Below are 40,997 nucleotides of genomic sequence, written 5' to 3' on the forward strand. Positions count from 1 at the left end.
CCCCGTATCGCGGTGGCGGCCCCCTTACCACCCCGCAAACCCCGCGCCTTTCTCCCCCCGGGGGGCCGGCCCCGGTCGTCGGGGCCGGCCCCCGGCAGTCCCGGACCACTCCCCGCCCGCGCGGTTCCGCCCGTTCGCCCGGGTCGAGCGCGGCCGTATCCGCGATGCCGCGGCGTGCCCCGAGGGGCATGAGCAACAGATCTGATGGGCAGTCAAAAATACGCTGAGCAGCGGAGGTTCGACTCGCGCCGTCGACCGCTCCGGTGTGCGGGTCGACGCGCGGAGACCGCGCCGGGCCCGGGCGGCCGCCGCGGCCGCCGCGCTCACCGATCCCCCTCCCGTACGCGCTCCGGAGGCCCGTCGCGGCCCGATGTGCCACGGTGGAATCCGGGGTCAGCGCACCCCGTCGGGAGAGGAGTGGCCATGTCGTCGAAGCGACGTCGCAAGAAGAAGGCACGAGCCAAGCGCGGGGCCAATCACGGCCGTCGGCCCCAGTGCTGAGCACTTCCTGAGCGGCCACCGGTGGCCCGGCGAGGGGCCGCCGGTGGTCTCGCGCCGTCTCCGCCACCGAGCCGCGGGTGCGCGGCCACCGCGGGGAAGGCCGTGCGGGGCCGGTCGCGGGGGTGTCGACCGTGGGATCGGTCCCCGCCGCCCGCCGCCCGCCGGGCGCCGAGCCCGGAGGGCCCGAAGAGCTCACCGGAGGACCACCGGAGGACCGCCGGAGGACCCGGGGCCCCGGAGGAACGGAAGGACGCGACGGATGGGTACACCGCGGCCCGACCGCACCCCGAAGGAGTCCGCGCCGATCGCGGCGAGCCAGTCGCTGACGCTCGCGGCCATGCTCTTCGCGGTCTCGATGACCTTCATCGACCAGACGATCGTCTCGATCGCCGCGCCCGACATCATTCGCGAACTGGGCCTCTCGGCCGTCGGGATGCAGTGGGTGGTCAACGCCTATCTGCTCTCCCTCGCGGCCTTCTTCGCCCTCGGCGGCCGGCTGGCGGACGTCCTCGGCCACAAACGGATGATGCTGATCGGGACGCTCACCTTCGTGATCGCCTCGGCGCTCTGCGGCGCGGTGCCCTCCGGCGGTGCCGCCGAGACCTGGCTGATCTGCTTCCGGGCGGTGCAGGGCCTCGGCGCGGCGCTGATGTTCCCGGCGGCGCTGGCCGTGGTGGTGGAGGTGTTCCCGGTCGAGCGGCGCGGCCGGGCGCTGGCGCTGTTCTTCGGGGTCGCGGGCGGCCTGACCGCGATCGGCCCGATCCTCGGCGGCTGGCTGACCAGCTGGACCTGGCGGGCGATCTTCTGGGTCAACGTGCCGGTCGCGGTCGTCGCGGTGGTCCTGACCGTACTCGCCGGCATCCGCAACCACCCCCGCCGCGAGCCGGTCGACTGGCCGGGCGCCGCCCTGGTTGCCGTCGGGATGGGTCTGAGCGTGCTCGGCCTCCAGCAGGCGGCGGCCTGGGGCTGGGGCAGCTGGGCGACCTGGCTGTGCATCGTCGGCGGGCTGGTCGTCCTGGTGGTGTTCGTCGCGCTGGAGCTGCGCACCGAGCACCCGCTGATCAAGATGCGGGTCTTCGCCGACCGGGCCTTCGCGGCGGACAACGCCGTGCTCTTCTTCGCGATGATCGCCTTCGTCCCGGTGTTCTTCTTCGCCTCTGTCTACGCGCAGGTGGCGCTGGACCAGACGCCCAACGAGGCGGGTCTCTACCTGCTGGTCTTCTTCGCCGGGTTCGCCCCCGGCTCGCAGATCGGCGGGCGGATGCTGGACCGGCGCGGCGCGCGCCCGCCGATGCTGCTGGGCACGGCGGTGTCCGCGGTCGGCTTCGCGCTCTGGGCCTCGAAGATCACCGACCTGTCGCTCGGCGCGCAGTGGCCGTACATCGTCCTGGCGGGCGCGGGGATCGGGCTGCTGCTGACCCCCGCCTCGACGGACGCCGTCAACCGCTCGATCAACGCCTCGTACGGCGAGGTCACCGGGATCACCCAGACGGTGCGCAACTACTCCGCGAGCCTGGGCCTGGCGGTGCTGGGCACCGTCCTGCTGCACAGCACCACCAGGAACGTGCGGAGCACGCTGGTCGCCAACGGCGTCCCGGTGGACGCCGCGCCCGGCGTCGCCGACACCGTCACCAAGAGCATCACCGGCCACGGCTCGGGCTCGCAGGCGCCGAACGGCGTCGGCGCCACGCTGCTGGACGCGATCCGGCAGGACTTCGCCGAGGCGAACGGGCCCGTGCTCTACGGCATGGCGGCCGCGCTCGCGGTCGCCTTCGTCTGCGCGCTGCTGCACCCCGGCACCCGGGTCACCGCGGACCCCGCGCCGGTCGTGGACACCGCCGCCGTCTCCGAGGGCGGCACCGGCCCGGCTACGGGTTGAGCGGCGACCAGAGCCAGGCGCAGGACGGGTGACGACCGGTCAAGCCCCCTCGGCCGGCGCCCTCAGGGCCGGGGCGCCGCCAGCACGGCTTCGGCGACGGAGGTACGGGCGTAGAGCACCGAGCGGCCGGCCCGGTGGGCGCTGACCAGGCCGGCGTCGCGCAGCGCGGTGAGGTACTGCGACACCCCGGCCGGGGAGAGCCCGGTGCGGCGGGCCAGTTCGGTGGTGGACGCCGGGGAGTCCAGTTCGGTCAGCAGCCTGGTCCGGGAGCGGCCGAGGACGGCGGCCAGGGCGTTCGCCGCCGGGGCCGGCCGGGACTCCCACAGGGCGCCGATGCCGCGGGCCGGATAGGCGAGTTGGGGCGGCTCCGGCGGCATCAGCCGGGTGAGCAGGTGCGGCCCGGTGAACGCCGAGGGGATCAGCAGCAGCCCGTCGCCGGCGCCCTGCCGGGACAGCGTCCGCCGCCGGCGGGCGATCCGCAGCGCGTTGTCGTCCCAACTCGCCGAGGGGTGGAGCTCGTTGAGGAGCCGCCCGGTGCCGTGCTCGGCGACCTGGCGGGCCCGGTGGAAGACATCGGCGTCGAGCGCCGCCCGGATCCGCGCCCAGTAGGGGGCCAGGGCGAGCTCCCAGTACGTCTCGATCTCCTCCGCCAGCCGCTCCAGCTGGGCCGGCGGGGAGGCCTGGAGGGCCCGCAGCCGGGGGCCGGGGGAGCCCTGTTCGCCCCGCAGGCGTGCGAGGTCCTGGTGCACCCGGGACGGGGGCGTGGCGCGGATCCCGGCCAGCTCCTGCGCCAGGGTGGGCGCGGGCCCGGCGGGCGCCGGGTTGAGGAAGTCGGCGACGTAGCCGGCGCGCGGCACCAGCTCGGCGAGCAGCCCCCGGTCCAGGCCCGCGGCGGTGACCCGCGGCCGGACCTGCTGGATCCACGGCTGGTGCACGGGGTGCGCGGCGCCGGAGGCCAGCAGCCGGTAGCTGGTGCCCACTTCCCACATCGGCGAGACGGCGAACCGCACCAGGGCCAGGTCGGCGGCCGAGAACGCCAGTTCCGCGTGCACGCGGCCTCCTCAGGATTCGGACATCCCTTAATCGTTGGCGGCCCAGTGTACGGCCCGGAGATCATCCGGGCATGACCTCAGAGACGACCGCCCCGGCCGCGGCGGGCAGTTGGAAGATCGGTGGGCTGGCCCTCACCCGGCTCGGCTACGGCGCGATGCAGCTGGCGGGCCCGAAGGTGTGGGGGCCGCCCCGGGACCGGGACGCCGCCCTCGCCGTCCTGCGCGCCGCCGTCGAGGCCGGGATCACCCACCTCGACACCAGCGACTACTACGGCCCGCACGTGGTCAACGACCTGATCCGGGAGGCCCTCCACCCGTACCCGGAGCACCTGTGCGTCGCCACCAAGGTCGGCGCCCGCCGCACCCCGGACCGGGCCTGGCCCGCCGCCCTGTCCCGCGACGAGCTGGTCCGGGCCGTCCACGACAACCTCCGGCGGCTGGACGTACCGGCGCTGCACCTGGTCAATCTGCGGATGACCGACACCCGGGCCGCCGCCGACGTCACCGGGCCGTTCGCCGTCCTCGCCGAACTGCGCGAGCAGGGCCTGATCCGCCACCTCGGGGTCAGCAACGTCAGCGCCGAGCAGGTCCGGGCGGCTCGCGACGTCGCCCCGGTGGCCTGTGTGCAGAACCACTACAACGTCGCCCTGCGCGGGGACGACGACCTGGTCGACCGGTGCGCCGAGCAGGGCATCGCCTACGTGCCCTACTACCCGCTGGGCGGCTTCCGCCCGCTCCAGGTCGACGCCCTGGAGGACGTCGCCCGTGACCTGGGCGTCACGGCCCGGCAGGTGGCGCTGGCCTGGTTGCTGCGGCGCTCCCCGAACATCCTGCTCATCCCCGGGACCTCCTCGGTGGCGCACCTGCGCGAGAACATCGCGGCGGCCTCGGTCGAGCTGCCCGACCGGGCGCTGCGCGTCCTGGACGCCGTCGGCACCCGCTGAGCGGCCCCCGGTCGCCGGGCGGGCTCACCGGCCGGGCGCGATGTCCGCCAGGGCGGCGAGCAGGCGGCTGTGGACGGCGGCGGCGACCTCGCGGGTGACCGGATCCGGGTCGTCCAGGCGGTCGGCGATCAGTTCGGCGGCGGCCGCGACCACCGGCACCGGCAGCGAGGTCTCGCGCAGGTGCAGGAGCTGGGCGGCGGCCCGTTCACTGGCCGTGGTGGCCCGTGACTGCGGGATCAGTGAGGTGAGGCCACGGGGTTGCTGGTGTGCGCTGCTCATCCCGTCATTGTCCGGGTTCCGGCGCGCTCCCGGTGCCACCCCCGCGCGGGCCGAGCGCGCGGCCGGTTCCACCATCTGGCCCCGCGTACCCCGTACGGCTGTCCGTTTTCGCCCTCCAGGCGCCAGGATGGAGGCAGTGAACGAACTAGGAGGCGGTATGAACGACCGACCCGATTCGATTCAGTGGCCCGGCGAGGTCACGCCGGACGCCCTGCTGCACACCGGCGCCGGCGGTGAGGTCACCCCCGAGGACCTGGTGCTGGCCTCCGGGCGCGACATCACCCCGGAGACCCTCGCGTGGGCGGAGCGGAAGCTGGCGGCGGAGGGCCCCGCCGCCCTGGACAAGCTGCTTCCCTGAGCGCCTCCGCTCCGCGGACCCGCTGCCGGGGCCGTTCGGACCGGTGCCATCGCGGCGCCGGTCCGAACGGCGGCTTCGGTGCGACCGGGGGTGTGCGGAGCGCCGTCAGAGGCGGTGGACGGCGCACGGAGAGTACGCGAACGGCGTGCTGAAGCCCGGCACCTGCCGGAGCTCCGCCGTCCACCGGTTGTCGAGCACGCCGCGCCGCAGCAGGAAGAGCCGGTTGGCGCGGCGCTTCAGCAGGCCGCGGTAGCGGTCCACCGCGTCCGTGCCGTTGACGGCGAGCTCGCGGACGAACTCCTCCAGGTAGCAGGTGGCGCAGCCGGGGCCCGGCCGGTGCCGGTGGCGCGGCACTCCGGCCGCCTCCAGGCCCCGGACCACGACCGTGCCGTCCGGGCCCACGCCGACCAGGAACGCCTCCGGTCCGGTCTCCGTCCCGCAGATCTCCAGCAGCCTCTCCCGGAAGCGTGCCGGGTCGACCCGGACCAGCGGTTGCTCGAACAGCAGCCTCAGCAGCGAGATCACGTGCGACAGCAGGGTGGCGCCCGCGGTGGTCCAGCAGACGGCCGGCAGCCACCACGGACCGGCCGTCCGGCCGAGCGCGATGCCGACGGCCGACCAGCAGTACGCGGCGAGCGAGTCCGCGACCACGGCGTCGCCGCGGAACCACACGCGCAGGACGGACCACATCGCGAGGAGCGGAACGGCCACCGTGCAGGCGGTGTGCAAGAGGCCCATGGCGCTGTTCCCTCCGCCGGAAGTCCCTTGGGGGGTGTTCCACCCGCGGCGGCGGCCGAACCCGCGCGCACGAGCCGGGATCGCCGGGCACCAAGCTCCGCCCACGGACGAGTTGACGCCGCGTCAGCCCGGTCGGCTCACGCCACGAGCCGGGCGAGCAGGGCGGCTCCGGTGGCGTCGGCCGGGTGCTGGGTGAGCAGCAGCACCCCGGTGTCGGCCGCCGGCCGCAGCAGCGAGAAGGTCAGCCGCAGCACCCGGTCCGGGCGCCCGGTGTCCACCACCTCGACCGTGCTCGGCCGGAAGTCCGCGACGGCGCGGCACTGCCACCAGTGCGCGGCGTCCGGCCGCAGAGCGTGCAGCCGGCGGACGATCTCCGCGGACCGGGGGTCGTCGGGGACGTGGGCGGTGGCGGCCCGGAACTGCTCGTAGAGGCCGCGCAGCAGCGCCTGTCCGCCGGGGGCGCTCCCGTCGGCGGGGCCGGCCGTGATCCGGTGGCGTCCGGGTGGGCCCGCGGCGAGGTGCAGCAGCAGATTGCGCTCCTCGGCCGGGGCCTCCTCCAGGGCTCCCCACAGGCGCCGGTGGGCCGCGTTGGCGGCGAGGACGTCGAAGCGCTCGTCCAGTACCAGTGCCGGGGTGGCGTGCCAGCTGTCGACGAGCGCCAGCGTGTCCGGGCCGGGGACGGCCGCCGCCCACTGCCCGGCGCGCGGGGGAGGGGGGAGGAACCCGGCCAGCGCCAGGGCGTGCCGGTGGGCGACCGGATCCATCCGCAGCGCCCGGCAGACGGCGTCGACCACCTGTCGCGAGGTGGTCACCCGGCCCTGTTCCAGCCAGGTGTACCAGGCCACGCTGACCCCGGCGAGGGTGGCGACCTCCTCGCGGCGCAGCCCGGGGGAGCGGCGCCGGCCGCCGGCGCCGAGGCCGACGTCCTGCGGGGCGATCGACGCCCGGGCCGCGCGCAGATGGGCACCGAGCTCTCGGCGTAGCGACTCGTCCATGGGCTGATCCTATGAGTGCGACTCACCCCATGAACGGTGGGCTGCCACCACCGCCCGGGACGGGCGAGGCTGACGGTATGACAGCTGAGCAGCGGACGCCCCGGGTGTGGCGCCGGCAGAACGACTCCTCCCGCCTCGCCGAGCCCCGTGTCCTGATCCGGGTCTTCCTCGAACCGGACGGCCTGGACGGCGCCGTCGCCTTCTACGAGCGGCTGCAGGCGGTGACGGCCGACTCCGGCTTCGACTTCGGCGCCCTGCGGCTGGCGACCGTCGGCGCGTTCCTGCTGATCGCGGGCGAGGAGGGCGAGTTGGCGCCGTACCGGGACACCACCGGCACGCTGCTGGTGGACGACGTCCGCCCCTACTACGAGCGGCTGCTCGCCGAGGGGGCGGAGATCGTCGTCCCGCTCCGGGACGTCCCCACCGGTGCCGGGTTCAACGTCCGCCACCCCGACGGCACGGTGGTCGAGTACGTCCACCACCGCCCCACCACGGCCGGCGACTGACCGGCCCCGGGGGGTGACCGGCCGGACACGGGGCCGGTCGGTCACCCTGCCGGGAGCGCCGCCGGGGCGACCGGCCCGAACGGTCCTTGCTATGCTCGGAAATGCCCACTTCAGGGCGATTTGTTCTGTCCCGCCATACCACGGGAGCAGGAATGACCGGTGTCCCCGAGCCCATCAGCCCCGAGGCCCGTGAGGCCCTCGAACAGGAGCTCGCGCAGCTGCGGATCGAACGCGACGCCGTCGCGGCGACCCTGAAAGGCACCGGCACCGATACCGCCGGCGATCTGGCCGACCAGGCCGACGAGTTGCAGCGCGTCACCGAGACCGCCCGGCTGGACGCCCGGATCGCCGGGATCACCGCGCGACTGAGCGAGGCGGCGACGGCCCCCGCCGCCCCGCCCGGTGTCATCGGGGTGGGCAGCACCGTGACCCTCCGGTTTGCCGACGGCGGCGAGGAGACGTTCCAGATCGGCGAGCTCGCCAACGAGTTCGAGCAGACCCTGGTGACCTACGACAGCCCGCTCGGCCATGCGCTGCTCGGCCGCCGCACCGGGGAAGCCGTCTCCTACGACACGCCTGCGGGCCCGGCCACCGCCGAGGTGCTGGCGATCGACGCGCCGCCCGGCCCGGCCTGAGCCGGTCCCCCAGGGGCGCCGGGCGGCCAACTCCGGGCTCCGGAGCGCGGACCACCCGGTCCCCCAGGGGCGCCGGGCGGCCAACTCCGGGCCCCGGAGCGCGGACCGACGGCGAAAGGACACCGTGCGGTCGCGCTAGTGTGCGTGGGTGAGCCTTCATGTCGTCATGGGATTCGGGCCCGCCGGGGCGGCCACCGCCAGGCTGCTGGCCGAGCAGGGGCATACCGTACGGGTCGTCACCAGGTCGGGCCGCGGCCCGGAACCGGGGATCGAGCACGTCGCGGCGGACGCGGCCGACAGCGCCCGGCTGACCGAACTGTCGAAGGGCGCGGCCGCGATCCACAGTTGCGCCGCGCCGCCGTACCACCACTGGGTGCGGGACTGGCCGCCGCTGGCCTCCTCGGCCTGCGCGGCGGCCGAGGCGAGCGGCGCCGTGCTGGTCATGCTCGGGAACCTCTACGGCTACGGCCCGGTGGCGGGCCCGCTGACCGAGCGGCTGCCGCTCGCGGCCACCGGGCCCAAGGGCCGGGTGCGCGCCGCGCTGTGGGAGCAGGCGCGCCGACTGCACGAGCAGGGCCGGATCCGGGCGGTCGAGGTGCGGGCCTCGGACTTCTTCGGGCCCGGCGTGACCGACGGCGGGCACCTGGCCGGGCGGGTCGTGCCGCGCGTGCTGCGCGGCAAGCCGGTCTCCACGCTGGGGGATCCGGACGCCCCGCACAGCTGGAGCTACCTGCCCGACGTGGCCCGGGCGCTGGTCGAGGTCGCGGGCGAGGAACGCGCCTGGGGGCGGGCCTGGCACGTCCCGACGGCGCCCGCGCGGTCCGCCCGGGAGATGGTCGACCGCCTCGCCGCCGGGGCGGGAACGGGGCCGGTCGCGGTGCGCAGGCTGGCGCCGGCCGTGCTGGGGGTGGCGGCGCTCTTCTCCCCGCTGGTCCGGGAGCTGAAGGAGACCCGCTACCAGTTCGACCGGCCGTTCGTCGTCGACGCGAGCGCCTACGAGGCCGAGTTCGCGGTGCGGGCCACCTCCGTCGACGAGCAGGTCGCGGCGACGCTGCGGTGGTGGCGGGAGCGGGTCGCCACCTCGGGCTGAGCCACCTCGTACTGAGCCACCTCGGGCTGAGCCGCCACGGGCCGAGCCACTCGGGCTGGGCCACCTCGGCCCGGGCCGCCACGGGTCGGGTGCTGCCCGGGCGGCCCGGACCCCACCCACGGCCCAACGCCGCCGGCCGCGCGCGCGGCCCGCAGCCCCCCCGGTACCGCCCGGGGAACGGACACCCGGTCCCGGTGGGCCGGACCGCGCCGCCGGGCGTCCTCGGCGGGCGACCGGGCGCCGCCGGACGTAGGTTGCGGTCATGACCAGTGACGAGACGACGATCCCGGCCGTGGGGGTGCGGGGGCTGGACGAGGTGTTCGAGGCGATCGAGGAAGCCAACCAATCGCCGCAACCGTGGACCGGTTTCGAACACGGAGTACTCGGCGCCTACCGCTGGGCCGCCGGCGCCCAGCCCGGCGCCCCGGTGACCGCGGCGGCCCCGCTCGGCGCCGCCGGAGGGCCGTGCCGGGCACAGCTCCTGGCCGAGTGCCAGGCCGCGGCCGTCCGGGTGAGCGAGCCGCTGCGGGACGACGCCGACTACGCCCTCGGCGCCTACCAGGCGCTCGCCTGGCTCTGCGGCCACGAGGAACAGCGCCCCCGGCCGGCCTAGGCGGTCGGGGCGGCGCCGGTCAGGCCTCCTGCTTGAGCTGTCCGGCCGCGGCGCCCCGTTCGCGGTCGGTGGACGCGCGGGCCCGGTCCCGGAGCGCGGGCAGACCGATCCCGGCCTCGTCCTGGTGGGTGGCGTCGGCCCAGAGGCCCAGGAGACCGTTGGCCTGGTCGTCGAGGCGGGCGAACCGCTCCCGCGCGGTGGGCGCGGGCTCCGCGAGCCGACCCAGCCAGGTCCGGGCGAGGTACTCGGCAGGGGCGTCGCCGAACGCGGGTGGTGCCCCGGCGGGGGCCAGGCCCTGGAGCACCCCCTCCTGCCAGGCGGTCCGGGCGGCGCGGGAGCGCCCGCGCAGGACGTCGTCGGCGATCCCGTCGAAGACCCCGGCGGGTGCGGCGGCGCGGGCCAGCGGGTCCTCGATCGCGGCCGGCGACGGGTCGGCCGGGACGGCGGCCAGGCCCGCCGCGCCCTGCCGCAGGTCCGCCCCGCGCAGGCCGGCGTAGGCCGCCGGGCTCTCGGCGAGGCCGCGCAGGACCTCGATCAGCTGGTCCTCGCGGACGGCGAAGTGCACCCCCCGGTCGTCCTGCCAGGCGTCGTCGTCCGGGCCGTCGTGCGCCATCGCGGCGTTGCTGACGCCGGTGAGCACCGTGTGCGTGTCGGCGGCGTAGTCGGCGAGGGCTTCGGCGAGCGGGCCGCGCACGTCCGGGTGCACCCGGTGGCCGGCGGAGTCGGCGACCGCCAGCACGACCGTGCGCATCGCGTGGGCCTGCCCGAGGGTGTGGGCGCCGGGCCGCGTCCCGACGGTGGCGCGGCGGAGCCCGGCGGCGAGTTCGCCGCACGGCAGGTCGGACCGCCAGGTGTCACCGAGGACGGTCCGGACGCGGGCGTCCGTGCGCAGGCCCGCGCAGTCCCGGTCGGGGTCGTCGCGCCCGAGCGTCCACCAGAGCCCGGTGCCGACCGCGGCCGCCACCACCAGGGCGGTGGTGGCGGCCGCGGTGCGGCGGGCCCCGGGCGTGGCTGCCATCAGGCGTTGCCCCGGCCGAGGTAGCGGCCGGCGACGTCGTTGCTGCGGTTGCGGCTGTTGAGCATGTCGTCCTGGAGGGAGTTGACGGTCGGGCCGTCCGGGTCCATGCCGCGGTCCCTGGCCCAGATGCCGACCATGTCGGACATCTGGCGGTTGGCACCGAGGTAGGTGTCCGACACCTTCGCGTTGGCCTCGGAGTTGTTGCGGTCCTTCTCCTCCAGGCTGACCTCGTACGTCCAGGTGTCGACCAGGCGCTGGGCGGCGTCGCCGAGCGGTGCGATCGGGGTGATCGGGGCGCCGATGGTGTGGTAGAGGACCTTGGCCTTCCAGTCCGCCTGGGCGTTCTTGTCGTCGCGCATGTCCAGGTCCGCGTCGGCGCGGATCGCGTCGAAGACCCCGAGCGCCGCCGCGCCCTTGCCCATCGGGTCCTTCATCTGGGCCTCGGTGGGGTTGGGCCCGATGGCGGCGAGCTCCTGGTCGATCCGGCCCGTCTCGGCGCGGTGCAGGGTGCCGTAGGCGGCCGGATCGTCGGAGAGGCCGCGCATGAACCGGACCAGGCTGTCCTGTCCGACGGCCATCCGGGTGGTGTCGCCGTCCTTCCACACCGAGTCGTGGCCGGTGTGGCCGTTGTAGACGTCGTTGCGGCCGTTGAGCAGCTCGTGGGTGTCGCCGACGTAGTCGGCGAGGGCGTTGGCGAGCGGCCGGCGCAGGGTGTCCTTGATCTTGTCGCCGCCGTGGCCCTCGTCCATGGTGACGATGGTGTCGTGCATGACGCGGGCCTGGGCCTCGGTGTGCTTGCCGTCGTGCGCGGTACCGGCCCGCTCGCCGGTGGCGGCGGCCTCGACGGCGGCGGCCAGGCCGCTCTGGGAGAGCGGGTCGGGCATCTTCATCTCGCCGGTGTAGCCGGTGAGGTAGCCCTGCGGCCAGTCCCGGTCCTTCAGCAGGTAGTGCAGCCGCTGGTTGGAGCCGTCCGCGCCCGGGTCCAGGAAGGAGGTCGCGGCCTCGGGCTGACGGCCCATGACGCCGAGCAGCTCGTCCAGCGGGTCGGCGCCGAGCGAGGTGCCGTCGTGCGACGCCCGGTAGCTCCACAGGCCCGGCTGCTTCTTCTCGGCGGCGATGATGTCGTCGCCGAGGTCGGTGAGGAAGGGCGTGGAGTACTTCGCGTCGCCCTTGCCCATCAGGGTGCCGAGGATCTGGTACCCGTAGACCGGCTCGGTGTTGGAGCCGAAGTTCCTGGTGCCGTTCTCCCGCAGGCCGGCCCGCCACTTCCGGTAGAACTCGGTGTTCGGGTCCTGGGTGGCGGAGGCGATGGCCCGGGTGAGGTCGGTCTGCAGACCGGGGTAGCTGCCCTTCTTCCCGTCGTCCTTGCCCGGGTCGTTGAGCTTCTCCGCGAGCTTCAGGGTGCCGTCGGGGCCGAGCGTGTCCAGCAGTGTCCGGGAGAACTCGGGGCTGTCCGCGTTGGCCTTCATCAGGTTCGCCAGCTGGGCCCGCTCGTCGCCGTTCAGACTGTCGATCCGGGTGGCGAGGTCGGCGGCGCGCTGCGCGTCGGCCTGGTCGCCGCCGCCCAGCGCCGAGCCGTTGAAGGAGTTGTCGAAGCTGCCGGCCTTCGAGGCGCTGCGCAGGGCGCGGGCGGCGCGCTGGTCGGCGTCGGTGGCCCGCTGGAGGCCGGCCTCGATGGCCTGCGTCCACTTGCCCGCGGCCTCCTGGTAGGCCCGTTGGGTGTCGGCGTCGTGGTGGAGGTCGTTGAGCGTGCCCGGGTCGAGCGTGCTGGGATCGAGCACGGCGACGCCGGTGCCGGTGACCTTGAAGCCGGCCTTGACCGCGCCGTCCGCGGCGTCGCGGACCTGCTTCTGCGCGGCCTCGAAGTCCGCCCGCGCGTCGTCGAGCAGTGAGGCCATCGCCTTCGCCTCGACCTGGGCGGCCACGATCTGCCCCTTGGTCGCCATCAGTTGGAAGTCGGCCAGACCGGCCGTGCCGCCCGTCCACAGGCCGTCGCGGGTCACCGAGAGCACGTCGCGGTCGAAGCTGCCCTCCATGGTGTGGAACCGGTCGGCCATCGCCCGCCACTGCGTCGCGGCGGTGGACAGCGTGCCGGGGTTCGCGTGGAGGACGTCCTCGTATCCGAGCATGGTCACTTCACCTTGAGCAGGTCGGCGATGGACTGGTTGGTGGTGTGGTAGTTGAGGGTCGTCTGCTCCATCGCGGAGCTGTTCCGGTGCAGCCGCGCGGTCAACTGCTCGACCTGCTCGTGCCATTCGGCCAGGGCCGCGCGCAGCGCACCGGCGGTGTCCCAGCCCTGGTGCGCAGCGGCCGCCGCGTTGGTCGACTCGTCCGCCAGCGCGCCGATGGTGGGGCAGTCGAGGGCCATGCCGTTCAAGGCCGACTGCGAACCCTTCATCGCCTGACTGTTCACGCTGAACTGACCACTACCCGCCGGTGTGCTCATGCCGACCGCCCCCGTTCGACTCGTCGCCTCACGCGCCCGGTGGGGCGACGGCGAGCGGTTCCGCGGCTCCCGGCGGCCTGGCCGCCGGGTGCGCTGAGCGTCACCGGGCTTGCGGTCGACCCCACTTGGCGCTTCGTCGGCGCGATCGTACTCCCCTCGGCGAGTCCGCTCCCGGAGCGGAGGGGGCGGACCGGGGGCGCCGGGGCGGGACCGGGGCGCGGCCGGTGGCCCGCCCGGTGGGCGGACGGTCGTCGCGGCAGGTCAGGGGGGTGGTGTCCGGACCGGAGGTGCTCGCGTAAGGATTTCGTCAGGATTTCCGGCGGCGGTGTGCGGGCCGCCGGGCCGGGCCCGCCCGGTGGGGCCCGGGCTCCGGGCAGGCCCGGCCCGGCGAGCTGAGGGGACCGAGCACGGCGGTGGTCCGTACGGATGGACTCGCCGGGGGGTGGGCGTCGGGCGCGCGGGGCGGGGCCACGGGGGGTGGTGACCTTGGCCTCGCAGTGTCCGCCCACTTCCGGAGGAGACCCCCACCCATGCGCCGTGTGCCCGCACGCAGACTGGCCACCGCCCTGCTCGCCCTCTCCACCCTCGCGCCCGTCACCCTCTCGGTGTCCCCGGTCCAGGCCGCCCCGGTGGCGGCGGCCGCCACCGCCGCCGACCGGTCCGCCGACGGCCGCCCGCCGCACGGGCTGGACCCCGCGCTCGCGGCCCGCCTCGACGAGGCGATCGAGTGCACGCGCCTGGAGGCGGGCATCCCCGGGGTGATCGTCGGGCTCTGGCTGCCCGGCCGGGGCACCTACGTCCGCTCGTCCGGGGTCGCCGACACCGTGACCGGCGCGCCGATGCGGACCGACTTCAACATGCGGATCGGCAGCGAGACCAAGACCTTCACCGCCACCGCCGTCCTGGAACTGGTCGACGACGGCCTGGTCGGGCTGGACACCCCGATCGCTGCCTACCTGGACGGCGTCCCCGACGGCGAGCACATCACCGTCCGGCAGATGCTGGAGATGCGCAGCGGCCTGTTCTCCTACACGGCCGACCCGGCCTTCCAGCAGGCGCTGCTCAGCGACCCGACCCGGTCGTTCACCCCGCAGGAGGTGCTGGCCTACGCCTCCACCCACCAGAACGTCTTCGCCCCGGGCACGGCGTTCCAGTACTCCAACACCAACTACGTCCTGCTCGGCCTGCTGGTGGAGAAGCTCGCCGGGATGCCGCTCAAGGACTTCGTCCACCAGCGGGTCACCGGGCCGGCCCACCTGGACCACACCTTCCTGCCGACCGGCGCGGAGTTCCCGCAGCCGCACGCGCACGGCTACACGAACCAGACGCTGAGCGGCGACGTCGCCGACACCACGGACTGGAACCCGAGCTGGGGCTGGGCGGCCGGTGCGATGATCTCCGACCTGCACGACCTGCGCCGCTGGGCCAAGGTGGTCGCCACCGGCACCCTGCTCTCCCCGGCCACCCAGGCGCAGCGGGAGAAGTTCATCACCGTCCCCGGCTTCGACGGCGCCGGGTACGGCCTGGGGCTCTTCCGGACGCACGGCTGGGTCGGGCACAACGGCTCGCTGCCGGGCTACGAGAGCGTGACGATGTACCTGCCGGAGCAGGAGGCCACCATGGTGCTCCTGATCAACACCGACATCCTGCACGACGGCTTCGAGCCGAGCACCCTGCTGGCCAGGGCGATCACCTCGATCATCACCCCGGACCACGTCTACGAGCTGCCGGCCGAGGGCTGACGGTCCCCGCCGCGCCGCGGGCCGGCCGGGCCTCCGGGCCCGCCGGCTCAGGCCGGCCGGCCTCCAGGCCGAGGAGAAGGGCGATCGACGTGCTCAGGGCCACCTGGGTGGGCGGCGGGAGCGGATGCTCGCGCACATCCCGGCGGACTGACCGACCCCCACCCGGTCAAGGCACCTGGCGGCCGGCGTGCCGGTCGGACCGCTGCGGGGCAGGTCGGCGCCCGTCGCCGTCCTGCTCCCCGGCCCCGGGGGGGGGTTCCGCCGCCCCCTGCCCCGGGGCGCCGTCGTGGTGGGCCCGGGCCAGCAGGTCGCGGAGTTCGGCCACGCTCAGCCCGGACTCCGCCGGGTGCCGGAGCCAGGTGCCGGCGGCGATCCGGTAGAGGTTGCGGCGCCCGGTCCGGGGCCGGGTGAGATAGCCGGCCTGATCCAGGTCGGTCACGATGGCCTGGACGGCGCGTTCGGTCAGCTGGACCTCCAGCGCGATGTCGCGCAGCCGCACGCCGGGGTCGCGGGCGATCGCGGCGAGCACCCGGGCGTGGTCGGTCACGGACGTCCGGCCCGTTCGCGCTGATCCTTCCAGGGCCATACCCCCTCCTAGGAGTGCCGATTCCCTTCTTGCCCCAGGCGAATCGGCGTTCGGGCATCGGTTGACGAGCGAAGCGATGGGACCCACCCTTGAAGGGCCCACCCAAGAAGGGTCCGCCTGCGTCGCCCGGAGGAGGAGGCCATGGTCGAAGACCCGTACCGAAGGAGCACCGACGCCGAGCCGGCCTCGCCGCCGGCGGTGGTGAACGGCGGCCGCCCGGTCGGGCAGCGGCTCGCCCGCGGCCTGTGGGTGCACTGGGAGACCGCGCGGAACGGGGACCGGGTCCAGGTGCTGGTGACCGGGGAGATCGACCTCGACGCCGCCGGGCCGCTCGACGAGGCGCTCGAACGGGCCCTGGACGCCAGCCGCAGCGGCCTGGACGTCGACCTGTCCGGCGTCTCGTTCTGCAACAGCACCGGCCTCAACACCCTGCTGCGCCTGCGGGCGACCGCCCAGCACGGGGGGCGCGACGTGGTCCTCACCGCGGCCAGCGAGGTGGTGCGGCGGCTCCTCGTGCTGACCGACACCCTCGACCTCTTCGCGCCCGCACCGGCCCCCGACGGCGGAGCCGGCCGCCCGGAGGGAGACCTCGCACCGCCGTGACCACCGGCGGACCGGTGACCACCGGCGTGCCCGCCGGGGCGGTGTACGGCGAAGCGGTTGTCGAGCGGGTCGGGGGGTGTCCGGCGGGGCCCCGCGTGGAATGCGTGGGCCATGGATGCCACCGACACCCTCGCGACGAGCAGCGGGATCGCCCTGACCGTCAACGACCGGCCGCACACCCTCACGGTCGACCACCGCGCCACCCTCCTCGACGTGCTGCGCGACCGGCTCGGTTTGACCGGTGCGAAACAGGGCTGCGACCACGGCCAGTGCGGTGCCTGCACCGTGCTGCTGGACGGACGGCGGGTCAACAGCTGCCTGCTGCCGGCCGTCGCCCAGGACGGCCGCGCGGTCACCACCGTCGAGGGCCTGGCCGGCCCGGACGGCCCGCACCCGCTCCAGCGGGCGTTCCTCGAACAGGACGCCTTCCAGTGCGGCTTCTGCACGCCGGGCCAGCTCTGCTCGGCGGCCGGCGTCCTCGCGGAGACCGCCGGTGACCCCGCTCCGACCGACGAGGCGACGCTGCGCGAACTGCTGAGCGGCAACATCTGCCGCTGCGGCGCCTACCCGGCCATCGTCCGGGCCGTCCGGCAGGCCCAGGCCGAGGGCCGGGGCGGCGCGTCGGCCACCGGGGCCGGGGCGGGGAACGGGGAGGGTCCGGCATGAAGCCCCACGGCTACACCCGGCCCACCGAGGTGGCCGCCGCCGTCGCCCTGCTGGCCGGGCGTCCGGACGCGAAGGCCCTGGCCGGCGGCACCAATCTGGTCGATCTGATGAAGCTCGGCGTCGAACGGCCCGGGCTGCTCGTCGACATCGCCCGCCTGCCGCTCGACCGCGTCGAGGAGACACCGCAGGGCGGCCTGCTGATCGGCGCCAACGTGCGCAACAGCGACCTCGCCGACCACCCGCTGGTCCGCGAGCGCCACCCGGTGGTGTCCCGGGCCGTCCTGGCCGGGGCCAGCGGTCAGCTCCGCAACGCCGCCACCACCGGCGGCAACCTGCTCCAGCGCACCCGCTGCCTCTACTTCCAGGACGTCTCCAAGCCGTGCAACAAGCGGCTGCCCGGCTCCGGCTGCCCGGCCCGCACCGGCGTCCACCGCGACCTCGGCGTCCTCGGCACCTCCGACCACTGCGTGGCGACCCATCCCTCCGACCTCGCGGTGGCGCTCGTCGCCGTCGACGCCGTCCTGCACCTGACCGGCCCCGCCGGGGACCGGACCATGCCGCTGACCGCCTTCCACCGCCTGCCGGGCGCGACCCCGGACCGCGAGACCGAACTCGGGCCCGCCGAACTCATCACCGCCGTCGAGCTGCCGCCGGCCCCGGCCGGGGCGCGCTCGGTCTACCGCAAGGTCCGCGAACGGGCCTCCTTCGCCTTCGCGACGTGCTCGCTCGCCGCCCTCCTGACCCTGCGCGACGGCCGGGTCGAGACCGTACGGCTCGCCTTCGGCGCCCTCGCCCCCCGGCCGTGGCGGGCCCTCACCGCGGAGGCCGCGCTGCTCGGCGAGCCGTACACGGCGGCCGCCGTCGGAGCCGCCATGGACGCCGAACTGGCCGCCGCCCGCCCGCTGCCCGACAACGGGTTCAAGGTGGCGCTGGCCCGCCGGCTCGCCGTCCGCGAACTCGGCCTGCTCGCCACCGGTCAGGAGCAGCGATGACCAGCGACCTCGCCCGACCGGAGGGCCTGGACAAGGTCACCGGAGCCGCCCGCTACGCCGGCGACCACCACCCCGACGGGCTGCTCCACGCCTGGCCGGTCCCCACCACCGTCGCCCGCGGCGACATCACCGCCGTCGACACCGCCGCCGCCCTGGCGATCCCCGGGGTCCTCGCGGTGCTCACCCACCGCGACGCGCCCGTGCTCACCCTGCCCGCGGACGGCGACCCGACGCTGGCCGTGCTGCAGTCCCCCCGGGTCGCGCACCGCGGCGAGGTGGCCGCCCTGGTCGTCGCCGAAACCCCGCAGGACGCCCGGGCGGGGGCCGAGGCCGTCCGGATCGGCTACGCCGCCGAACCGCACGACGTCGTGCTCACCGACGACCACCCCGGCCTCTACACGCCCGAGAAGGCCAACGGCGGCCACCCCGCCGTCCGCACCCACGGCGACTTCGACCACGGCTACCAGCAGGCCGACGTCCGGATCGACCGCACCTACCGCATCGGCCCGCTGCACAACCACCCGATGGAGCCGCACACCGCCACCGCACAGTGGGCGGACGGCCGGCTCACCGTGCACGACTCCAGCCAGGGCGGCAACAACGTCCAGGAGACCCTGGCCGCACTGTTCGGGGTGGCGCCGCAGGACGTCCTGGTGATCAGCGAGCACGTCGGCGGCGGCTTCGGCAGCAAGGGCACCACCAGGCCGCACGTCGTCCTGGCGGCTATGGCCGCCCGGCACGTCGGCCGTCCCGTCCGGCTCGCCCTGCCCCGGGCCCAGCTGCCCGCCCTCACCGGCCACCGCTCGCCGACGGTGCACCGGCTGCGCCTGGGAGCCGACGACGGCGGCCGGCTCGCCGCGCTGGCGCACGAGGTTGTCACCCGTTCCTCGACGGTGCGCGAGTTCGTCGAGCAGGCCGCCGTGCCGGCCCGCGTGATGTACGCGGCGCCGCACAGCAGGACGTCGCACCGGGTGGTCCGCCAGGACGTGCCCACCCCCTCCTGGATGCGGGCCCCGGGCGAGACGCCGGGCATGTTCGCCCTGGAATGCGCGATGGACGAGCTCGCCGAGGCCTGCGGGCTGGACCCGGTCGACCTGCGCCTGCGCAATGAACCGGCCGTGGAGCCGGACTCCGGCCGCCCGTTCAGCAGCCGCCACCTGGTGGAGTGCCTGCGGGAGGGTGCGCGCCGGTTCGACTGGGCGGGCGAGCGCGCCCGGGGGCCCCGCCGCGAGGGGGCCTGGCTGCTCGGCTGCGGCGTCGCCGCCTCGACGTACCCCGTGCTGGTGTCGCCCTCCACCGCCGAGGCCGTCGCCCTCCCGGACGGCACCTTCCTGGTGCGCACCAACGCCACCGACATCGGCACCGGCGCCCGGGCGGCCCTCACCGGGATCGCGGCCGAGGCGCTCGGTGTGCCGGCGGACCGGGTGGGCGTCGCGATCGGCCGGACCGACCTGCCCCGGGCGCCGCTCGCCGGAGGGTCCTCGGGCACCGCGTCCTGGGGCTGGGCGGTCCACGAGGCGTGCACCGGGCTGCGCCGCACGCTGGCCGAACGGGGCACCGCGCCGCTGCCCGCCGAGGGGCTGCGCCACCTGGCGGACACCACGGGGGCGGTCAAGGCCGGCCGCGAGTACGCCCGGCACGCCTTCGGAGCCCAGTTCGTCCAGGTCGCGGTCGACGCCGACACCGGAGAGGTGCGGCTGCGCCGGCTGCTCGGGGTCTTCGCGGCCGGGCGGATCCTGAACGAGCGGACCGCCCGGTCGCAGCTGGTGGGCGGGATGATCATGGGTGTCTCGATGGCGCTCCTCGAACACAGCACGATGGACCGGGAGTTCGGCGACCACGCCGAACGCGACCTGGCCGCGTACCACGTGGCCGCGAACGCCGACATCCCGTCCGTGGAGGCCCACTGGATCGACGAGGAGGACGCGCACCTGAACCCCATGGGCTCCAAGGGGATCGGCGAGATCGGCATCGTCGGCACCGCCGCGGCCGTCGTCAACGCCGTCCACCACGCCACCGGGGTCCGGGTGCGGGACCTCCCGGTGGGCCCGGAGCTCCTGCTGGACGCGCTGCCGGGCTGATCGGCGCCGGCCCAGCGCCGCGCCCGCCCTCCGACGGACCGGAGGGCGGGCGCGGTGGTACCGGCGGCGGCCTCAGTGGCCGGCGAGTTCGCCGCTCAGGCTGCGGTGGATCTCGGCGCTGGGCCGGTTGCGCCTCGCAGGCCGTGGGACGGCGAACGGCCGCCCCGTGCCGGTGGCTCTACCCGAACGCGGCCGCCCGCCCGGTGGCCGGGCCGAGCCCTCGGCGGTGCTCTCGGCGGCGCCCTCGGCGGCGCCGCTCAGGCCGGTCGCCGGATCTCCTGCCGGGTGGCGCCGAAGCCGGTCTCGTGGTCCCAGACGTGGGTGCAGGTGGGGCACTGGAGGTGGAGCACGCTACCGGTGTTGGAGAGCAGGTAGCGCCAGTGCTCGCGGCAGTTGCGCCGCTCCGCGCAGCCGGCGCACCCGCGGGCGTCGTCGCAGCCCGGACAGGCCGCCCAGGCCCGCCGCCCGACATCGGCCTGCGGGTCGATCGGCAGCGGTCCCGGACGCAGGCGTCGCAGCAGGGCGGCCGGGTGGGTGGTGTCGGGGCGGTTGCGGAACATGGACGTTGAACTTAGGTAAGGCTTGCCTATCTGTCAAGCGTGGCGCTCTGCCGGGGCCGGCGTGCCGCCCGGGGCGGCCCGGGCGGAGTCGTGGACCCGACCGAGGTCGTCCAGCAGCCCGGTGAGCCAGAGCGTGACGTCCACCGTGTGCAGTGAGACCGGGTCCTCGGGCGTTCGGGTGGCCATGACGCGGTCCTCGTGCAGGGCCGCGAGGGCCTCGGCCAGCGCCCGGTCCGCCGCGGCGGACCCGGCCGGGTCGAGCAGCGCCGCGCCCTCGCGGCGGAATGCCGCGGCGACCTGCTCGGCGCGGCCGACCAGGGCCGCCCCGCCGTGCGGGCCGGAGGCCGCGGTGCCCGGCGGGATCCGGGCGAGCAGCGGCTCGGCCCCGCGCACCGTGTGCTGCCCGGTCAGCACGGCGGCCTGCCAGTTCGGGCCCTCCCCGGCCGGCTGGTGGCGCTCGCTGCGGTACTGGGCGTACAGCGCCTCGGTGAGCAGCGTGCTGTGCCTGGCCCGCTGCAGCGCGCCCCGGGCCGGGCCCGACCCGGTGACCACGGCGACGGTCTCGGAGAGCGCGGCGGCGCTGCGGTCCAGCAGCTCGGCGGTACGCCGCCGCAGGTCGTGACCGCCGCCGCGCGGCCAGGCGCAGAGCCCGGCGAGGATGCCGATCGTGGCACCGGTCGCCACGTCGACCAGCCGGGCCTCGGCCAGCCGCCACCCGGCCGGGGCGAGCTGGGTGAAGACCATGGCGACCACGACGGTGAACGTCCCCTGCGCCCAGGCCAGCCCCAGCCCCGGGCTGAAGGCGAACGCGAACAGCATCGCGGGCGGCAGCGCGGCGGCGTAGAAGACGGGGTGCTCGCCGACCGCGATCAGCAGCAGCGCCGTCACGGCGGCGCCGCCTGCGGTGCCGGCCAGGGCCGGGCGCAGCGTGATCCGGGTGTCGGCCGCGCTGGTGCGCATCAGGGTGAGGGTCGCCAGCAGGACCCAGAACCCGTGGGTGAGATCGAGGGCGCCGACCACCAGACGGGCCGCGCCGAGGGCGCCGGCGGTGCGCAGGGCGTTGCGGAAGTACACCGAGCGAGGGGTCAGGTTGCCGCGGATCCGGCGCCACCAGAGCATCGGCGTCGGCTCGTAGGCGTACCAGAACGGGCCGGGGCGCTGGTCGGGCGGGGTGCTGTCGGGCGGCGGCGGTGCCCGGCGGCTGGTGCGGGTGGCGAGGGTGAGGAAGCGGGCGCCCTCGGCGGCGCTCAGGGCGAGGGTGCCGAGCGCCAGCCGGGCGACGGTGGGGCCGGTGGGGCCGTCCGACGCGTCGGCGCCGCCGGCCGGTGAGGTGCGGTCGGCGTCGAAGGCGGCGATCCGCCTCTCGACCGGCGCGGCGGACGGGACCGGACCGTCCGGCCGAACCCCCGCCGCGGCCGCGCGCAGCGCACCGGCGGTGGTCGCCACCAGGGCGGCCGCCTCCGGGTAGGGCCCGCCGGCGGCGCCCAGCCGGCGGATCCGCAGCAGTTCGGCTCCGATGAACTGCAGCGTGGTCGCGCAGTGGGTGAGCGCGCGGTCGGCGGCGCCCGGGCCGGCGGGCCGCTCCATCAGCGGGATCCGGGAGAACCGCAGGTCGTCGAGGAGGGCCCGGGCGCGGTCCGCCGCGGTGGCGTCGTCCGGCACGGCGCCGGTGGCGGTCGGCGGCGGCCCGCCGCAGTGCGCGGCGGCACGGTCGGCCAGCCCGGCCAGCGCCAGGGCGGCGCTCCCCACGCGGTCGCGGTAGTCCCTCGGCGGCGGCTCCGGCCACAGCAGCCGCTCCGCGGCGGCGAGCAGCAGCAGGCCCGCGGTCACGCCGGCCAGCCGCTGCGGCAGGGTGTCCGGGGCGTAGGGCGGGAAGCACGGCAGGATGTAGAAGAGCTGGAGCCCGTTGGTGAGCCCGACCAGCCGCGGTCCGCCCACCGAGGCGAAGGACACCGCGAAGCCCACGCCCACCATGCCCAGCGCCGCCGTCCAGGCGTGCACGGCCAGCGCGGTGCCCAGGCAGACCAGCGCCCAGGCGAACGGCAGGGTCAGCAGCAGCGTCCGACCCCGGGCGCGCGCGCCGCCCTCCACCCGGGCCAGCACGCCGACCGCGACCGCCCCGAACAGGGCGTAGGTGGCCGTCACCGGCTGGTCGAAGCCGTAGCGGAAGACGTAGAAGCCCGTGCACGCGGCGGCGGTGACCCGGACCGCGCGGTGCGCCACCGGGGGATCGGGGCGGGGCAGGAGCGGGGACGCCGGCCGGTGGGGCAACCGCATCGCACCTCGCTCCGCCGGTGGGTCGGGACCGGGCCGCCCTCCCCCGGGGCACCTCCTGCGGGAGCGGGCCCGACGGCAGGTCCACCGGCCGCCCGGCGGCGCCGTTACCCCTCCACCCTAGGGCGACCGGCCCGGGCACGCAGGGCCGGGAACGCAGGGGCGCCGCGCCGCCTCGCGGAGCCCTCGTCGCGGGCCGCGCCCCGGATCGTGCCGGGCGTGGCGTGATCGACGGCTTGGCGGGAGGCATGGCAGCGCGCCGTGGTGCTCACGTCCACCGGGAGGCGCCCGTGCGGTCCGGTTAACCTCGCGAAACAGGCGCTGTGACGAGGCGGTAATGCGCTCTTCCTAGGGTCACGATCGTGGGACCTTCCCACCGCGTGATCCCTGGGGAGGGAGTCTCGGTGACGATGCCGGCTTCGAAGGCGGACAGCGTACGGACGGTCTGCTCGTACTGCGGCGTCGGCTGCGGCGTCGTGCTCGACATCGGCCGGGACGCCGCCACCGGCAGGCGCACCGTCGCCAAGGTGTCGGGGGACAAGAGCCACCCGACGAACGCCGGGCGGCTCTGCACCAAGGGCGCGACCAGTGCCGAGATGATGGCCGCCTCCGGGCGGGCCGCCACCGCGCTGATCCGCGCCGGGCGCGGCGCCGAACCCGTCCCGGTGGACGTCGACGAGGCGATCACGGCGGTGGCCGGGCGGCTGCGGGCGATCCTGGACGAGCACGGCCCCGACGCGCTCGCCCTCTACGTCTCCGGGCAGATGTCCCTGGAGGCGCAGTACCTGGCGAACAAGCTCGCCAAGGGGTTCGTGCGGACCAGCCGGATCGAGTCCAACTCCCGCCTGTGCATGGCCTCCGCGGGCTCCGGCTACAAGCTCTCGCTGGGCGCGGACGGGCCGCCCGGCTCCTACCGGGACTTCGACCACGCGGACGCGTTCCTCGTCATCGGCGCCAACATGGCCGACTGCCACCCGATCCTGTTCCTGCGGATGATGGACCGGGTCAAGGCGGCCGGGGCGAAGCTGATCGTCGTCGACCCGCGGCGCACCGCCACCGCCGCGAAGGCCGACCTCTTCCTGCAGATCAGGCCGGGCACCGACCTCGCCCTGCTGAACGGACTGCTGCGTCTGCTGGTCGAGAACGGGCACACCGACGAGGCGTTCGTCGCGGAGTTCACCGAGGGCTGGGAGGAGATGCCCGCCTTCCTGGCGGACTACCCGCCCGCGAAGGTCGCCGAGGTCACCGGGATACCCGAGGCGGACATCCGGCAGGCCGCGCGGTGGATCGGCGAGGCGGGGGAGTGGATGAGCTGCTGGACGATGGGCCTCAACCAGTCCACCCACGGCACCTGGAACACCAACGCCCTGATCAACCTGCACCTGGCCACCGGCGCGATCTGCCGCCCGGGCTCCGGTCCGTTCTCGCTCACCGGCCAGCCCAACGCGATGGGCGGCCGCGAGATGGGGTACCTGGGCCCCGGCCTGCCCGGCCAGCGCTCCGTCCTGGTGGCGCAGGAGCGGGCCTTCGTCGAGGAGCTCTGGGGCGTCGAGGCCGGCACGCTGCGGACCGAGGCCGGGCGCGGCACGGTGGAGATGTTCGAGCGGATGGCCGCCGGCGAGATCAAGGCCTGCTGGATCATCTGCACCAACCCGGTCGCCTCGGTCGCCAACCGCAAGACCGTCATCGCCGCCCTGGAGGCCGCCGAACTGGTCATCACCCAGGACGTGTTCACGGAGACCGAGACCAACGCCTACGCCGACGTGCTGCTGCCCGCCACGCTCTGGGCCGAGTCCGACGGCGTCATGATCAACTCGGAGCGGAACCTCACCCTGGTCGAGGGCGTGGTCGACCCGCCCGGGCAGGCCCTGCCCGACTGGCAGCTGATCGCCCGGGTCGCCTGCGAGCTGGGCTACGCCGACGCCTTCGGCTACACGAGCGCCGAGGAGGTCTTCGAGGAGCTCAAGCGCGCCTGGAACCCGGCGACCGGCTGGGACCTGCGCGGCGTCAGCTACCCGCGGCTGCGCGAGACGCCCGTCCAGTGGCCGGCGCCCGCCGCGGACGGCCCCGACCGCAACCCGATCCGGTACCTCAACGACGGCGTCAGCCAGACCCTGCTGGAGCGCGCCGACGGGAGCAGACCCCGACTCGCGTTCCCCACCCCCACCGGCCGCGCCCGGTTCTTCGGCCGCCCGCACCTGCCCGCCGCCGAACTCCCGGACGACGACTACCCGTTCGTCCTCAGCACCGGCCGCCTCCAGCACCAGTGGCACACCCTCACCAAGACCGGCAAGGTGGCCAAGCTCAACAAGCTCGACCCCGGCCCGTTCGTCGAGCTCCACCCCGACGACGCCGCCGCGATGGGCGCCGGGCAGGGCGACCGCATCGAGGTCGCCTCCCGCCGCGGCCGCGCCGTGCTGCCCGCCGTCGTCACCGACCGGGTCCGCCCCGGGAACTGCTTCGCGCCGTTCCACTGGAACGACCTCTTCGGCGAGTACCTCGGCATCAACGCCGTCACCAACGACGCCGTCGACCCGGTCTCCTTCCAGCCCGAGTTCAAGGCCTGCGCCGTGGCGCTGCGCGTGGTGCCCGCCCCGACCTCCGAGGAGACCGCGCCCGTGCCGGTGACCGCAGACCCGAGTGCGGGGACGGGGCGGCCGCCCCTCGCCGTGCTGCCCGTGCCGGCCGCGCCCGGGGGCGCGTCCGACGCCGTCTCCGCCCTGACCGCGCTCTTCGGCCTCGCCGACCTCGCCCCGCCGGTGCTCGCCGAACCGGAGCGCCGCTACCTGTCCGGATACCTCTCCGGGTACGTCGCGGCCACCGCCACGGCGCCGTCCGGCGCCGTTCCGGTGCTCCCGGCGGGAGCGCCGTTCGCCCCGGCGACGGCGCTCTGGGTGGACGGGGTGCTGGCGGGCATGTTCTCCCGGGGCGCCCCCGGCGCGCCCGGGCCGGCTGTCCCGGCCGCGCCGGGGGCGGCCGGCGCCGAGCCCGCCGCGCCGACCCGGGAACTGCTCGTCCTGTGGGCCTCGCAGACCGGCAACGCCGAGGAGTTCGCCGCCGCCGCCGCGGCCCGCCTGGCCGGGGCGGGCCGCGCCCCGACCCTGCTCGCGATGGCCGACACCACCCCCCGGCGGCTCACCGCCGGTACCGACGTGCTCGTCGTCACCAGCACCTTCGGCGACGGGGAGGCGCCCGACAACGGCGCCGACTTCTGGCAGGGCCTCACCGCCCCGGACGCCCCGCGCCTGGAGGGCGTGCGCTACGCCGTCCTGGCGTTCGGCGACTCCAGCTACGACGACTTCTGCGGTCACGGCCGCCGGCTGGACGAGCGCTTCGCCGAGCTGGGCGCGACCCGCCTGCACGCGCGGACCGACTGCGAGGCCGACGACGACGGGCCCGCCGGGCAGTGGCTCGACCAGGTCACCGGCACGCTCGTGGCGCCGGTGGAGCGGGCGTCGGCGCCCGCTGTTCCCGCCGTGCCCGTGCCCGTGCCCGCCACCCCGGCCGCCACACCGGGCGCCACACCGGGCGGTTTCACCAGAGCGGCCCCCTTCCCGACCCTGCTGGTCGGCAACCGTCTGCTCAGCCTTCCCGGATCGCAGAAGGAGGTGCGGCAGTTCGCCTTCGACACCCGCGGCGGCGAACTCGCCTACGAGGCCGGCGACGCCCTCGGCGTGTGGCCGGCCAACGGCGCCGGACTGGTCGCCGAATGGCTCGCCCTGACGGGCCTGGACCCCGAGGAGCACGTCCGGCTGGCCGACGGCGACGACCTCCCGCTGGGGGAGGCGCTGCGGACCCGCCTCGACATCGCCCGCCTCACCCCGGACCTGCTCGGGTTCGTCGCCGACCGCACCGGCGACCGCGTCCTGAAGCGGCTGCTGCGCCCCGACAACAAGGGCGAGCTGGCCAAGTGGAGCTGGGGCCGGCAGGCCGCCGACGTGGTCGGCGCCTTCCCCCTGCGCGCCACCGCCGCCGAGTGGGTCGGAGTGCTCAAGCGGCTCCAGCCCCGCCTGTACTCGATCTCCTCCAGCCCCCTGGCCCACCCCGGTGAGGTCCGGCTCACGGTGTCCGTCGTCCGCTACACCAACGACCTCGGCCGCGACCGCGGCGGCGTCTGCTCCACCTACCTCGCCGACTGCGCCGACGACGGCCCGGTGCCGGTGTTCGTGCAGCGCTCCCCGCACTTTCGCCCGCCCGCCGGCCCGGCAACGCCGATGATCATGGTGGGCCCCGGGACCGGGGTCGCGCCGTTCATCGGATTCCTGGAGGACCGGCAGGCCCGCGGCCACACCGGCCCCAACTGGCTCTTCTTCGGCGAGCAGCGCGAAGCCACCGACTTCTACTACCGGGAGGACCTGGCGGCCTTCCGCGCCGCCGGCCACCTGGACCGCCTGGACGTGGCCTTCTCGCGCGACCAGCGCAACAAGGTCTACGTCCAGGACCGGATGCGCGAGCACGGCCCGCGCCTGTGGCGCTGGCTCCAGGACGGCGCGCACTTCTACGTCTGCGGCGACGCGGGCCGGATGGCCAAGGACGTCGACCTGGCCCTGCGCGAGATCGTCGCCGCCCACGGCGGCCTGGACGAGGAGGCCGCCGCCGCGTACGTCCGGCAGCTGGCGAGCGACAAGCGCTACGTCCGGGACGTCTACTGAGCCGGCGGCCGAGGCCGCCCGGGGCGGGGACGGTATGCCCGGGGCAGCGACGGCCCGGTCGGGCCGCATGGCTTGCTCTTGCGACGCCACGATGAGTTGAGCGGACGCCCGCCGTCGCGGGGTGTGGCAGCCGGGGGATGCCTTCCTCGGCGGCGGCACCCAGCATCCAACCCCGTGCCGCCGGCCTTCCCCCAACGCGCTACGCGACACCACCGGCATCCGCTTCACCGAGGCACCGTTCCTGCGGGGCAAGGTGTGGCAGGCCCTCGCGGAGCACCGGGCCGGGAGCCGCCGTCCGCCGCACGGGTGAGCGGTAGGGGTGGGCCGTCGCCCGCCGTCGGGGCCCCCGCCGCCCGGGCCGTCCCCCACGCGGCGCCGTCCGGCGTGCGGGGCGGCCGCCGACCCCCGAGAGTCGGCAGGAAGGCGACCCGACCGGCGGACCGGCCCGGGGCGCGGCGGCGCGACGGGAGGAGCGGGATGGGCGCGAGCAGGCCGGCGCCCGGAGCGCCCACCCGGCACCCCCCGGCCGCCCTCCTCACCACCACCTGCCTGGTGCTCGCCCTCGCCGCGGCCGCGGTCGTCACCTGGACGTCCCTCGGCGACGAGGCCGTCGACCGGCCCCTCCTCCCGCTGCTGCTCGGCAGCTGGCCCGCCACCGCGACCCGGGTCGGCCTGGTGCTCACCGCCGTCGCCGCGGTGGCCGTGACCGGCACCCTGGTCGCCCGCCACCCGCCCCCGGACCTGCCCGCCCCGGCCGCCGTCGCCCCGGTCGCGGCCGCCACCCTGCTGATCAGCGCCGAACAGCGGGGCCACCCCGTGGACGCCGTGGTCGGCCTCGCCGGCACCGCCCTGGTGCTGCTCGACGTGCTGCCGCGCGGCCCGAACCGCCGGGCCGGGTTCGCGCTCGGCCTGGCGATCGCGTTCCACCCCGTCCTGGCCCTCTTCGCCGTCGCCCTCCCGCGCCGGCGCGCCGTCCCCGCGTCCGCCGCCCTGACCGCCCTCGCGGTGGCCGCCCTGGTGCAGGGCACCGTCCTGATCGCCGACCCGGACCGCGCCGCACGCTTCTGGCGCCGCTTCGACGCCCCGGCCGTCACCGGCGACCCGTCCGACCAGACCGCCCTCGGCGTGCTGCTCCGGCTCGGCCTGCACGGCCCGGCGCTGCTGGTCGGCTGGCTGGCGGTCACCGTCACCGCCGTGCTGCTCGCCGTCCGCCGCTCCGGCGGCTACGCGCGGGACGGCCAGCCGCTGCTGGCGGTCGGCGTGCTCGGCTGCGCCACCCTGGTCGCCGCACCGGTGGCCGGGCCGGGCCACCTCGGGTGGCTGCTGCTCGCCGCCACCGGCCGGCTCGGCCGCCGGCCCGAAGCCCGCGCGCTCTGGCCGGTCATCGCGGTCACCGTCGCGCTGCTGCCCAGCACGCTGCTCGACCCGGAGATCGAACCGGTCAGCGGCCTGCTGCTGCGCAAGGCCCCCACCCTGGTCGCCCTCGCCGCGGCCGCCGCCCTGCCGTTCCTGGCGCGCGACGACCCGCTCTGGCACCTGCGCCGCGCCCCCGGCCCGCCCCCGCGGCGGCGTCCCGCGCTGCCCTGGATCCCCCTGCTGACGGCTCCGCTGCGGCCGGTCTCCCGCCCGAACCCGGTGCTGGAGCTGCTCTTCGTTCAGGTCGGCTACGGCGTCTACTCCTACATCCGCAACGTCGCGCCCGAGCGCGTCGCCACCGCCACCGGCCACGCCCGCAGCGTCTTCCGGCTGGAACAGCTGCTGCACGTGGACATCGAGCCGGTCGTCAACGCCTGGGCCCTGCGGACCGGTGACTGGCTGCTTGACGCGGCCCAGGGGTACTACAAGGTGCTGCACTTCGTGGTGCCGCTCGGCGTGCTGGTCTGGCTCTACGTCTGGCACCCGGACCGCTACCGCACGGCCCGGACCGTCCTGTTCGCCGCGACCGGCCTGGCGCTGGTCGGCTTCTGGGGCTACCCGCTCGCCCCGCCCCGGCTCGTCCCGGGGCTCAACCTGCGGGAGGACCCGTCCGGCATCCCCGGCGAGGCCCCGCTCGGCGTGCTCACCTCGCTCTCCAACCAGTACGCGGCGATGCCGTCGCTGCACATCGCCTGGTCCTGCTGGTGCGCCCTGGTCGTCATCACCACCGTCGGCCACCGCCGGCTGGCACCCCTGGCGGCGGTCTACCCGCTGCTCACCTTCCTCGTGGTGGTGGCCACCGCCAACCACTGGGTGCTGGACGCCGTCGGCGGCGTCGCCGTCCTGCTCGCCGGCGCCCTCACCCAGTACGCCCTCACCGCCCGACTCCTCACCGACCCCGCCCCGGCGCCCCCGCCCGCCGTCCTGACCCGGGAGGGCGCGTAGCGGGACGGGGCCCCTGGCGGCTCCGCCGAACGTCCTGCCGACATGCGGCGAGCCGCCCAACCGGCCTCCGTCACGGCCTGGTTCGAGCACGCCCGCTCCCGTAGGATCGGCGGCCATGGTCGACCTCTACGCTCCCACCCACCCGTACAGCCACGGCTTCCTCGACACCGGGGACGGCAACCGGATCTACTACGAGGAGCTCGGCAACCCCGAAGGCAAGCCCGCCCTCTCCGTCCACGGCGGCCCGGGGGCGGGTGCCCCGCGCCGGCCGACGCGGGCCTGGGACCCGGAGCGCTACCGGCTCATCCGCTTCGACCAGCGCAACTGCGGCCGCAGCACCCCGCACGCGAGCGACCCGGCGGCGGACATGCGCCTGAACACCACCCGGCACCTCATCGACGACATCGAGCGACTGCGCGAACACCTCGGTGTCGAAAGGTGGTTGCTGAGCGGCGCGTCCTGGGGCTCCACGCTCGCGCTGGCCTACGCGCAGCGACACCCGGAGCGGGTCACCGGGATCGTCATCCAGGCGGTGACGATGACCCGCCCCGCCGAGACCGACTGGCTCTACCGGGGCGCCGGACGGTTCCAGCCCGAGGCCTGGGACCGGTTCCGCGACGGCGTCCCGGAGGGCGAGCGGGACGGCGACCTGCTCGCGGCCTACGCCCGGCTGATGGAGAACCCCGACCGGTCCGTCCGCGCGAAGGCCGCCGCCGACTGGCTCGCCTGGGAGGACGCCGTCGTCTCGAACGAGCCCAACGGCATCCCGGGGATGTACAGCGACCGCGAGGTCGACGAGCAGATCGCCTTCGTACGGATCTGCGCCCACTACTTCAGCAACGGTGCCTGGCTGGAGGAGGACCAACTGCTGCGCGACGCCCACCGGCTGGCCGGGATCCCGGGGGTGCTGGTGCACGGCCGGCACGACATGGGGAGCCCGGTGGAGACGGCGTGGGCGCTGGCGAAGGTGTGGCCGGACGCGCGGCTCCACATCTTCGAGGACTCCGGGCACGTCGGGAGCGAGGCGATGGCCGAGGCCTCCCGGGCGGCCATCGAGGAGTTCAAGGACCGGTGACCCGCGCGGGGTCCGAGCACCCGGCCACCACGTGGTCACCGAGGGCCGGCACGTCCCCCGGCGACCACGCGGCGGCCGGTCCGGCCCGCGCGCGGATCAGGAGGGCCGGCCCCCCGCGTACGCCAGCGGTGGGGCGATCGCCTGGGCGTCCGCGCCCTCGCCGACCCACAGACCGATCAGGAACGCCGCCGTCGCCTCCAGCAGGCCCGCCCGGTCGAGGCCGCCCCCGTCGACCGGTGTGCAGCCGACGTCGCGGACGAGGCCCCGTACGGTCTCCAGGGCCGACGCGTCGTCACCGCAGAGCGGCACCGCGAGCGGGCGTCCGTCGAAGACCGGCGGCGTCCTGCGCCACACGCTCTCGTGGCAGAGGTTGAACGCCTTGACCACGGAGGCGCCGGGCGCCGCGGCCGCGATGCGCTCGGCGGCCGAGGGGCCGCCCCGGGTTTCGAGGACGAAGCCCGGGGCCACCGGGTTGGTGCAGTCGATCAGTGCCCTGCCCCGCAGAGCGCCGGCCAGACCGGACACCACGCCGACCGCCGCCGCGTACGGCACGGCCAGCAGCACCGCGTCCCGGCCGTGCTCGGCCGCCTCCCGCGCGGTCCCCGCCCGTGCGCCGATCCGGTCGGCGAGGGCGCCGGCGCGGTCCGCGTCCCGCCCGCCCACCAGCACCTCGTGGCCGGCCCGCGCCCACTGCTCACCCAGCGCCCGCGCCATCGTTCCGGTGCCGACGATCCCGATCCTCATCATGCTCAACCCCTCTGTCGTGACCCGTCCTTCAGAATCGGGACGACACTACGAAACCGCTGGGGCACCATCTGGTAAGTGACCACCGACCACGGCTTCCTCGCCGACTGCCGAGCCCGGCTCGCCTTCGATCTGCTCGCCAACACCTGGAACGCCGTCGTGGTGTGGGCGCTGCGCGACGGTCCCGCACGGCCCGGCGAACTGCGCGAGCGGATCGGTGGCATCAGCCCCAAGGTCCTCACGGAGACGCTGCGCCGGCTCCAGTTCAACGGGCTGGTGGAGCGCCGCGCGTACGCCGGGTCGCCGCCGCACGTGGAGTACACCCTCACCGGGCTGGGGCGGACGCTGCTGGAGCCGGTCGAGGCGTTCGGCGCCTGGGCCTTCGAGCACGGCGAGGACGTGATGGCGGCCCGGGAGCGGGCGGAGGCGGCCGAGGACGGCCGCGGCTGAGTCGGCCGCTCCGGTGCGGGCGGTCAGCGCCCCCGGCCGGCCCCGAGGGCGAAGCGGCGCGCGGCCGGGCGGCCCTCGACCAGGTCCGCGGCGAGGGCGCCGAGCACCGACGCGAACTTGAACCCGTGCCCGGAGAAGCCGGCCAGGACCGTCACCGGGCCCCGCCGGTCGACCACGAAGTCGTGGTCCGGGGTGGTGGTGTACAGGCAGGTGGTGGCGGTCGGCGCGGTGTGGTCGACGCCCGGCAGCCAGCGCCGCGCGTACGCCCGTACCCGCTCCACCGCGCGCGGGTCGGGGCCGTCCGCGCGGTGGTCCGGGTCGATGACCGGGCCGACGCCGTGGAAGCCGACCTTGATGCCGTCGACGCTCCCGAGGCCGTACACGCCGACGTCCGAGACCAGTTGCGCCCCGCCGTGGTGGATGAAGCTCGGCCAGTCCAGCGGTGCGGCGGCCGGGAAGTGCACCGGCCGCTCCTCGGTCACCCGCATCGGCGGCAGCCCGGGCACGAGCCCCGACAGCAGGCCCGGCGCCCACCCGCCGACCGCCACCACGACCTGCTCGGCGAGGATCACCTCCTCCTCGGTGGTCACCAGCTCGACGCCTGCGCCGCCGTTGCCCCCGCCGCCGCTCCCGCCGCCGCGTACGGCGATCCGGGCGATCCGGACGCCGTGCCGGACCTCGGCCCCGTGCGCCGCGGCCGCCCGCTGGAACGCCGCCACCGCGTGGTCGGCGTGCAGCCGCCCGGCCTCGGGGTGGAACAGCGCGGAGGTGTCGGCCCGCAATCCCGGCCACCGCTCGGCCACCCGCGCCGGGTCGAGCAGCTCGGCGGGCCGCCCGGCGGCGGCCAGCGCGGCGTGCAGGGCCGAGGTCGCGGCGGCCGGGCCGTGGTCCACCGCCCCGGTGAGCTCCAGGAGGGCGGTGCCCGTCTCCTCCTCCAGCCGCCGCCACAGCGGCAGCGCCCGTACGGCGAGGGCGACGTACTCGGGCTCCGGGTAGGCCAGCCGGAAGATCCGTGAACTGCCGTGCGAGCTGCCGCGGTCGTGCCCCGGGGCGAACCGCTCCAGGAGCGTCACCCGCCGGCCCCGCGCCGCCAGGTGCCAGGCCGCCGACGACCCCATGACCCCGCCACCGACGACTACGACCTCACCGGTCATGCCCACTCCGTACGTTGTCGCCACGGTCCGCCTCCCGGCCGCGCCGCGCCCGGCCGTTGACAGCGGAGACTACCGGAGGGCCTGCGGCCCGGGTGGAGGGGGCGACGGTGCCGGTCGCCATCGACGGACAGCTGCGCGGGAGCGGTCGGCCGCCACCTGGCGGGTGCTCAGGGAGTGTCTTGCCGTCAGAAGTTCAGTCCTCGCACCCGGCCCGGTGGTGTACTGACGGAACCGGGAAGTTGTCCGAAGAACCGGTGGAGGTCCCACGGCGCGCCATGTTGGATTGTCCGGCTACGAGGAATCGGCCGAGGGCCGACCGAGCGGCGGACAGCCCGGATCGTCCGCGTACACGGGAGGGGGCAAGAGGTGGGTAGTGCTGGACGCCCGCAGGGGCGCCTGAAGGGGGAGACCGAACAGGCGGACGCCCTGGCACGGTTCGTGCGGGAGGTGACCTCGGGGGTGACCCTCCGCAGGCTCGCCCAGCGCTACCCCGCCGGTCGGACGAGCTGGAGCGCGTACCGCTCCGCGGAGAAGGACATCCCGTGGCACCTGCTCCAACGGCTGGTCCACGACCAGGTGGAGGACCCGCGGGCCCGGGCGGCGCTGCTGGCCCGGGCCGCCCAGCTGCACGAGCAGGCCACCCGGGCGGCCGAGGGGATCCAGCCGCCCGCGGCCCGGCGGTCGGCCGCGCAGCAGGCGCTGGACCGGGCCCGGGACGCGCAGCGGCAGGCCGAGGAGGGCATGGCGGAGGCGGAGGGCCTGATTCGTGTGCTGGTCGCGATCGTGGCCGAGCTGCGGAGTGAGCTGGCCGGTGGTGCCGGTGGTGCAGATGGTGTCGGCGGTACCGACGACCCGGAAGGTGCCACGACCGACCCGGTGGCAGCGCCGCTCCGGCAAGACCGGCAAGACCGGCAAGACCGGCAAGACCGGCAGGTCCGGCAGGTCCGGCAGGTCAGGCTGCGGGAGGCGACCTGGTGTCTGGCCGAGGTACGGCGCATCAGGGAGAGCGCCCGTGAGGCGCGGCACACGGCCGGCCGGGAGCAGGAGGCCGTCGGGCTCCTGGTCGACCAGGAGCGGTCAGGGGTCGGGGCGGAGCCGGCGAGCCACGGGGTGGACGCGCACCTGCCGGTGCTGCGGCGGCTGGAGGCCGACCTCGTGGGGGTGCGGGAGGCGCTGGCCGACCAGTACCGGGAGGTGCGCGGGATGGCTCTCGTCCCGGCCGGGCCCCGGATCGTCCGGGGGGAGCTGGTCCGGGTTGTGGACCACGGCCGGCGCGGCCCGACCGGCCCGACCCGCGAGGTCGCGATCGGTGCGACCGTCCTCGGCCCGCCGCGCGGCGGGCCCACGGGTGCGCGATGGCGCCGTACGGCCGGGGCGGGGGCGGTCGTCGGGGCGACGGGGGCGGTGCTGGCCGGGATCCTGGTGCTGGCCGGGGTGTTGGTGGGCGTCCGCCTGGGCGCGGCGGCGCACGGACCCTTCGACGCCGTCCCGCAGGCGGCCGGCGCCTGGGGCAGGCCGGGCTCCGGCGCCCCCTCACCGGCGGCCGGGAGCCCCTCGGCACCGGCTCCGGGTACGGGGCCGGTCTCGTCGACCCCCTCCGCTCCTGCCACCCCGAGCAGTGCGCCCGACCGGTCCGGCGGGACGCCGACCGCACCGCCGGTACCGCTGCCGTCCGCTCCGGTGGCACCCGAACCGGGCGGGACGGCCGCTCGGAGTACGGGAGCCGGCCAGCCGCCGGAGCCCGCCGTCCCCTCGGCCGAGGCCACGCCCGCCGGTACGCCCTCGGCGCCCGCCAGCTCCGCACCGACGGCGGAGGTCCCGGCACCCGGCCGGCTCGGCGGCGCCCCGGTGGTTCCGCCGACGGGATCGGTGGAGATCAGGAACGGGAACAGCCAGCAGTGCATCGCCACGCCCGGGGGCACCCGGGAGGACGGCCGGGAGGTCCAGCAGTACCCCTGCGGGGACTTCCCCGACCACTTCTGGGAGGCGCAGAAGGCCTACACGGACCCGGACGGCGACACCTACTACCGGATCGTCAGCTACAACAGCGCCCTCTGTCTGTCCGTCCGGGACTCCAGTACCCGGGCCACCGCCGAGGTGGTCCAGTCGGAGTGCCGGAGCAGCCCCGGGCAGTCCTGGAAGATCGAGAAGTGGCCGCGCGGCATGCGGTTCGTCAACGACAACAGCCACCAGTGCCTCGCCGTCACCTACCGCAGTACCGCTCCGCAGGCGCCGCTGATGCAGTACCCGTGCGGCGACTACCCCGACCACTACTGGGACTACGGCCCGCGCCGGTAGCCCCGGTCCGGGCCCCCGTCGGCGACCCGGGCCGCGTCGGTGGCCCCGGTCCGGGGCCTAGCGCGTCGGGACCAGTCCGAGGAGCTCGCCCAGCCGCTGGATCGTGGCGGGAGCCTCGCGGTGCAGACCGGCGACGTCCATGCCCTCGTCGCCCAGGATCATCAGCAGCGCCTGCTCACCGATCGCCAGCACCACGACGTAGCCGCCGTTGCAGCGGGTGACCACGTCGCGCAGGCCGCCCAGGCCGACCTCGGCGGCGGTGCGCCGGCCGAGGCCGAGCATGGCGGCGGACAGCGCGGAGGCCGACTCGGGATGGACGGCGGCCGTGTCGGCGGCCACGAGCAGGCCGTCGGCGGTCGAGATGACGCTCTCGGAGATGCCCACGACCCGGTCACGGAGGGACTTCAACTCGTCGACGAGTGCTGCGGATGACGTCTGGCTGCTCATGGTGCGCTCTTCTCGGTCTCTTCGGTCTTCTCGGTCCGCTCGGCGCGGTGAACGTTCGATGGCTGGCCGGAGACGGCAGCCGGGCCCTCGGGGCGGGTGGGCAGGCGGGTGAGCCCGCCGGCCGCGGCCGGTCCGTCCAGGACCTCCGGGCCGCGCCGCACGGGGACCCGGCGGGGCAGCGGCCCGGTCGTGGCCGGCGGCGGGCCGGTGTGCGGCGCGCGCGGCGCCACGCTCGGCACGGCGGCGGGCGGGACCACCGGCTCGCGGTGGAGCAGCTGCCGGGCGTCCATCCGGGCGAGGTCGAGCAGCACGGCGAACAGTCCGCGCCCGAGGGCGAACCCGATGTCGCGCGCGGTGCGCCGCCCGGTGGCGGCGACCAGGATCTCCCGGTAGCGGTCCGGGATCCGCGGGGCCGTCGACCCGGCCGGGGTGGCCGGGCGGATCCGGCTGCGGGCGAGCTGTCCGGGCGGCCCCCAGAGGCGGGTCAACAGGGCCACCCGCCGGCCGGTTTCCTCGAACAGCCGGTGCGGCTCGATGCCGGGGCGCAGCGCGATCCTGGCGGGGGCGGCCGCTTCGGCCACCTCCCAACTGCCGGGCGGGCTCAGGACCAGGGCGAAGGCGCCGTCGAAGGCGGCGGCCGCGCAGACCAGTTCGAGTTCGGCGGCGCCGATCGACCCCTGGGCCACCAGTGCCGCGCCGAGGTCGCCGCCCTGGAGGCCGGTGAGGCCTTGGGCGTTGGCGGCGGCGGCCGTCTCGGCGGCGGACCAGTCCGCCTCGCCGACGCGCCGCGACTTCAGCAGCAGGGTCTCGACGGTCGGGGCCCCGGGCGTCTCGATCGCGGTGACCAGCCCCCGCTCCAGGTGGATGGTGCCGCCCGGCGCGCTGGAGACGGTGACCGAGCCGGTGAACTCGCCCTGGCGCAGCGTCAGCAGGAGGGCGGGCACGTTGCGTGCGGCGGGAGACACGAGTGGGGACGCGGGTGCGGCCGGGTCGTGGAGACGGCCCGTCATGCCAGTAGACCCCTTGCCCGGTCGGTGCTCTGGCGGATCGCCAGAGCGAGGTTGGTCTGCCCGCGGTCCAGCACGGTGGCCAGCAGCAGCGGGTCGCCCTGCCGGGGGACCACCTGGACGACGTGGTGGTGGCGGGTGCTGGTGACCACCAGGCTCTCCAACTCGCCCTCCGCCCCGGCCTCGCACAGCCGTTCGCCGATCAGGTTGGCCAGCTCGGCGAGTTCGGCTCCGGTCCCGAGCAGTCGGTGCTCCCCGGCGGACCGATAGGTGAGGCCCGTGACGGCGTCGACGAGCGCGGCGCCGACCACTCCGGGGGAGTCGAGCACATCGGAGAGGGAAGCTTCGAGCGCGTGCACCGGTACCCCTTCGCTTTCTGAACCGCTGGCAGCGTACTTTATTTCACCATTTCCGTGCGGTGGCCACACCTGATGACCTTCTTGCTACTTTGTTTCCTGCACACGGGGGTTCCGCCCGGATGGCACGCAAAGGACGAACAGGCCATGAACATTGACAGCGCACTCACGGACGCGATGGGCATCGAGGGCGCCATCGGCGTGGCCCTGGTCGACTACGAGAGCGGTATGTCGCTCGGGCATCTCGGGGGGAACCAGCAGCTCGATCTGGAGGTCGCGGCCGCCAGCAACACCGAGGTCGTCCGGGCGAAGCTGAGGGCCATGGCGGCGCTGTCGATCGACGATGTCATCGAGGACATCCTGATCACCCTCGGCGGCCAGTACCACCTGATCAGGCCCCTTGCGGGCGCGCGTGGTTCGCTCTTCCTCTACCTGGCCCTGGACCGCTCGCGGGCCAACCTGGCACTCGCCCGGCACAGCCTCAAGCGCATCGAGGCCGGGCTGGACGTCTGAGCCCGCCCACCGGAACCGGCCACCCCGGCCGGGCGAAATGCGGCGGACCGCGCTCCGCCCGGCAATTGCCGGGCGGAGCGAAAGCGATGCGTGATGAACCGACTACCGCCGGCCGCCCGTAGAAGAGGGTCCGGTATCCGTTCGGGGAAATGCGTGACATTCCGATGACTGGGCGTCATATCCACTCCCGGCGGAACACACAGTAATTCGGCGGTGACGCAGTACCAGCGAAATGCCACCCACCGGAGTTCGCCCGCGCCGTCGGCACCGGCCATCCCCGGGGAGCGGAGCAGCAGTACCCAGACCGGACCGAGTCTTTCATCCGGCAGTGAAGCGCTGCCACCATGGCCGGGGCGGGCGGGGTGCTTCGGTCGTGATCGGCTCGAAGTGGGTCTCGATCGGGGCGTTCCATTCGACGAGGGCGGCCGGGAACCAGGTGACGGGTTTGGTGTCGCCGAGGCCGTTGGCCCAGGTGGCGACGCGCTCGGCCGCTTCCCGGCCGGAGAGCAGTCCGCGGTCGTCGGTGTCGACGCCGAGGGCGTGCACGGCTTCCCGGTACAGGTCGTTGCAGAGCCAGCTGTGCAGCAGGCCGTGGTCGTAGCCGAGCACCTCCCAGCCGAGTTGGTGCCCGCGCTCGGGTGTGGCCGGGTCGTCGGGGTCGTCGGCCCGGCCGTCGAGTCGTGCGAGCAGGACCGGTTCGTGGCCGTCTGCCGCGCGGATGTCGGTGGCGAGGGCGGCGGCATGGCCGGCCGGTACCAGCAGGGCGAGGAGCCGGGCCGCCGCCGGTACGTCGAGCGGTGCGCAGGCCGCCAGGGCGTCCTGCGCGGTGGGGAACCAGCAGCCGTCCTGCGGCAGCCGGTCGATCAGGCAGTCGGACGCCGTGGTCAGCAGCTTCGTCCGGGGCAGGCCCGAGCCGGTCACCGGTTCGGGGACCGCCACGAAGTAGCTGGCGAGCACCGGCTCCCCGGCCGTGGCTCCTGCCCCGGGTGCGGGTGCGGGTGTCGGTGCCGTGCCGACGGTCGGGGGCAGGGTCGCACCAGGCCGGGGCCGCTCCAGAAGGGGCAGCGACTCGCCTGGGCGGCGCGGGCGGCGCTCGGCGAGCCAGAGGAGGTAGCCGCGCAGGTACTCCTCCAGACCGTGATCGAGGTGGGCGATGTAGTCGCGCAGGCCGCCGGCGGCGTCCCGGTAGTGCTCGCGGTGCTCGCCACGAGCGCGCGACCAGCGGTCGGCCGCTTCGACGGCCCATTCGCGTACCCGCCCGCGCTCCTGCCACCACTCGCGCACGGCCGGGACGGTCCAGTGGTCGTCGCCGTCCATCGCGAAGCCGCCGTGGCCGAGGGTGCAGCCGTCCAGCAGGTCCCGCGTCTGTGCCGCGCCCACCGGTTGGCGGTAGACGAACTCCCGGCCGGAGAACGGGCCGTGGTCGTCGTCGTGGGCGAGGTGGAAGGGTGCGTCGCGGCGGCCCAGTTGCAGGCTGTCGGTGTCGGCGCCGTAGAACGGGCCCGGGACGTTGCGCCAGTTGCGCTCGTCCCAGTGGCCGCTGAACCGGTCCAGGTGCGGCTGGTCGGTGAGCAGTCGCCGGGCGGTGGGCAGCGGGTCCCAGTAGGTGCCGAGCCCGTCGTGGTTCCCGTCGTCCACCGGGTGGAGTCCTGTCCTCTGGTGCGGATCGGTGGGGCGGAGCGGTGCCGCGACCCGTGAGGGTCACCCCTGCGGGGGGATGCCCAGGGAGCGGACGAGCTGGGTCAGTTCCTCGCGGAAGAGCTTCCCGGGGCTGAGGGTCTGGGTCCGCAGGTGGCCGTAGATCTCCAGTGACACCAGGCCGTGCAGGTGGCTCCAGGTCCGCAGGGCGAGTGCCACGGCGGCGGGGGGCAGGTCGGGGAAGGCCGGGCGGACCTTGTCGAGCAGGCCGGGGTCGAAGTCGGACCACGCGAACTCGCTGTCGCAGTACCGGGGTTCGGCGTACGGCCAGGCCTCGGCCGCGAGTGCGGTGATGCCGGTGCAGACCCGGTGGGCGGCGTCCGGGGCGGCGCCGCCCTCGGGGGACCGGTAGCCGGGGACGGGGTCGCCGTAGACGAGGCGGAAGCCCTCGGGGTTGGCCAGGGCCCAGTCCCGGAAGGCGTCGGCCCAGGCCCGGATCCGGGCCGCCGGGTCCCCGGTGGGGGCGGCCGCCCAAGCGGCCTCCACGGCGTCGGCCAGTGAGCTGTAGACGTTGTCGATCAGCGTGGTGACCAGGTCGTCGCGGGTGGCGAAGTACCCGTAGATGGCGTTGGCCGTCATGCCCATCTCGCGGGCGATGGCCCGCAGCGTGATCGCGTCGGGGCCGCCCGATGCCATCAGCTCCAGCGCGACCTTCTTGATCTCGGCGGTGGTCTCGGCCCGCAGCCGCTCGCGGCGCCCCGTGGTCCGTCCCGCGCCCGCGGTCGTCGTGTCAGGGGTTCCGGTGCCGGTCTCTCCCGCGTCTGTGCTTGCCACGCCGTCACTCTACCGCGCGGCTCTACAGCGTCTCCGTGCTGGTTGCCGTATCAAAACTGCACGCCGTATAGTTTTGCTACGCCGTGAACAACCGGCGTTCGCAAGTGCGGCAGCATGAGGCAGCAGCATGAGCCGGGCCGCAGCATGAGACAGGGGAGAGCCATGCACATCGGAGTGATCGGGGCCACGGGCACCATCGGCAGCCGCGTCGTCGCCGAAGCCCTCGGCCGGGGGCACCACGTCACCGCCTTCAGCCGGGACGCCACCCGGATCGAGGAGGCCCGGGCGAACGTCACCTGGAAGAGCGTCGACGTCCTCGACGCGGCCGGCGTCGCCGGCGTCCTGCCCGGCCTGGACGTGCTGATCAGCGGGTTCCAGCCCGGGAACGGCGCCCGCGACATCGCGGACACCGTGCGCCGCTCGATCGCCGACCCGACGGTCCACGCCACCGTCGCGCGGGCCCTGGTGAAGGCCCTGGAGAGTCACCCCCGGACCAGGCTGATCGTCATCGGCGGAGCGGGCAGCCTGGAGATCGAGCCGGGGCTGGTGCTGGCCGACTCCGACGAGCGCCTGCACGGGATCCTCGCCGCACTCGGACTCCCGGAGGAGTACGCCGCCGCCGTGCGCGGAGGCCGGGACGCCCTGAACGTCCTGCGCCAGTCCAATCGGCTCTGGACGTACTTCAGCCCCGCGCAGGACATCGCCCCCGGCGAGCGCACCGGCCGGTTCCGGATCGGTGGCGACCAGCCGGTGGTCGACGCGGACGGGCGCAGCCGGATCTCGGCGGAGGACGCCGCTGTCGCCCTGGTCGACGAGGCGGAGCTGCCGCGCTTCGTGCAGCGCCGCTTCACCGTCGGCTACTGACCGGCGCCGACGACCGCGCCTCCCGGCCAGTGGCGGGAGGCGCGGT

36 protein-coding genes are annotated in these 40,997 nt (G+C 75.4%); 19 read left to right on the forward strand and 17 right to left on the reverse strand.

The features are described from left to right. Nucleotides 1–760 precede the first annotated feature (760 nt). Nucleotides 761–2,380, forward strand: a complete 1,620-nt coding sequence (locus tag ACFWA9_RS20710; protein ID WP_380388752.1) for an MFS transporter — start codon at nucleotides 761–763, stop codon at nucleotides 2,378–2,380. Nucleotides 2,381–2,442: 62 nt separating this feature from the next. On the opposite strand, the gene ACFWA9_RS20715 is transcribed toward ACFWA9_RS20710, so the two are convergent. Next, nucleotides 2,443–3,432 carry a DUF5937 family protein gene (locus ACFWA9_RS20715; RefSeq protein ID WP_380388754.1) on the reverse strand — a complete coding sequence of 330 codons (990 nt, stop codon included), beginning with the start codon at nucleotides 3,430–3,432 and terminating at the stop codon, nucleotides 2,443–2,445. A 71-nt stretch (nucleotides 3,433–3,503) separates the two neighbouring features. Between ACFWA9_RS20715 and ACFWA9_RS20720 the strand changes: the two genes are divergently transcribed. Next, nucleotides 3,504–4,376, forward strand: coding sequence for an oxidoreductase (locus ACFWA9_RS20720; RefSeq protein ID WP_380388756.1), 873 nt, complete (start codon nucleotides 3,504–3,506; stop codon nucleotides 4,374–4,376). 24 nt (nucleotides 4,377–4,400) lie between these two features. Here the strand turns inward: ACFWA9_RS20720 and ACFWA9_RS20725 are convergent, their stop codons facing one another. Then, nucleotides 4,401–4,655, reverse strand: coding sequence for a hypothetical protein (locus ACFWA9_RS20725; RefSeq protein ID WP_329485719.1), 255 nt, complete (start codon nucleotides 4,653–4,655; stop codon nucleotides 4,401–4,403). Nucleotides 4,656–4,812: 157 nt separating this feature from the next. On the opposite strand from ACFWA9_RS20725, the gene ACFWA9_RS20730 reads away from it, so the two are divergent. After that, on the forward strand, nucleotides 4,813–5,013 hold the full coding sequence (locus ACFWA9_RS20730; protein ID WP_329485718.1) for a hypothetical protein: 201 nt from the start codon (nucleotides 4,813–4,815) through the stop codon (nucleotides 5,011–5,013). Nucleotides 5,014–5,118: 105 nt separating this feature from the next. Here the strand turns inward: ACFWA9_RS20730 and ACFWA9_RS20735 are convergent, their stop codons facing one another. Continuing rightward, nucleotides 5,119–5,751 carry a hypothetical protein gene (locus tag ACFWA9_RS20735; protein ID WP_380388758.1) on the reverse strand — a complete coding sequence of 211 codons (633 nt, stop codon included), beginning with the start codon at nucleotides 5,749–5,751 and terminating at the stop codon, nucleotides 5,119–5,121. Nucleotides 5,752–5,888: 137 nt separating this feature from the next. After that, nucleotides 5,889–6,746: a helix-turn-helix domain-containing protein gene (locus ACFWA9_RS20740; RefSeq protein ID WP_380388760.1), complete on the reverse strand. Its 858-nt coding sequence runs from the start codon at nucleotides 6,744–6,746 to the stop codon at nucleotides 5,889–5,891. Between the two features lie 77 nt (nucleotides 6,747–6,823). Here ACFWA9_RS20740 and ACFWA9_RS20745 point away from each other — a divergent pair, with 77 nt between their 5' ends. The 4 genes from ACFWA9_RS20745 (at nucleotide 6,824) to ACFWA9_RS20760 (ending at nucleotide 9,590) form a co-directional block, all read left to right on the forward strand. After that, nucleotides 6,824–7,252: a VOC family protein gene (locus ACFWA9_RS20745; RefSeq protein ID WP_380388762.1), complete on the forward strand. Its 429-nt coding sequence runs from the start codon at nucleotides 6,824–6,826 to the stop codon at nucleotides 7,250–7,252. A 152-nt stretch (nucleotides 7,253–7,404) separates the two neighbouring features. Then, nucleotides 7,405–7,887 (forward strand): GreA/GreB family elongation factor, encoded by a 483-nt coding sequence (locus ACFWA9_RS20750; protein WP_329485714.1) that lies wholly within the window; start codon nucleotides 7,405–7,407, stop codon nucleotides 7,885–7,887. A gap of 148 nt (nucleotides 7,888–8,035) precedes the next feature. Continuing rightward, nucleotides 8,036–8,977, forward strand: a complete 942-nt coding sequence (locus ACFWA9_RS20755) for an NAD-dependent epimerase/dehydratase family protein (protein ID WP_380388763.1) — start codon at nucleotides 8,036–8,038, stop codon at nucleotides 8,975–8,977. 262 nt (nucleotides 8,978–9,239) lie between these two features. Continuing rightward, entirely contained in the window at nucleotides 9,240–9,590 is a 351-nt protein-coding gene (locus tag ACFWA9_RS20760) for a hypothetical protein (RefSeq protein ID WP_359807563.1), read from the forward strand. A 19-nt stretch (nucleotides 9,591–9,609) separates the two neighbouring features. Here ACFWA9_RS20760 and ACFWA9_RS20765 read toward each other — a convergent pair whose 3' ends face one another. The 3 genes from ACFWA9_RS20765 to ACFWA9_RS20775 are packed head-to-tail and all read right to left on the reverse strand — an operon-like array spanning nucleotide 9,610 to nucleotide 13,006. Beyond that, complete coding sequence (locus ACFWA9_RS20765; RefSeq protein WP_380388765.1) at nucleotides 9,610–10,608, reverse strand: hypothetical protein; 999 nt, start codon at nucleotides 10,606–10,608, stop codon at nucleotides 9,610–9,612. Next, nucleotides 10,608–12,743, reverse strand: coding sequence for a hypothetical protein (locus ACFWA9_RS20770; RefSeq protein ID WP_380388767.1), 2,136 nt, complete (start codon nucleotides 12,741–12,743; stop codon nucleotides 10,608–10,610). Before ACFWA9_RS20770 ends, ACFWA9_RS20765 begins: the two co-directional genes overlap by 1 nt. After that, complete coding sequence (locus tag ACFWA9_RS20775; RefSeq protein ID WP_329485709.1) at nucleotides 12,740–13,006, reverse strand: hypothetical protein; 267 nt, start codon at nucleotides 13,004–13,006, stop codon at nucleotides 12,740–12,742. The genes ACFWA9_RS20770 and ACFWA9_RS20775 overlap by 4 nt, the downstream gene beginning before the upstream one ends. Nucleotides 13,007–13,584: 578 nt before the next feature. Here ACFWA9_RS20775 and ACFWA9_RS20780 point away from each other — a divergent pair. After that, nucleotides 13,585–14,796, forward strand: a complete 1,212-nt coding sequence (locus tag ACFWA9_RS20780) for a serine hydrolase domain-containing protein (protein ID WP_380388769.1) — start codon at nucleotides 13,585–13,587, stop codon at nucleotides 14,794–14,796. 166 nt (nucleotides 14,797–14,962) lie between these two features. Here the strand turns inward: ACFWA9_RS20780 and ACFWA9_RS20785 are convergent, their stop codons facing one another. Next, nucleotides 14,963–15,343, reverse strand: a complete 381-nt coding sequence (locus tag ACFWA9_RS20785) for a helix-turn-helix transcriptional regulator (protein WP_380388771.1) — start codon at nucleotides 15,341–15,343, stop codon at nucleotides 14,963–14,965. Between the two features lie 180 nt (nucleotides 15,344–15,523). On the opposite strand from ACFWA9_RS20785, the gene ACFWA9_RS20790 reads away from it, so the two are divergent. The 4 genes from ACFWA9_RS20790 (at nucleotide 15,524) to ACFWA9_RS20805 (ending at nucleotide 19,724) form a co-directional block, all read left to right on the forward strand. Further along, entirely contained in the window at nucleotides 15,524–15,985 is a 462-nt protein-coding gene (locus ACFWA9_RS20790) for an STAS domain-containing protein (RefSeq protein WP_380388773.1), read from the forward strand. Nucleotides 15,986–16,096: 111 nt separating this feature from the next. Next, nucleotides 16,097–16,651 (forward strand): (2Fe-2S)-binding protein, encoded by a 555-nt coding sequence (locus ACFWA9_RS20795; protein WP_380388775.1) that lies wholly within the window; start codon nucleotides 16,097–16,099, stop codon nucleotides 16,649–16,651. Continuing rightward, nucleotides 16,648–17,643: an FAD binding domain-containing protein gene (locus ACFWA9_RS20800; RefSeq protein ID WP_380388777.1), complete on the forward strand. Its 996-nt coding sequence runs from the start codon at nucleotides 16,648–16,650 to the stop codon at nucleotides 17,641–17,643. The genes ACFWA9_RS20795 and ACFWA9_RS20800 overlap by 4 nt, the downstream gene beginning before the upstream one ends. Beyond that, entirely contained in the window at nucleotides 17,640–19,724 is a 2,085-nt protein-coding gene (locus tag ACFWA9_RS20805) for a xanthine dehydrogenase family protein molybdopterin-binding subunit (protein ID WP_380388778.1), read from the forward strand. Before ACFWA9_RS20800 ends, ACFWA9_RS20805 begins: the two co-directional genes overlap by 4 nt. A gap of 257 nt (nucleotides 19,725–19,981) precedes the next feature. Here the strand turns inward: ACFWA9_RS20805 and ACFWA9_RS20810 are convergent, their stop codons facing one another. Next, entirely contained in the window at nucleotides 19,982–20,284 is a 303-nt protein-coding gene (locus tag ACFWA9_RS20810) for a hypothetical protein (protein ID WP_352287878.1), read from the reverse strand. 33 nt (nucleotides 20,285–20,317) lie between these two features. Further along, nucleotides 20,318–22,561: an FUSC family protein gene (locus ACFWA9_RS20815; RefSeq protein WP_380388780.1), complete on the reverse strand. Its 2,244-nt coding sequence runs from the start codon at nucleotides 22,559–22,561 to the stop codon at nucleotides 20,318–20,320. A 407-nt stretch (nucleotides 22,562–22,968) separates the two neighbouring features. Between ACFWA9_RS20815 and ACFWA9_RS20820 the strand changes: the two genes are divergently transcribed. From ACFWA9_RS20820 to pip, 3 genes are all read left to right on the forward strand, one after another. Further along, a complete protein-coding gene (locus tag ACFWA9_RS20820) occupies nucleotides 22,969–27,210 on the forward strand; it encodes a molybdopterin-dependent oxidoreductase (RefSeq protein WP_380388782.1) in 4,242 nt (1,413 codons plus the stop codon). A gap of 477 nt (nucleotides 27,211–27,687) precedes the next feature. Next, the gene (locus ACFWA9_RS20825) at nucleotides 27,688–29,571 is read left to right on the forward strand and encodes a phosphatase PAP2 family protein (protein ID WP_380388784.1); all 1,884 of its coding nucleotides are present in this window, start codon (nucleotides 27,688–27,690) and stop codon (nucleotides 29,569–29,571) included. Between the two features lie 115 nt (nucleotides 29,572–29,686). Continuing rightward, nucleotides 29,687–30,646: a prolyl aminopeptidase gene (gene pip, locus ACFWA9_RS20830; RefSeq protein ID WP_380388786.1), complete on the forward strand. Its 960-nt coding sequence runs from the start codon at nucleotides 29,687–29,689 to the stop codon at nucleotides 30,644–30,646. A gap of 96 nt (nucleotides 30,647–30,742) precedes the next feature. Here the strand turns inward: pip and ACFWA9_RS20835 are convergent, their stop codons facing one another. Continuing rightward, nucleotides 30,743–31,390, reverse strand: a complete 648-nt coding sequence (locus ACFWA9_RS20835) for an NADPH-dependent F420 reductase (protein ID WP_380388803.1) — start codon at nucleotides 31,388–31,390, stop codon at nucleotides 30,743–30,745. Nucleotides 31,391–31,468: 78 nt separating this feature from the next. Here ACFWA9_RS20835 and ACFWA9_RS20840 point away from each other — a divergent pair, with 78 nt between their 5' ends. Beyond that, nucleotides 31,469–31,840 carry a winged helix-turn-helix transcriptional regulator gene (locus ACFWA9_RS20840; protein WP_380388788.1) on the forward strand — a complete coding sequence of 124 codons (372 nt, stop codon included), beginning with the start codon at nucleotides 31,469–31,471 and terminating at the stop codon, nucleotides 31,838–31,840. 23 nt (nucleotides 31,841–31,863) lie between these two features. Here the strand turns inward: ACFWA9_RS20840 and ACFWA9_RS20845 are convergent, their stop codons facing one another. Continuing rightward, complete coding sequence (locus tag ACFWA9_RS20845) at nucleotides 31,864–32,994, reverse strand: FAD-dependent oxidoreductase (protein WP_380388790.1); 1,131 nt, start codon at nucleotides 32,992–32,994, stop codon at nucleotides 31,864–31,866. A gap of 459 nt (nucleotides 32,995–33,453) precedes the next feature. On the opposite strand from ACFWA9_RS20845, the gene ACFWA9_RS20850 reads away from it, so the two are divergent. Continuing rightward, complete coding sequence (locus ACFWA9_RS20850) at nucleotides 33,454–35,292, forward strand: RICIN domain-containing protein (protein WP_380388792.1); 1,839 nt, start codon at nucleotides 33,454–33,456, stop codon at nucleotides 35,290–35,292. 57 nt (nucleotides 35,293–35,349) lie between these two features. Here the strand turns inward: ACFWA9_RS20850 and ACFWA9_RS20855 are convergent, their stop codons facing one another. The 3 genes from ACFWA9_RS20855 to ACFWA9_RS20865 are packed head-to-tail and all read right to left on the reverse strand — an operon-like array spanning nucleotide 35,350 to nucleotide 37,105. After that, a complete protein-coding gene (locus tag ACFWA9_RS20855; protein ID WP_352287895.1) occupies nucleotides 35,350–35,739 on the reverse strand; it encodes a roadblock/LC7 domain-containing protein in 390 nt (129 codons plus the stop codon). Beyond that, on the reverse strand, nucleotides 35,736–36,749 hold the full coding sequence (locus ACFWA9_RS20860; RefSeq protein ID WP_380388794.1) for a hypothetical protein: 1,014 nt from the start codon (nucleotides 36,747–36,749) through the stop codon (nucleotides 35,736–35,738). The genes ACFWA9_RS20855 and ACFWA9_RS20860 overlap by 4 nt, the downstream gene beginning before the upstream one ends. Continuing rightward, nucleotides 36,746–37,105 carry a hypothetical protein gene (locus tag ACFWA9_RS20865; RefSeq protein ID WP_380388795.1) on the reverse strand — a complete coding sequence of 120 codons (360 nt, stop codon included), beginning with the start codon at nucleotides 37,103–37,105 and terminating at the stop codon, nucleotides 36,746–36,748. The genes ACFWA9_RS20860 and ACFWA9_RS20865 overlap by 4 nt, the downstream gene beginning before the upstream one ends. Nucleotides 37,106–37,249: 144 nt before the next feature. Between ACFWA9_RS20865 and ACFWA9_RS20870 the strand changes: the two genes are divergently transcribed. Next, on the forward strand, nucleotides 37,250–37,615 hold the full coding sequence (locus ACFWA9_RS20870) for a hypothetical protein (protein ID WP_329485690.1): 366 nt from the start codon (nucleotides 37,250–37,252) through the stop codon (nucleotides 37,613–37,615). 318 nt (nucleotides 37,616–37,933) lie between these two features. On the opposite strand, the gene ACFWA9_RS20875 is transcribed toward ACFWA9_RS20870, so the two are convergent. Together ACFWA9_RS20875 and ACFWA9_RS20880 are read right to left on the reverse strand one after the other, a co-directional pair. Beyond that, nucleotides 37,934–39,253: a hypothetical protein gene (locus ACFWA9_RS20875; protein WP_380388797.1), complete on the reverse strand. Its 1,320-nt coding sequence runs from the start codon at nucleotides 39,251–39,253 to the stop codon at nucleotides 37,934–37,936. Between the two features lie 63 nt (nucleotides 39,254–39,316). Then, a complete protein-coding gene (locus ACFWA9_RS20880) occupies nucleotides 39,317–40,087 on the reverse strand; it encodes a TetR/AcrR family transcriptional regulator (protein WP_380388799.1) in 771 nt (256 codons plus the stop codon). A 162-nt stretch (nucleotides 40,088–40,249) separates the two neighbouring features. On the opposite strand from ACFWA9_RS20880, the gene ACFWA9_RS20885 reads away from it, so the two are divergent. Then, nucleotides 40,250–40,951: an NAD(P)-dependent oxidoreductase gene (locus tag ACFWA9_RS20885; protein WP_380388801.1), complete on the forward strand. Its 702-nt coding sequence runs from the start codon at nucleotides 40,250–40,252 to the stop codon at nucleotides 40,949–40,951. The last annotated feature ends 46 nt before the right edge of the window (nucleotides 40,952–40,997 follow it).

This window comes from Kitasatospora sp. NPDC059973, assembly GCF_042737525.1.
Lineage (GTDB): Bacteria > Actinomycetota > Actinomycetes > Streptomycetales > Streptomycetaceae > Kitasatospora.

Bases quoted from the DNA above. Each gene is read 5' to 3' on its own strand.
- ACFWA9_RS20765 (WP_380388765.1), bottom strand. From the start codon at position 10,608: ATGGCAGCCACGCCCGGGGCCCGCCGCACCGCGGCCGCCACCACCGCC.
- ACFWA9_RS20795 (WP_380388775.1), top strand. From the start codon at position 16,097: ATGGATGCCACCGACACCCTCGCGACGAGCAGCGGGATCGCCCTGACC.
- ACFWA9_RS20760 (WP_359807563.1), top strand. From the start codon at position 9,240: ATGACCAGTGACGAGACGACGATCCCGGCCGTGGGGGTGCGGGGGCTG.
- ACFWA9_RS20725 (WP_329485719.1), bottom strand. From the start codon at position 4,655: ATGAGCAGCGCACACCAGCAACCCCGTGGCCTCACCTCACTGATCCCG.
- ACFWA9_RS20810 (WP_352287878.1), bottom strand. From the start codon at position 20,284: ATGTTCCGCAACCGCCCCGACACCACCCACCCGGCCGCCCTGCTGCGA.
- ACFWA9_RS20860 (WP_380388794.1), bottom strand. From the start codon at position 36,749: ATGACGGGCCGTCTCCACGACCCGGCCGCACCCGCGTCCCCACTCGTG.
- ACFWA9_RS20720 (WP_380388756.1), top strand. From the start codon at position 3,504: ATGACCTCAGAGACGACCGCCCCGGCCGCGGCGGGCAGTTGGAAGATC.
- ACFWA9_RS20745 (WP_380388762.1), top strand. From the start codon at position 6,824: ATGACAGCTGAGCAGCGGACGCCCCGGGTGTGGCGCCGGCAGAACGAC.
- ACFWA9_RS20820 (WP_380388782.1), top strand. From the start codon at position 22,969: ATGCCGGCTTCGAAGGCGGACAGCGTACGGACGGTCTGCTCGTACTGC.
- ACFWA9_RS20835 (WP_380388803.1), bottom strand. From the start codon at position 31,390: ATGAGGATCGGGATCGTCGGCACCGGAACGATGGCGCGGGCGCTGGGT.
- ACFWA9_RS20870 (WP_329485690.1), top strand. From the start codon at position 37,250: ATGAACATTGACAGCGCACTCACGGACGCGATGGGCATCGAGGGCGCC.
- ACFWA9_RS20790 (WP_380388773.1), top strand. From the start codon at position 15,524: ATGGTCGAAGACCCGTACCGAAGGAGCACCGACGCCGAGCCGGCCTCG.
- ACFWA9_RS20710 (WP_380388752.1), top strand. From the start codon at position 761: ATGGGTACACCGCGGCCCGACCGCACCCCGAAGGAGTCCGCGCCGATC.
- ACFWA9_RS20775 (WP_329485709.1), bottom strand. From the start codon at position 13,006: ATGAAGGGTTCGCAGTCGGCCTTGAACGGCATGGCCCTCGACTGCCCC.
- ACFWA9_RS20800 (WP_380388777.1), top strand. From the start codon at position 16,648: ATGAAGCCCCACGGCTACACCCGGCCCACCGAGGTGGCCGCCGCCGTC.
- ACFWA9_RS20815 (WP_380388780.1), bottom strand. From the start codon at position 22,561: ATGCGGTTGCCCCACCGGCCGGCGTCCCCGCTCCTGCCCCGCCCCGAT.
- ACFWA9_RS20735 (WP_380388758.1), bottom strand. From the start codon at position 5,751: ATGGGCCTCTTGCACACCGCCTGCACGGTGGCCGTTCCGCTCCTCGCG.
- ACFWA9_RS20780 (WP_380388769.1), top strand. From the start codon at position 13,585: ATGCGCCGTGTGCCCGCACGCAGACTGGCCACCGCCCTGCTCGCCCTC.
- ACFWA9_RS20730 (WP_329485718.1), top strand. From the start codon at position 4,813: ATGAACGACCGACCCGATTCGATTCAGTGGCCCGGCGAGGTCACGCCG.
- ACFWA9_RS20740 (WP_380388760.1), bottom strand. From the start codon at position 6,746: ATGGACGAGTCGCTACGCCGAGAGCTCGGTGCCCATCTGCGCGCGGCC.
- ACFWA9_RS20855 (WP_352287895.1), bottom strand. From the start codon at position 35,739: ATGAGCAGCCAGACGTCATCCGCAGCACTCGTCGACGAGTTGAAGTCC.
- ACFWA9_RS20885 (WP_380388801.1), top strand. From the start codon at position 40,250: ATGCACATCGGAGTGATCGGGGCCACGGGCACCATCGGCAGCCGCGTC.
- ACFWA9_RS20750 (WP_329485714.1), top strand. From the start codon at position 7,405: ATGACCGGTGTCCCCGAGCCCATCAGCCCCGAGGCCCGTGAGGCCCTC.
- ACFWA9_RS20805 (WP_380388778.1), top strand. From the start codon at position 17,640: ATGACCAGCGACCTCGCCCGACCGGAGGGCCTGGACAAGGTCACCGGA.
- ACFWA9_RS20825 (WP_380388784.1), top strand. From the start codon at position 27,688: ATGGGCGCGAGCAGGCCGGCGCCCGGAGCGCCCACCCGGCACCCCCCG.
- pip (WP_380388786.1), top strand. From the start codon at position 29,687: ATGGTCGACCTCTACGCTCCCACCCACCCGTACAGCCACGGCTTCCTC.
- ACFWA9_RS20845 (WP_380388790.1), bottom strand. From the start codon at position 32,994: ATGACCGGTGAGGTCGTAGTCGTCGGTGGCGGGGTCATGGGGTCGTCG.